This is a genomic window from Franzmannia qiaohouensis (assembly GCF_031451695.1).
GTDB classification, from domain to species: Bacteria; Pseudomonadota; Gammaproteobacteria; order Pseudomonadales; family Halomonadaceae; genus Franzmannia; species Franzmannia qiaohouensis.
The window spans coordinates 1-51,277 of the sequence record NZ_JARWAM010000019.1 but is presented as its reverse complement, the minus strand read 5'-3'; the positions used below and the strand labels follow the sequence as shown (position 1 = coordinate 51,277).

43 protein-coding genes are annotated in these 51,277 nt (G+C 50.0%); 37 read left to right on the top strand and 6 right to left on the bottom strand.

Annotated features, from left to right (window positions below):
- The first annotated feature begins 81 nt into the window (after positions 1 to 81).
- The 27 genes from QC821_RS19705 (at position 82) to QC821_RS19575 (ending at position 32,617) form a co-directional block, all read left to right on the top strand.
- A complete protein-coding gene (locus tag QC821_RS19705; protein WP_309724923.1) occupies positions 82 to 1,242 on the top strand; it encodes a nucleotide sugar dehydrogenase in 1,161 nt (386 codons plus the stop codon).
- A 15-nt stretch (positions 1,243 to 1,257) separates the two neighbouring features.
- A complete protein-coding gene (gene pseB / locus QC821_RS19700; protein ID WP_309724917.1) occupies positions 1,258 to 2,256 on the top strand; it encodes a UDP-N-acetylglucosamine 4,6-dehydratase (inverting) in 999 nt (332 codons plus the stop codon).
- Positions 2,256 to 3,419 carry a UDP-4-amino-4,6-dideoxy-N-acetyl-beta-L-altrosamine transaminase gene (gene pseC / locus QC821_RS19695; RefSeq protein ID WP_309724916.1) on the top strand — a complete coding sequence of 388 codons (1,164 nt, stop codon included), beginning with the start codon at positions 2,256 to 2,258 and terminating at the stop codon, positions 3,417 to 3,419. Before pseB ends, pseC begins: the two co-directional genes overlap by 1 nt.
- The gene (pseF, locus tag QC821_RS19690; protein ID WP_309724914.1) at positions 3,416 to 4,120 is read left to right on the top strand and encodes a pseudaminic acid cytidylyltransferase; all 705 of its coding nucleotides are present in this window, start codon (positions 3,416 to 3,418) and stop codon (positions 4,118 to 4,120) included. Before pseC ends, pseF begins: the two co-directional genes overlap by 4 nt.
- Positions 4,117 to 5,220: a UDP-2,4-diacetamido-2,4,6-trideoxy-beta-L-altropyranose hydrolase gene (gene pseG, locus QC821_RS19685; protein WP_309724912.1), complete on the top strand. Its 1,104-nt coding sequence runs from the start codon at positions 4,117 to 4,119 to the stop codon at positions 5,218 to 5,220. The genes pseF and pseG overlap by 4 nt, the downstream gene beginning before the upstream one ends.
- A 23-nt stretch (positions 5,221 to 5,243) precedes the next feature.
- The gene (gene pseH, locus QC821_RS19680; RefSeq protein ID WP_309724910.1) at positions 5,244 to 5,756 is read left to right on the top strand and encodes a UDP-4-amino-4,6-dideoxy-N-acetyl-beta-L-altrosamine N-acetyltransferase; all 513 of its coding nucleotides are present in this window, start codon (positions 5,244 to 5,246) and stop codon (positions 5,754 to 5,756) included.
- A 14-nt stretch (positions 5,757 to 5,770) separates the two neighbouring features.
- Positions 5,771 to 6,832: a pseudaminic acid synthase gene (gene pseI, locus QC821_RS19675; protein WP_309724909.1), complete on the top strand. Its 1,062-nt coding sequence runs from the start codon at positions 5,771 to 5,773 to the stop codon at positions 6,830 to 6,832.
- Between the two features lie 19 nt (positions 6,833 to 6,851).
- Complete coding sequence (locus tag QC821_RS19670) at positions 6,852 to 8,825, top strand: hypothetical protein (protein WP_309724907.1); 1,974 nt, start codon at positions 6,852 to 6,854, stop codon at positions 8,823 to 8,825.
- Positions 8,826 to 8,847: 22 nt separating this feature from the next.
- The gene (locus QC821_RS19665) at positions 8,848 to 10,401 is read left to right on the top strand and encodes a hypothetical protein (protein WP_309724906.1); all 1,554 of its coding nucleotides are present in this window, start codon (positions 8,848 to 8,850) and stop codon (positions 10,399 to 10,401) included.
- On the top strand, positions 10,398 to 11,669 hold the full coding sequence (locus tag QC821_RS19660) for a hypothetical protein (RefSeq protein ID WP_309724904.1): 1,272 nt from the start codon (positions 10,398 to 10,400) through the stop codon (positions 11,667 to 11,669). The genes QC821_RS19665 and QC821_RS19660 overlap by 4 nt, the downstream gene beginning before the upstream one ends.
- Before the next feature lie 14 nt (positions 11,670 to 11,683).
- Positions 11,684 to 12,811, top strand: a complete 1,128-nt coding sequence (locus tag QC821_RS19655) for a glycosyltransferase (RefSeq protein WP_309724902.1) — start codon at positions 11,684 to 11,686, stop codon at positions 12,809 to 12,811.
- Between the two features lie 19 nt (positions 12,812 to 12,830).
- On the top strand, positions 12,831 to 14,549 hold the full coding sequence (locus QC821_RS19650) for a hypothetical protein (RefSeq protein ID WP_309724901.1): 1,719 nt from the start codon (positions 12,831 to 12,833) through the stop codon (positions 14,547 to 14,549).
- Positions 14,550 to 14,573: 24 nt separating this feature from the next.
- A complete protein-coding gene (locus QC821_RS19645; protein WP_309724899.1) occupies positions 14,574 to 15,779 on the top strand; it encodes a glycosyltransferase family 4 protein in 1,206 nt (401 codons plus the stop codon).
- Positions 15,776 to 16,987, top strand: a complete 1,212-nt coding sequence (locus QC821_RS19640; protein WP_309724898.1) for a glycosyltransferase family 4 protein — start codon at positions 15,776 to 15,778, stop codon at positions 16,985 to 16,987. The genes QC821_RS19645 and QC821_RS19640 overlap by 4 nt, the downstream gene beginning before the upstream one ends.
- Entirely contained in the window at positions 16,977 to 18,251 is a 1,275-nt protein-coding gene (locus QC821_RS19635) for a sugar transferase (protein ID WP_309724895.1), read from the top strand. The genes QC821_RS19640 and QC821_RS19635 overlap by 11 nt, the downstream gene beginning before the upstream one ends.
- Positions 18,252 to 18,378: 127 nt before the next feature.
- Positions 18,379 to 19,602 carry an O-antigen ligase family protein gene (locus tag QC821_RS19630; protein ID WP_309724894.1) on the top strand — a complete coding sequence of 408 codons (1,224 nt, stop codon included), beginning with the start codon at positions 18,379 to 18,381 and terminating at the stop codon, positions 19,600 to 19,602.
- A 123-nt stretch (positions 19,603 to 19,725) separates the two neighbouring features.
- Positions 19,726 to 20,298, top strand: coding sequence for an acyltransferase (locus QC821_RS19625; protein ID WP_309724892.1), 573 nt, complete (start codon positions 19,726 to 19,728; stop codon positions 20,296 to 20,298).
- The gene (rffA, locus tag QC821_RS19620) at positions 20,285 to 21,415 is read left to right on the top strand and encodes a dTDP-4-amino-4,6-dideoxygalactose transaminase (RefSeq protein WP_309724891.1); all 1,131 of its coding nucleotides are present in this window, start codon (positions 20,285 to 20,287) and stop codon (positions 21,413 to 21,415) included. The genes QC821_RS19625 and rffA overlap by 14 nt, the downstream gene beginning before the upstream one ends.
- Positions 21,412 to 22,830, top strand: a complete 1,419-nt coding sequence (locus tag QC821_RS19615; protein ID WP_309724889.1) for a lipopolysaccharide biosynthesis protein — start codon at positions 21,412 to 21,414, stop codon at positions 22,828 to 22,830. Before rffA ends, QC821_RS19615 begins: the two co-directional genes overlap by 4 nt.
- Entirely contained in the window at positions 22,824 to 24,104 is a 1,281-nt protein-coding gene (locus QC821_RS19610) for a glycosyltransferase family protein (protein ID WP_309724887.1), read from the top strand. The genes QC821_RS19615 and QC821_RS19610 overlap by 7 nt, the downstream gene beginning before the upstream one ends.
- 61 nt (positions 24,105 to 24,165) lie before the next feature.
- Positions 24,166 to 26,061: an asparagine synthase (glutamine-hydrolyzing) gene (gene asnB / locus QC821_RS19605; protein WP_309724886.1), complete on the top strand. Its 1,896-nt coding sequence runs from the start codon at positions 24,166 to 24,168 to the stop codon at positions 26,059 to 26,061.
- Positions 26,052 to 27,146 (top strand): glycosyltransferase, encoded by a 1,095-nt coding sequence (locus QC821_RS19600; RefSeq protein WP_309724884.1) that lies wholly within the window; start codon positions 26,052 to 26,054, stop codon positions 27,144 to 27,146. Before asnB ends, QC821_RS19600 begins: the two co-directional genes overlap by 10 nt.
- A gap of 85 nt (positions 27,147 to 27,231) precedes the next feature.
- Positions 27,232 to 28,302: a glycosyltransferase gene (locus tag QC821_RS19595; RefSeq protein ID WP_309724882.1), complete on the top strand. Its 1,071-nt coding sequence runs from the start codon at positions 27,232 to 27,234 to the stop codon at positions 28,300 to 28,302.
- Between the two features lie 3 nt (positions 28,303 to 28,305).
- Positions 28,306 to 29,016 (top strand): WecB/TagA/CpsF family glycosyltransferase, encoded by a 711-nt coding sequence (locus tag QC821_RS19590; RefSeq protein WP_309724880.1) that lies wholly within the window; start codon positions 28,306 to 28,308, stop codon positions 29,014 to 29,016.
- Positions 29,017 to 29,063: 47 nt separating this feature from the next.
- Positions 29,064 to 30,443, top strand: a complete 1,380-nt coding sequence (locus QC821_RS19585) for an undecaprenyl-phosphate glucose phosphotransferase (protein WP_309724878.1) — start codon at positions 29,064 to 29,066, stop codon at positions 30,441 to 30,443.
- Positions 30,444 to 30,538: 95 nt separating this feature from the next.
- The gene (locus tag QC821_RS19580) at positions 30,539 to 31,789 is read left to right on the top strand and encodes an O-antigen ligase family protein (RefSeq protein WP_309724921.1); all 1,251 of its coding nucleotides are present in this window, start codon (positions 30,539 to 30,541) and stop codon (positions 31,787 to 31,789) included.
- A gap of 36 nt (positions 31,790 to 31,825) precedes the next feature.
- Entirely contained in the window at positions 31,826 to 32,617 is a 792-nt protein-coding gene (locus QC821_RS19575; protein WP_309724876.1) for a glycosyltransferase, read from the top strand.
- 154 nt (positions 32,618 to 32,771) lie between these two features.
- On the opposite strand, the gene QC821_RS19570 is transcribed toward QC821_RS19575, so the two are convergent.
- The gene (locus QC821_RS19570) at positions 32,772 to 33,791 is read right to left on the bottom strand and encodes an aldo/keto reductase (RefSeq protein ID WP_309724875.1); all 1,020 of its coding nucleotides are present in this window, start codon (positions 33,789 to 33,791) and stop codon (positions 32,772 to 32,774) included.
- 520 nt (positions 33,792 to 34,311) lie between these two features.
- Here QC821_RS19570 and QC821_RS19565 point away from each other — a divergent pair.
- The 6 genes from QC821_RS19565 (at position 34,312) to QC821_RS19540 (ending at position 40,518) form a co-directional block, all read left to right on the top strand.
- Entirely contained in the window at positions 34,312 to 35,343 is a 1,032-nt protein-coding gene (locus QC821_RS19565; protein WP_309724873.1) for a TRAP transporter substrate-binding protein, read from the top strand.
- Between the two features lie 179 nt (positions 35,344 to 35,522).
- Positions 35,523 to 35,993 carry a TRAP transporter small permease gene (locus tag QC821_RS19560; RefSeq protein WP_309724871.1) on the top strand — a complete coding sequence of 157 codons (471 nt, stop codon included), beginning with the start codon at positions 35,523 to 35,525 and terminating at the stop codon, positions 35,991 to 35,993.
- Complete coding sequence (locus QC821_RS19555) at positions 35,990 to 37,270, top strand: TRAP transporter large permease (protein ID WP_309724869.1); 1,281 nt, start codon at positions 35,990 to 35,992, stop codon at positions 37,268 to 37,270. Before QC821_RS19560 ends, QC821_RS19555 begins: the two co-directional genes overlap by 4 nt.
- Before the next feature lie 45 nt (positions 37,271 to 37,315).
- Positions 37,316 to 38,200: an HpcH/HpaI aldolase/citrate lyase family protein gene (locus QC821_RS19550; protein ID WP_309724867.1), complete on the top strand. Its 885-nt coding sequence runs from the start codon at positions 37,316 to 37,318 to the stop codon at positions 38,198 to 38,200.
- A gap of 21 nt (positions 38,201 to 38,221) precedes the next feature.
- Positions 38,222 to 39,451 carry a CaiB/BaiF CoA transferase family protein gene (locus tag QC821_RS19545; RefSeq protein ID WP_309724866.1) on the top strand — a complete coding sequence of 410 codons (1,230 nt, stop codon included), beginning with the start codon at positions 38,222 to 38,224 and terminating at the stop codon, positions 39,449 to 39,451.
- Positions 39,448 to 40,518: an Ldh family oxidoreductase gene (locus tag QC821_RS19540; RefSeq protein WP_309724864.1), complete on the top strand. Its 1,071-nt coding sequence runs from the start codon at positions 39,448 to 39,450 to the stop codon at positions 40,516 to 40,518. The genes QC821_RS19545 and QC821_RS19540 overlap by 4 nt, the downstream gene beginning before the upstream one ends.
- Positions 40,519 to 40,581: 63 nt before the next feature.
- Here QC821_RS19540 and QC821_RS19535 read toward each other — a convergent pair whose 3' ends face one another.
- The gene (locus QC821_RS19535; protein ID WP_309724919.1) at positions 40,582 to 41,313 is read right to left on the bottom strand and encodes a GntR family transcriptional regulator; all 732 of its coding nucleotides are present in this window, start codon (positions 41,311 to 41,313) and stop codon (positions 40,582 to 40,584) included.
- 313 nt (positions 41,314 to 41,626) lie between these two features.
- Positions 41,627 to 41,911: a putative quinol monooxygenase gene (locus tag QC821_RS19530; RefSeq protein ID WP_309724862.1), complete on the bottom strand. Its 285-nt coding sequence runs from the start codon at positions 41,909 to 41,911 to the stop codon at positions 41,627 to 41,629.
- Positions 41,912 to 43,147: 1,236 nt separating this feature from the next.
- Here QC821_RS19530 and QC821_RS19525 point away from each other — a divergent pair.
- Positions 43,148 to 43,747 (top strand): glycosyltransferase, encoded by a 600-nt coding sequence (locus tag QC821_RS19525; RefSeq protein WP_309724859.1) that lies wholly within the window; start codon positions 43,148 to 43,150, stop codon positions 43,745 to 43,747.
- A gap of 260 nt (positions 43,748 to 44,007) precedes the next feature.
- Positions 44,008 to 46,608: an autotransporter family protein gene (locus QC821_RS19520; protein WP_309724857.1), complete on the top strand. Its 2,601-nt coding sequence runs from the start codon at positions 44,008 to 44,010 to the stop codon at positions 46,606 to 46,608.
- A gap of 79 nt (positions 46,609 to 46,687) precedes the next feature.
- Here the strand turns inward: QC821_RS19520 and QC821_RS19515 are convergent, their stop codons facing one another.
- Positions 46,688 to 47,215, bottom strand: a complete 528-nt coding sequence (locus tag QC821_RS19515) for a dienelactone hydrolase family protein (protein WP_309724855.1) — start codon at positions 47,213 to 47,215, stop codon at positions 46,688 to 46,690.
- 587 nt (positions 47,216 to 47,802) lie between these two features.
- Between QC821_RS19515 and QC821_RS19510 the strand changes: the two genes are divergently transcribed.
- Both QC821_RS19510 and QC821_RS19505 read left to right on the top strand, forming a co-directional pair.
- A complete protein-coding gene (locus QC821_RS19510; protein WP_309724854.1) occupies positions 47,803 to 48,093 on the top strand; it encodes a hypothetical protein in 291 nt (96 codons plus the stop codon).
- A gap of 3 nt (positions 48,094 to 48,096) precedes the next feature.
- The gene (locus tag QC821_RS19505; RefSeq protein WP_309724853.1) at positions 48,097 to 48,384 is read left to right on the top strand and encodes a type II toxin-antitoxin system RelE family toxin; all 288 of its coding nucleotides are present in this window, start codon (positions 48,097 to 48,099) and stop codon (positions 48,382 to 48,384) included.
- Between the two features lie 132 nt (positions 48,385 to 48,516).
- On the opposite strand, the gene QC821_RS19500 is transcribed toward QC821_RS19505, so the two are convergent.
- Together QC821_RS19500 and QC821_RS19495 are read right to left on the bottom strand one after the other, a co-directional pair.
- Entirely contained in the window at positions 48,517 to 49,197 is a 681-nt protein-coding gene (locus QC821_RS19500; RefSeq protein ID WP_309724852.1) for a GntR family transcriptional regulator, read from the bottom strand.
- A gap of 106 nt (positions 49,198 to 49,303) precedes the next feature.
- Positions 49,304 to 51,037 (bottom strand): IlvD/Edd family dehydratase, encoded by a 1,734-nt coding sequence (locus QC821_RS19495; RefSeq protein WP_309724850.1) that lies wholly within the window; start codon positions 51,035 to 51,037, stop codon positions 49,304 to 49,306.
- Between the last annotated feature and the right edge of the window lie 240 nt (positions 51,038 to 51,277).

Genomic DNA, 51,277 nt, shown 5'->3' with positions numbered 1-51,277 from the left:
TTGAATCGTGTTCTGGCAGGAACATCTTGATTCTACAAGAGGAAACCACTCGCCATCTTCTTTTTCAGGTCGGCCTCATGAATAAGCCGGGTTAATGAAGGGCTTAGCTATATTGAGCATATATCAAGTGCTAAGGTTGCCGAAGCAATTGAAAAAAACCTTGAAGCAACCACTGATTTCTCTCGAGCTAACGAGGCAGACGCACTTATAATTTGCGTGCCAACCCCACTCAATAAATACAGAGAGCCAGATCTAAGCTACGTAATCAAAACGGCTGAATCGATCGCTCCTTTTTTTCGCCCTGGGCAGATTTTATCCTTGGAAAGCACAACTTATCCAGGAACGACAGAAGAGGAACTATTGCCTATCGCTGAATTGGGCGGCCTTGAGGTGGGTAAAGACATTTTCTTGGTATATTCGCCAGAGAGAGAAGACCCCGGTAATCTGGAATATACAACTCAGACGATACCCAAGATTTGTGGCGGCCATACTCCCGCATGCAGAGAGGTAGGTATCAAGCTGTATGAGCAGGTGATTGATAAAGTGGTGCCTGTGTCAACGACTAAAACGGCTGAAATGACCAAGTTGCTCGAAAATATACATAGGGCAGTTAATATTGGTCTAGTGAATGAGATGAAGATTGTCGCCGACAAAATGAATATCGATATTCATGAAGTAATTCGCGCCGCGGCAACTAAACCTTTTGGCTTTGTAGCTTACCATCCGGGGCCGGGGTTGGGCGGCCACTGCATACCCATAGACCCCTTTTATTTGACCTGGAAAGCGCGAGAATATGGGCTGCATACACGCTTTATTGAACTCGCAGGTGAAGTAAACTCTTCGATGCCTGATTATGTGGTGTCGAAAATAACCTCTGCTCTGAATAGTAAAAAAAAATCTGTTAATGGCAGTAAGATTTTAGTGATAGGCATTGCGTATAAAAAGAATGTAGATGATATGCGTGAATCACCCTCAGTTTTTATTATGGAGAAACTGAGGGAGTTAGGTGCCGATGTACAATATAGCGACCCACATGTACCTGTTTTTCCAAAAATGAGAGAGCATTATTTCAACCTGTCTAGCGTTGAATTGGAAAAGGAAGTAGTGGCCCATTTCGACTGTGTTTTAATCGGAACTGACCATGATAGAATCGATTATAACATGATATGTGACCATGCCCAGTTAATAGTGGATGCGCGTGGTAGGTATCTTGAAAGTTATGATCACGTTTATAAAGCATGATATAAGGAAGTTGTGATGTTTGAAAATCAAACTATACTCGTCACCGGTGGAACAGGGTCTTTTGGTCACACCTTTATTCCGATGACTCTAGAAAAATATAACCCTAAAAAAATAATCATCTTTTCTAGAGATGAAATGAAACAGTGGGATATGGCTAAAAAGTTCGAGGGCGATCCAAGGGTACGCTTCTTTATTGGTGATGTAAGAGATAAAGAACGACTTTATCGTGCTTTGGACGGTGTGGACTGTGTTGTTCATGCTGCGGCGACAAAGATTGTACCTACAGCCGAATACAACCCCTTCGAATGTGTTAAAACCAATGTAACTGGTGCAATGAACCTTGTTGATGCTTGTATTGATAAAGGCGTTAAGAAAGTCGTAGCCTTATCTACTGACAAAGCAAGCAGCCCAATCAATCTTTATGGCGCCACCAAGCTAACCTCTGACAAGCTCTTGGTTGCAGGTAATCATTACGCTGGTCACAACCCTACTCGCTTCTCTGTTGTTCGCTACGGTAATGTAATGGGATCTCGTGGGTCGGTAATCCCATTCTTCATGTCAATTAAAGATAGAGGCGTATTGCCAATCACCGATGATCGAATGACTCGCTTCATGATCTCTCTTGAAGAAGGTGTTGAGTTAGTATGGCACGCTTTTGAAGATATGGAGGGAGGCGAGATTTATGTTAAGAAAATCCCGTCCATGAAGGTGACTGATTTGGCACGTGTAGTTGCGCCAGATGCCAAGCAAGAAGTTGTTGGTATTCGCCCTGGTGAGAAGCTCCATGAACAGATGATTAGTGGAGAAGACTCCTATTATACATACGAATACCCTGAACATTTCAAAATATTACCGCAGATTAATAATTGGGATAAAGACGCCAATCGAATTAAAAATGGCAAAAAAGTGCCTGAAGGTTTTGTATACTCCAGTGACAACAATACTGAGTGGATGAGTGACGCTGAGCTTCAGGACTGGATTGATTTGAATCGTGAGAAAATTGGAGCGATCTAATGATTCCCTATGGTCGTCAAGAAATTAATCAAGCGGATATCGATGCCGTTGTGTCGGTGCTTGAGTCTGATTTCCTCACACAAGGGCCACAGGTACCCCGTTTTGAGCAATCCGTTGCTGCACATGTAGGTGCAAAACATGCCCTGGCGGTCAATAGTGCGACCTCCGCACTGCACATTGCCTGCTTGGCTCTTGGTTTGGGTAAAGGCGACTGGCTTTGGACATCGCCCATCACCTTTGTCGCTTCGGCTAATTGCGGATTGTACTGCGGTGCAAAGGTAGATTTTGTCGATATCGATCCCCATACCTACAACCTTTGTCCGAAAGCGCTGGAAACTAAGCTTGAGCGAGCTGAGAGACAAGGACGCTTACCCAAGGTAGTCGTCGCAGTACATCTATGCGGTCAGCCATGCGATATGCAGTCACTTCATTTGCTCAGCAATCGTTACGGCTTCAAGCTAATTGAGGATGCTTCTCATGCTATTGGAGCTAAATACCAAGGCGAGTTTGTCGGTAATAGCTGCTACAGCGACATTACTGTATTCAGCTTTCATCCCGTGAAGATCATTACAACGGCAGAAGGCGGTATGGCAGTTACTAACGATCAGTATCTTGCCGAGCGCATGAATTTATTACGTAGCCACGGAGTCACGCGTGATTCGGAGCTAATGACGCATGAGGCTGACGGGCCTTGGTATTATCAGCAAGTCGAGCTCGGGTTCAATTACCGTATGACCGAGTTGCAAGCGGCACTTGGGACTTCCCAGATGACGCGTCTCGATGAGTACGTCGCCCGGCGTAATACGCTGGCAGCGCGCTATGATAATCTTCTATCGGAACTACCACTGACAACGCCTTGGCAACATCCCGACAGCTACTCGGGACGTCACCTGTACGTGATCCGTTTACACCTCGATCGCCTGAAGGTCAGCCACCGAGAAGTATTTGAGTCTCTTCGCGAACAAGGCATAGGCGTTAACCTACATTACATCCCTGTGCATTCTCAACCTTATTATCAGACGATGGGATTTAATAAAGACGATTTTCCTGAGGCTGAGCAGTACTATTCCGAGGCTATTAGCGTGCCACTATTCCACACCATGACTAAATGTCAGCAGGATGAGGTGGTCAATGCATTAAAGAATGCGTTGGGTGATACATGAATATCGCGATCATTCCTGCGCGTGGCGGCAGCAAGCGCATACCGCGCAAAAACATCAAGGACTTCGGTGGTCGGCCGATGATTGCGTGGTCCATCGAGGCTGCTTGCAAAAGTGAGTGCTTCGATCGAATTATTGTAAGTACCGATGATATTGAAATTGCCAGAGTGGCTGAGAAATACAACGCAGAAGTACCGTTCATGCGACCTGCGACGCTAGCTGATGATCACACCGGCACAATTCCTGTTATCGCACATGCGATCGAGTGGTTACAGGCTCAGGGTGAAATAGCCGATACAGTATGTTGTCTCTATGCGACAGCCCCGTTTGTAACTACGGAAGCATTACAGAAAGGCTATCGTGCACTGTGTGATCATGCTGATGCCGACTATGCATTCGCTGTCACCAGCTACGCCTTTCCAATTCAACGAGCCTTGAGAAAGACCGCTAATGGACGTGTTGAGATGTTCCAACCCGAGCATTTCAGTACGCGCTCTCAGGATCTTGAAGAAGCCTGGCACGATGCTGGCCAATTTTACTGGGGGCGCGCAGAGGCCTGGCAGGCTGGTCGCACCTTATTCGGTCAGCGCTCGATACCGGTCCCTATGCCACGTCATCGAGTGCAAGATATTGATAGTCCGGAAGACTGGCAGCGTGCCGAGTGGTTGATGCGGGTGCTAAACCAAGAAGACAGCAATTCATGACGGCCATTGTTGATCCGATGAGTGTTGTATTTCGTGTCGATGCGTCTATTGATATAGGGACAGGTCATGTCATGCGTTGCTTAACGCTGGCGGATGCCTTGTCGTCGAAGGGAGTTGATTGTCATTTCGTTTCGCGTGAATTGCACGGCAACCTGATTGAACAAACACGCCTGCGGGGCTATACCGTTCATGTGCTGCCTGCGCCTTGCGATAAAACTTATCTAGCACAAGAGCCTCCTTACGCTTCATGGCTGGGTGTCGACTGGTTGACGGATGCCGCCGAGAGTTCATCCGTTTTACGCGATCTGAACCCGGAGTGGCTCGTGCTGGATCACTACGCGCTAGATGGCCGTTGGGAGGAAGCAACACGCCAGCATTGGCAGCGTTTGTTTGTTATCGACGACTTGGCGGACCGTACTCATATAGCCGATTTACTGCTTGATCAAAATTTAGGGCGGCAAGTGTCGGATTATAAGTCACTGCTCCCTGAGCATGCGCATTGCCTGGTGGGACCTCAATATGCACTCCTTAGACCGGAGTTTGCTGAGTTAAGACCTTACAGCCTCATGCGTCGCGAGGCTGGAGCACTACGGCATCTACTGATTAGCTTGGGTGGGGTAGATAAAGACAATGCAACCGGCACCGTGCTCCGAACATTGCAGGACTGTCCTTTGCCCGAGGATTGTACTATCACGGTCGTGATGGGCGGGCATGCACCACACTTGGATGATGTACAGGCTGCAGCGGCAACGATGACTTGGCCAACTGAAGTCGTTATCAATGTGAGTGATATGGCCAAACGCATGGCTGAAGCTGACCTAGCGATTGGCGCAGCAGGAAGTAGCAGTTGGGAGCGGTGTTGCTTAGGCCTGCCAACCTTATTACTGATACTGGCCGAAAACCAGAAGCAAATAGCGCATGCAATGGATGCTTCTGGTGCTGCTCTTATACTAGGTGATCCTACTCAATTGGATAAACTATCTGTGCGCTGGGAGTCTTTGACGCAGTCGCATGTATTGGCACAAGTAAGTAAAACTGCTCGCTCGGTCACTGCTGGAAATGGTAGTGAAATTGCCTATGAGCTTATGCAGAAAATTTAAAATAGTAATAAGTAGTTCTTGATATGACGAATAATAGTGTTAACTTGCGACCACTTCAGAAAAGTGATCTTGAACTAGTGCTGTCGTGGCGTAATCATCCAAACGTGCGACGCTTTATGTACACACAGCACGAAATTAGTGCTGAAGAGCATCGTGCATGGTTTGACCGTACTCGAGATGACCAAAATCGTTATCAATTGATTTTTGAACAGCAAGAGCAGCCTACTGGCTTTGTTAACTTCAACGTAGTGGATCCACAAGGCAAGCGTGCTGACTGGGGATTTTATCTATCTCCAGAGGCTTCCGCTGGTAGTGGTTGGTCACTAGGTCTTACCGCCCTGAATTACGCATTTGAACACATTTACCTTCATAAGGTGTGTGGTGAGGCTTTGGCTTACAACATGCCATCAATTCGTTTTCATGAGCGCCTAGGTTTTACCCGCGAAGCAATTCTTCGTGAGCATCATTTCGATGGTATCAAATATCACGATGTCATCGGTTTCGGCATGCTCGGCACCGAATGGTCCAATAGATAAGGAGCCAAACTACCATGATCCTACCGTATATCGAGATCGCTGGACGTCGTATTGCCGCAGACCAGCCACCTTACATCATCGCTGAATTGTCAGCTAACCATAATGGAAAGCTCGAAACAGCTCTCAAAATTATTGAGGAAGCAAAAAAAGCAGGCGCGGATGCGGTGAAACTACAGACGTACACTGCTGATACCATCACATTGAACTGCGACTCTGAAGATTTTCAGATCCATGGTGGCTTGTGGGATGGAAAAACGCTTTATGAGCTTTATCAAGAAGCACACATGCCTTGGGATTGGCATAAACCTTTGTTTGAGCATGCGCGAAAACTGGAAATCCCTATTTTCAGCTCCCCGTTTGATAATACGGCAGTAGATCTGCTGGAAGACCTTAATGCGCCTGCTTATAAAATAGCGTCTTTTGAGGCGATTGATCTGCCTCTAATCCGGTATGTCGCCAGTACGGGCAAGCCGATGATTATTTCAACTGGAATGACCAACGAAGAGGAAGTTCAAGAAGCCATTGAGGCCGCTGTAGATGGCGGTTGCCGCGAATTGGCAATCCTTCACTGTGTTAGTGGATATCCTGCACCTGCGGATGAGTACAACCTTCGTACTATTCCAGCAATGATCGAGCGTCATGGGCTGGTAACGGGGTTATCTGATCACACGCTGGATAACACAACCGCTATTACCAGTGTTGCACTTGGCGCTTCAATTGTGGAGAAACATTTCACTCTTGACCGAAAAGGGGGAGGGCCTGACGACAGTTTTTCTCTTGAGCCGGCGGATATGGCAGACCTATGTCGTCAGGCCAAAACGGCTTGGGCGGCATTGGGCAAAGTTAAGACTGGTAGATCAGAAAGTGAAAAGGGCAATGCGCAGTTCCGTCGCTCACTCTATGTTTGTAAACCAATCAAAAGGGGTGAGTATATTACTATAGAAAATATTAGAAGTGTCCGGCCAGGATTTGGTCTGCCACCAAAGTATTTAGATAAAGTACTCGGTCAACAGGTTTCTAAAGATCTATACCCTGGAGATTCGTTAAGCTGGGATTTTCTATCTAATAGTAAATAAAACATAAGTGAGAGAGTAAATGCTGGTGAAGACGCAGTTAAAAAAAATACCTGGTTTAGTTCTAGTATATAAAAAATTACTTTTTGTTAAAAAAAGAATAAAAAAAGATATAGTGTTAAGTAATAAAAAACCAGCTGTGAAAAATAAAGCCGCTGAAATGTTGAATAATGAAAGCATTCCATCATCTTCAGATATAGAGCGTGTGCGTAAATGGTCGTATGACTCTACTGCTGTATGGGCTACATTAGAGCAAAGACTAGGTAACGATGAACTAGCAAGAAAAGTTGTTAGGGGCATACATGATAGTTCTTTGTTAAGCGATAAAGTCATTAAAAGGATGTGGAGCACGTCTAGTGATTTAGGAAGGCATGATATTGCGTTGGATGCTCTTAACAGAATTAGCATAAAGAATAATGACCTTGAAATGTTTAAGCACCGAATTGAGCATATAAAATATAGCCAAACTGCTTATTCTTATTATGAGTCATATATAAAAAAGTATCAGCATAAAAATCCCCTTGGCCATGTTGTTGTTTTTGATCTTGGTAGTCGTGTCACTACTGGGCTAATGGTTCCAATTTCTTTAGTGCTACTGAAACAAGGCTACAGTGTTTCTTCTGCAGTAGCATCGACGATGCCGAAATCTGATTTAAAAGTACTATCTAATGTATCAGCAGTTATTAGAACGAATGGTTTTAGCTTTACTAACGAGCCCTGGAATAGTCAATCTTTAAGAAATGAATGGGTGATAGACTGGCCTTCTGGTATAGTTTCTTGTGATGGAGTGAATTATTTCACGTTTTTCTTAGAAAGAATTAGTAAGCTAGAGCGTAGTTATCGTGGCACTTTGGCGAGTGAAAGATCTAATAAATTATTTGATGAGATACTTAAAAAAAGTGATGTGGCATTGTCCTTTTGTAAAAATCTTCTTTCTGTTGCAGAAAAAGAAAAACCAGTCCGTGTAGTTACGATGGACACACATTTTGCTCCATGGGGAGTAGTTCGAAAGTGGTGTGAGGTGTTTGGAGCAGAAAAAGGAATACATCTGATAGGACTATCCATAGCCTATGAAAATTATTTTTCGAACTTAACATCAATTGAAGCAAGCACTATCTCAGTCGAAGACATGACTGCTAGATCTGATTTACGGCATCCTTTCTTGGGTGGTCGTTACCGCTTTGAAAAGTTTCTAGAGAAGGTCGGTCCTAATGAAATCTCTAGAGAAAATGCTCTTTCTTGGATAAATGTTAATAGAAGCCGTACTAATTCAATAAGTGAGCAAGATCGAGCAGAGGTACTAGGAAAAGTATCGAAAGCAAGGGAGCAAGGGAAAAAAGTATTTTGCCTTATGGGTAAAGTATTGATCGATTTTGCAGCACCGGACGATGTCGGCAATGTATATGCTGATTTTGAGACTTGGATAAATGATTTAATCCGTTTATCTTCTAAAAATGATGCGATTTTAATTATTAAACCTCATCCGCATGAAATAAGGTCTGAAATTGTACAAGAAGGCGTACAGTGTCTACGGGAAATATTACCAAAATCACTTCCTGAGTCAGTGATATACCTGGATCACTCGTTATTTAATTCCTCTGAATTGGCTAGTCTGGTAGACACGGCATTTGTATGGAATGGAACTGTTTGTGCTGAATTTCCTGTGCTAGGTTGCCCTGTGATAGGTGAAAGTATTTGGTCAGCTAGAGATTATCCTTTAAACCAGCATATTATAAATAATGAAGAAGATTATATTCGCATATTTAATGGAAAAATTGATGTGCCACTTAGTGAGGATACAATATATAGGGCAATAGCCCACCTTCATTTTATGAAATGTTCGGATGTCGCGATACCATTAAAATATGTTAAAAGAGCTGGTACAAACCAAAGTGTTGGAGCTAATGTTTTCTATGATGAGGAGTTGGCTTTATTAGAAAAAGAAGGCGACTCAAATGTAGAAAAGGCGGCAAGTCGATTTTTTGAGTTTATTTAAAGTTATAAATATAAGGCTTCTTATGTTTAATGTTAAGCATTTTGTTAGATCGAAACTTAAAAAATATTTATATGGGCTGTGTGTAAAGCTGTTTCCTGAAATTGATAATAATTATAAAACAAAAGAAATAATTTCTGCTGCCTTAGAGTGCTCAAATGATCCTGTTTATTTGATTAATTGTTATCATGAGAAGTTATTAATAAATGACAAGATTTTATGGGCATCAATAAGAGAGGTTAGGGTAAACGCTCCACTTGTTTTTAAGGTTGTTATTGATCAGCATGACCTCGTTTCATCTAAGAGTCTTTCCTTAAGGCTAATGGCTACATATGTTATTGAAGAGAGGGTGGAAAGTTCTGATGTTAAAGTTAGCTATTTGATAGATAAGTTTGACGATTTAAGAAACGAGGTAAATGACTTAAGTAGGGTTAAAAGCTTAATTGCTACAGCAATCATTGTTAAATCCAATCTTTCTGAAATTGAAGCAAGACTTCATGCAATTAATTTCAATATTAAAAAATTGACTGATCATCAAAAAGTGAAACTTCTGGGGCGCTATACTACACATGGAGATCAATCGAATTTTTTAGCCATTAAAAACTCCTTTGGCAATGTAGGCGCAGCAGCTAACATCAAAATTGATCAAATGCATTACTCGCTTACAAAAGATGACTCTCAGTGTCTTAATATATTAGAAAAGAAATTCGAAGATTTACCTTATGATATTTCAAGGCAATATTTCTCTTATGTGAAACCTCTTTTCGGCAATATAGAAAGTAAAAATAATTATACGGATGCATCATATTCAGTAAGTAAAATATCCAAGCTTAGAGAAATGATACTAGATAAAATACAGCGACGTAAAAATTTATCGTTTATTAGACTTGGTGATGGAGAAGCTTATGGCTTCCAGAATAGCGGCTATATAGACTCTAATGGGTACACAAGACAAGAGATTCATTGGTGGGGTGAAACTTTACCAGAAAAAAAAAGGGAAGAATTGCAGTCAGCTTTTATTGAATCCTTGAAGTTCTGTGATTTTCTAGGAGTGCCTACAGTTACTCGATTAATCAAAGACTTTAATTTAGAGAAAAGTGACATATATGAGAAGAACACTTTAATTTCTCGCGTTTTTTGCGTGATGACTTCTTCTCCGGTTTTCTTTAAAGACAAAGTAATTGTTGAAGACCAAATTAATTTACACATATTTAATAAGGGTTTTATTGAAGATATTTTTGAGAAGGCGGATAAAGTTGTTTTTGTATCTGGATTAGATAAAAAAAAAATTAGTCAGTGGTCGTCAGATGAAGCTAAGCTTGAGTGTTTAGAAATTCCTACACACAGGCTTTTAAGAGATAAGGGTTTGGCAAGCTCTGTGGAAGGTATTCTTCCAAATGCATACCAAGAATATCTTCAAGAAATTAAGGTGTTAGCCGGACCTGGAGTTGTTTTTATTGTATCAGCTGGCTTTATAGGAAAAATCTTTATCGCCGAGGCTGCTAAGCACGGCTCAGTAGCTTTGGATATTGGCCAAACGCTCGTCTCTTTGGTGGCTGACAAGAGCGTAAGCAAATGAGCTTTTTAAGTTTCAATAGATATTTTTTTAAGGGATTACAAAGAAATTTTAAAATCATCCGATATGGTGATGTTCCGGAAGTCTATAAAACACCGCTGGTTGTTGAGCGCTATGCTTTTGCTTCACCTAGTATAAAGGGGCATCTACGTTCGCTTAAAGAGCTCGCCAAGCATCTTTTGCGGAGCGACCTCAAAACATATGAGATGCCTGAAGCTTTATTCATATACTGTGGTGGTTCAGCGAATAATGAACGGGAATTTTCTTTTTTTTCTCGTTTGGTTTTAGATGAATTGCCTGTAAGTGAATATAGTCGCAAAGATAATATTTCATTCGTGAATACAAAAGTCGTTAAAAAAACAAGGTTTGAGTACACAGTATCGTTTTACTTATTCTTTCTGTGCCTTCTGTACTTGTTTCGTATAAAATTAGGACCGGTATCTCTAAAATATCTTTTAACGTATGCAAAGGTGTTTTTGAATGTCTATGCAAGTACTCGTCGACATGATATGAAGGTGCACGCGCTGGTAGTTGCTAATGATCATACGGATTTTCCTGTCGCTGCTTCGATGGTTATGCAGTACCAGAAGATACCTGTTGTTTACGTTCAGCACGCTGAAGTTTCAGATTCCTTTCCACCATTGGATTTCAGTGTATCAGTGCTCCGGAATCAAAAATCATTGGATATCTATAGGAGCATCGGAAAAGTGTCTGGCGATGCTTTTGTTGTGCCTCGTCGCCAAGAATCTCAGAATTTATCTAAAATTTTTCAAAAAAAATCTGGTAAAGTCCCAGTTGCCATCTACTTGAGCTCTGTTTTCAGTCAGGATGCAGTTGTGCGTTGTGTTGATGCGTTGAAGACTAATGCAAATGTACTCAGTATTGGAATTAAACCCCATCCGCGGGCAAGTCAGGAATTTCTACGTAGTATTAGCGATGTTACTATTCATGACAGTATCCCGGCGTTTGAACACATCGCCATTGTGCCTAATTCATCGGTTGTGATTGAGCTGCTGGAAGCAGGTATTCCTGTTTTCCAGTACTTTGAGCTTGATGATGTTGGCCATGATTACTATGGCTTTGTTAGAGAAGAAATTGCCCCTGAAGTCTCGTTAAAGGATCTTTATTTTCCATTTTGGAATTCAGGTTTCTTTAATGATCAGTGGCTTTTAAAATTTGCAGCATATAGCCCATCAGTGAATGATTCGTGGCGAGTTTCTTTACCTACGCTGATTTCTAAGATGAAAAGCTATATCCGCACAACTTCATAGTAATAGGTGTATTTTTGATATCTTCATTTTTAAAGCATGTATGGATTCGCCTGCCCTCAGTTAAAGGTTTTTTTTACAAACCCCGGAAAAAAACTTATTTGTTTCTTCCTATCAATGGCGCTGGTCTGGGACATTTGACACGCTCGCTGGCCATTGCACGGAAACTTCGCCGTGAGCAACCAGATGCTGATATTGTCTTTTTAACAACCAGCATCGGTGTGACGCTGGTTCACAAGGAGGGATTTCAGTGTCACCACATTACACCTTCAAAGCTGCTTAAGGCGGATGCCATCACTTGGAACAAGCTCTTTTATCGTTCACTTGTAAATGTGTTGGGCATACATCGCCCACATTGCTTGGTGTTTGACGGCACTATCCCTTACCTTGGCTTGCGAAGGGCCATGCGTGGGTATCCAAAGCTTCAGTGCATTTGGATCAAGCGGGGGCTCTATAAGGAGGGGATCGACCAGACCAATTTAAAGTCTCTAACATTAGGTTTCTCTTCGGTTGTCGCACCTGGAGAGCTTGTGTCTGAAGATGAGGATGCTGTTACACCAGATTTGTCTATTCACCAAGTGGAACCAATATCATTGCTTGACGGCAGTGATTTGATGAAACGTGATCTGGCGCGTGATATTTTGCGTCTACCTAAAGATCAACCGTGTGCTTATGTACAACTGGGAGCCGGAAACATCAATGGTATAGAAGATGTTCAAGATAAAATTATTAACAGCCTGAAAGAAAAGGGTATCCGGGTAGTGCTAGGTCAATCGCCAATAGCATTGAATCCACAGGCAAACTTGAGTGCAGACTCGGTAATTGTAGATTACCCTAATAGCAAGTATTTCCGTGCGTTTGATTTTGCAGTCCTTGCAGGCGGTTACAATTCCGTATGTGAAGCTGTGACGCTTGAGTTACCCGCTCTTTTTATTCCTAACACTGAAACTGGCGCTGACGATCAGTTAAAAAGAGTCCAGCAGTCTCGGCACTACGGCCCCTATGAAGTTATGGTTGAGTATTCCGAAGAATTTTTTGATGCAGCTATTGGTAGGCTATTAAAAATTGAATCTCGGGGTCATGGCTCTGGTGTCACTAATGGAGCTGTGTCTGCTGCTGAACTGATTGCTCGGCATGGTGTTTAATCGACCTTGGGATGATGAAATGACCAGTACTGTCTACTCTGTTGGTCGTGCACTTCGTTGGTCAGTTACCTTGAGCCGCAAGTTTATGCGGGTGGTGCCTTGGCTGACATTGCTAGCGGTAGTGTCTAGCGTTTTAAGTCAGTTTTTCATGTTGGCTGGTTTTTTATTACCGTTGAAGGTTGTCTTGCTCCTTGGTAGTGAAACAGTTCCTGTATACTTTCCATCAGTATTTCAAGATGTTGGTCGAGACGGACTGGTAGTATTCCTCAGCATTGCCTCTGTATGCTTTTATCTAACGCATCTTTTAACAGGGAAAATCGTTGATATTTCTGCAACTTCTGCTTGTAAAAAATTACTAAACCGAAGTAAGAAACTAGCGATTTTTGAGAATCAGCAGGAAATTGCGTCAAAAGGGTATGCAAGATATAGCCAAAATTTAGCTACAGTCGGTTTCGTTTCATTATGCCTGATGGTCATGGCTTGGTTTTACCCTGATATAGCGATATTCATCGCAATTTATATCACGTTATGTGTGTTGCTTGTGTGCATAGTGGCCTCCTACTCTAATTCTTTCCACACGAAACTCTCAAGAGAATTAAGTTCAGTTTCTCGTTTATTAGGTAGTCTTGGCTTTCTTTTATCATTTGCATATATTGTTTTAAATCATCTGTTAGGAAGCCCACCGGGGATTCTGGTTTCAGTTATTTCTTTGTTACTAGCTAGACAGACATTTGGGCGTTTAGCAACTTTTGCCAAAGATATACAGGGGCTCTACGGGCAGAAGTCCCAGCTGCGTGCCTTGTTTTTCCACGGACATACATTTTCCCAGAAGCCTATCTCACGTAACCAAGGGTTCTGGCCGCTGGTCGTGCCCGAAGCTCGTGATGCGTGGATTGCTGAGATGCTTGCTGAGATAGTTGGTTCTGAAAACTTCGAGTCTGATACACAATGGTTTGATATCGGGTTGCCCGACATTGTCTGTTATCACGTAAAGGTGGTGACTGGTGATGGCAGGTTTGAGTATGTTATGAAGCTATTCAATAGTAATCGATCTGCCTGGGCCAAACATGAAGCCACTTTACTTTCTAGCCAGAGGTCTTTGCCGTCAGTCCCAATAATAAAGCTTGACTTGGTTAAGGGGGTTCATTGCCATATTTATGATGTCACCGGTCTTAAACGATGTGGAAAAAAAGAGACCATAGACCAACTTGTTAAATTTCGCACTCGGCTAATGTCAACGACTCCGCAAAGTGATATGGTTTCTTTGTATGCGCGCTCACATCCCATGCTTTGGCAGCGACTGGATCAGCAGTCGATAATCCGAATGAGGGATTTGCTTGACCGCCTCGCTGATTCTGATGCCGTTGAACAATTTTTGATTCGCCTGAATGATATAAAAGAAACGCTGCGTTTTTTACCTTTAGCTCTTATTGCCCACGATATAAGGCCTGGAATGTTGTGGAAATCAGATAACGGCGATTGCTTTTTAATCAACTGGACCCGGTGGAGCATTGAACCGATTGGCGCGAAGTTGCCTGTATCGGTGCTTTATGAGCCTTCTTTTACGGAGATTATTGAGGATATTGCTTCGGAACGGACAGACATTAGTAAGATAGAATCTCACGATATACGTCTTGCAGCATTAATTTCAGAATTCGAGCAGCGTTTGCAGCGCGCCCGCTATGCTGAAGCTCATGCGCTAGTCTCTAAAATACTGTTAGCGGCCAAGTCCGCCTAAGTACTGTTCTTCATTGGAGGTTTCGTGCCCCGCGTTGCAATGATTGTATGGAATGATGTCCGAAATGATGCTCGTGTAAAAAATGAAGCAAATACTTTGGCTTCTGCAGGTTACAAAGTATATGTACATGGGCTGTTTACAACCGGTCTTACCCCTCGAGAGGAAAGGCTCTCATCGGGTGTCATTGTTGTTCGCCATGGGCATCAGCAGGGTGCCATGCTTGTGAAGCCAAAGAAGCACACAGCCAAGCGTAGTCGGTTTCAACTGCTATTACTGATGGCCAGCCGTATCTTTACGCATGTTGCTGTTCTTCTGAGTCTTCTCAAGCTACGACCAGCAGTAGTGCATGCTCATGACGTGAATGTTTTACCCACGGCCTGGTTAGCGGCTCGTCTTTGCGGCGCAAAACTTGTGTACGATGCTCACGAAATTAGCTCTGGTCGTGAAGGCTATCGCAAAATTGGGAGGCTCGTTGCTTGGATTGAAAAGAGGATTATGCCCAAAGCGGCAGGTACAATTACTACCACGGACGCCAGGGCGAAGTTTTTTGCTCGCGCTTATAAAATACCAAGGCCTCTAGTGCTACAGAATCGGCCCCGTTTGGCGATTGTTCAAGGAGATGATCGAATTCGAGAAACGCTGGGCTTGTCTGAACCATTTCCGATCGTAATTTACCAGGGGGGACAGCAGCCTGGGCGAGGGCTTGAGCGTTTGGTTAAGTGCTCAGTAGATGTGCCTAATGCATATTTTGTGTTCGTAGGTGGTGGTAGTCTACATGAAGAATTAAAGCAACTTGCTGTATCTCTAGGTTTGGAAAATCGTGTATTTTTCATTCCGACCGTGCCGCTTGACGATCTTCCAAAATATACGTCCTCAGCGGATATTGGTGTACAGCCCATCGAGAACACCTGCCTGAACCACTTCACCACCGATTCCAACAAGCTGTTCGAGTACGTGATTGCCGGCTTGCCCGTGGTGGCCAGCCAGCTCCCGGAGATCGGTAAGGTAGTGCGTGAGCATGACCTGGGGCTCCTGGTGCCCGAGAGCGATACTCAAGCCTTGGCCAGTGCCATTCGCAAGCTGGTCGATGCTCCCGAGTTGCGGCAGCACTATCGCGCCAATGCCCTCAAGGCGGCCGAAACGCTCAACTGGGAAGCCCAGGAGTGTGAACTCGTGGCGCTCTACGCTCGAGTGCTGCCTAACGTTCAGATCGGCGTTTCCCCTCGATGAGCCCGGTGCGCATCCTGCTGCTAGGTTTTTACTTTCCTCCTGATATCAGCCCCGGCGCGTTTCGTGCCGAGGCGCTGCTGCATGCGCTGGATGCTCGTTTACCCGAGGGTAGCGAAGTGCATATGGTCTCTACCGCGCCACATCGTTTCACGCAGGGCCAGGTGCAGGTAGCTAAAGAGGAGTGTTTACCTAGCGGCAAGAGCCGCATCACTCGTTTGGAGATCACACAACCTGGCAAGGGAATGGCTGGGCAAGCGATGGGGTTTCTTGGCTATGGCCGGCAGGTAGCCAAACTTACGCGTGGCGAGCACTACGACCTGGTGGTGGCTACCTCTTCGCGTTTGATGACGGCGGTGTTGGCGCGTTGGCTGGCGAATCGCCATGGGGCCAAGCTCTATCAGGATATTCGCGATAACTTCGTTGATAACCTGCCCCACGTGTTGCCTGGAGGTATCGGCAAGGCACTGGCGCCGTTTTTCGGCTTACTGGAGCGCTGGGCGCTGTGTGAGGCACAGCGGGTGAACCTGGTGTCGCGTGGCTTTGCGCCATACTTCACTTCTCGGTATCCGCTGCAGCACTTTAGCTGGCATACCAATGGCATCGACCTGTCATTCGTGCATGCCGTGGAGCAGGGGATATTCCTGCCGGGGCCGGAGCGCAGGTCAGATGCGCCGCTCAAGGTGCTCTATGCGGGAAACCTGGGCGCGGGGCAGGGCTTGGAACATATTCTGCCGGCGTTGGCCAAGCGACTGGAGGGCCGAGCCGAGTTTCGCATCATAGGCGCTGGTGGCGGAGCCGATGCGCTACAGCAGGCCCTGGATACGCAACGGGTGAGTAACGTTACCCTGCAGCCGCCCATACCGCGCGATGCCCTGATACAGGCCTATCGTGATACCGATGTGCTATTTCTACACCTGAATACCTTGCCATCGCTGGATACGGTGCTGCCTTCCAAGCTGTTCGAGTATGCCGCCACCGGCCGGCCAATCTGGGCGGGGGTGGCGGGCTTCGCTGGCGGCTTCATCGAGGAGGAGATCGACAATGCGGCCGTCTTTCTTCCGGCGGATGTCGAGAGTGCGGTCGCCGCACTGGGGCGACTTGCGCTATCCTCTCGCCCGCGGTCACGCTTCGTGGCTCGATGGCGGCGAGATCGCATCATGGAAGAGATGGCTGATGAGGTGTTGGCAGTGGTGAAAAATGAAGCGTAAGTATGAGCGCCGACACTCACGGTGGTATGAGGTTCTGCTGTTGGGGTTGGGCCTGCACCTGTTGGTGGGGCTGCCGCTGATAGTGATATTGCCTTCGCTCGAACGCTGGGGGTGGGAGTTCTGGCATTACCTGCCCGATGTACGCACCAATACCCTGATAGCCATAAGTGGTGCCTTCATGGCCTCGGCGCTCACGCTGCGGCGCATGAGTCGTTACCCGGGGGCCCAGCTGGCGGCCAATATCATGCCCACGGTATCGATTGCCTTCTTGATCGCCGTGGCGCTGTTATTTTTCACCCGTGAAGGCTACACCCGCCAGGTGCTGTTTGCTGGCTACCTGGTGAGCTTGGCCTGGTTCTATGTCGGATACTTCATCGGGCGGCGTTTCCGCCGCTTGAAACTGGCGCTAGTGCCATTCGGCAATACCCGCCGCTTGCTCGGCACGCGCCAGGTAGACCTGCGGCTACTCGAGTGCCCCGACCTGCAAGGAGTTCGGGTAGACGGTATCGTCGCCGACCTGCGTGCAGAAGACCTGCCTGCAGAGTGGGAGCGATTTCTGGCCACATGCACGCTATGTCATATCCCGGTATATCACATTCGGCAAATCTCCGAGTCCATCTCGGGCCGGGTGCAGATCGATCATCTTTCCGAAAATGAGTTCGGCAGCCTGCTACCGCCGCTTATCTATGTGGGCGTAAAGCGTGTAGCCGACTTCATTGGCGCATTGGTGTTGCTGCCGCTGCTATTGCCGGTGATGTTGGTGACCGCCGTCATCATCAAAATCGACAGCCCGGGGCCGGTGTTCTTCATGCAGCCGCGCATGGGCTACCGGGCACGGCCGTTCTTGATGTTCAAGTTCCGCAGCATGCACCATGATATGAGTGGTGAAGACTTTACCATCTCGGAAGACGACCCCCGCATCACGCGGGTAGGGCGGATTATCCGCAAGTATCGTATCGATGAGCTGCCGCAGATCTTTAACATCCTGAAAAGTGAAATGAGTTTTATCGGCCCCAGGCCGGAATCGGTCTCCCTCTCCGAGTGGTACGAAGAAGACGTCCCGTTCTTCAGCTACCGCCACGTGGTGCGGCCGGGTATTACCGGTTGGGCCCAGGTAGAACAGGGCTATGCCGCCGAGGTCGATGGCATGACCCGCAAGCTGCAGTACGACTTCTACTACATCAAGCACATCTCGCTGTGGCTGGATGTACTGATCAGCCTGAAGACGGTGCGGATACTGTTTACCGGTTTTGGGGCGCGTTGAGGCCAGGCTTAGGCACGGCCGGTCGGTGGTATTATTCTTGCGAGCGCCCTGGGGCGCTCGCTGCATTTTGGTCGTTCAGGAGCTTGGTAGAGGGATGACGGGAATATTTGCGCGGGAACGGGCCTTGATGCTCAATCAATGGGCGCTGCTGCTGGTATTGATGCTGCTGATCGCTACACCGGTGCGCAGTCATGCCGTGGTAGCCGTATTGATGCTCTACGCTATCGGCTATCTGGTGGCGCATCGTCGCTCGCTGGTGGTAACGCGCGTCGACTGGGCGGTGATGGGGCTTCTGGGAGCGTTCTTGCTGTCGCGGTTGCCGATCTATGTGCTCGATCCGCAGTCCCGCTACCTGGCCCCCGGGGCGCATATGGTGGCGTTGGTGCCGATTTATCTGATGCTCAGGCACCTGGTGTATCCGGTGGACCTGCGCCAGCTTCGCCAGTTCATGGAGCTCGGCGTCATACTGGGTAGCCTGGGCGCCTTTATGGTAGCGCTGGTGCAAACCCAGTGGCTGGACTACTACCGCGCCGATGGCTTCTTGTTCAGCATCAATTTGGGTTACCTGAGCTGTGCGATGGGCTTTCTCGCCGTATGCCTGATGCGGGACGGCCGCTATCGGCGCTGGCTGCTGGCAGCCGCGGTGGCGGCGGTGGTGACGTGCCTCTTGACCCTGGCGCGAGGGGCGATTCTTGCCGTGCCGCTACTGCTGGTGCTCAGCCTGGCCCTGAACATCGACCGCCTTGGTAAGCGAGTGGTGGCGGTGGCGATTGCCGCCATGTTGGCGCTGCCGCTGGTAGGCTATGCTGTTCTGCCGTCCGTACAGGATCGGGTCGACTACACCGTCAACGAGGTGGTCAACTTGGCCGAAGGCAACATCGAGGCGGCCGTTTCCAGCGGTGGTCGCCTGCAGTTGTGGACCGCCGCCAGCCACGCGTTCCTGGAGCGCCCGCTGATCGGGCTTGGCTACGATGAGCGTGAGTCGCTAAATGCTGAGCTGGTGGAGCAAGGCGTGATTACCGATTGGGTACTCGGTGTTAGCCGTGGCCATGCGCACAGCCAGTACATGGAAGTGGCCGCCACCGGTGGTGTGCTTGGGCTGGTGGCGTTGTTCGGTTACCTGGTGGCGCCAGGCATCTACCACTGGCGCTTGCATCGTCGCGAGCCGGAGAATCCCTGGCCACAGGTGGCGTTGGTGTTCACCGCGGGCTTTGCCCTCTACAACCTCACCGAGGCGGCCATTCACCATGAGATGATGGCCACCTTCTACGCCTATATGCAGGTACTGTTGGTGGTGATGGCTTGCAGGCACGCAAAAGGTACTGATCAGTGGAAGTGTGTTAGTGAGTGATGCTTCTATTGTTAACAGTGCTAATGAGTAGTACACCGCCTACTAGGGGCTCAGCGTTCCCTTCGAGGACAGCCGCGGGCCTAAACGGCCTAAGTCGCTATTCAATATATAAGGCAACGAAGTATGGCTTATTATTCTGAAGAACAGTTGCTTAAAATTGGTTTTAAGCATGTTGGTTCAAATGTCAAAATAAGTGATAAAGCAAGCATCTATGACGCTGAAGAAATTGAAATTGGCGATCATTCTCGAATTGATGATTTCTGCGTGATATCGGGTAAAGTATCAATAGGAAATTATTGCCATATAACTCCAATGTGTCTCGTAGCCGGCGGAAAATTAGGGGTTTTAATTTCTGATTTTAGCTCGCTAGCATATGGAGTAAAGGTTTTTTCTCAGTCGGATGATTATACCGGCGAGTCTATGGTAAATTCACTTATACCAAAAAAATATAAATCGGAAATATTTGATAAAGTTCGCATAGAGCGTCATGTTGTGGTTGGAGCTAATGCTGTTATTCTTCCTGGTGTTACGGTCAGAGAAGGCTGTGCGATAGGTGCGTCAGCACTATTATTAAAAAGTACCGATGCATGGGGGATCTATGCTGGCGTACCTGCAAGTAGAATTAAGGAAAGAAGCAAGAAGATTCTAGAGCTCGAAGCAAAATTTTTGGAAGAGGGTTTCCATGATTCCATTTAATAAGCCTGCCCAAACTGGCCGTGAAGAAGCACACTTACTGAAGGCATTGTCGAGTGGTAAGCTTTCGGGCGACGGGGAGTACTCACTGAAGTGCCATGAATGGTTTGAGCGAAATTTGCCATGTAAGCGGGCACTACTAACTCCTTCATGTACTCAAGCGCTTGAGTTAGCGGCTATCTTGATAGATATAAAGCCTGGCGATGAAGTGATCATGCCGAGTTATACATTTGTTAGTACAGCAAATGCGTTCGTTCTTCGTGGAGCTAAGGCTGTATTTGTTGACATACGACCGGACACGATGAATATTGATGAGGCCAAGATAGAAGCATCGATTACTGACAAGACGAAAGCAATAGTACCAGTTCATTATGCTGGTGTGGCATGTGATATGAATGCAATCATGTCGTTGGCAGAGCGGTATGGTTTGTATGTCATTGAAGATGCCGCACAAGGCATGATGAGTGAGTATGAAGGCAGGCAGCTGGGCACTATTGGCCATATGGCCGCTTATAGTTTCCATGAAACAAAAAACTATACTAGTGGTGGAGAAGGTGGGCTGCTAATAATTAATGACTCATCTTTCCAAGATAGAGCTGAAATAATACGAGAGAAAGGCACTAATAGGAGTTTGTTTTTTCGCGGCTTAGTTGACAAATATAGCTGGGTAGATGTTGGGAGCAGCTATCTCCCGAGCGAGCTGCAGGCCGCTTATTTATGGGGGCAATTAGAGAATGTTAATGAGATAAATAATTTTCGTCTTTCCATTTGGGAAAAATATCATGCTGGGTTAGCTCCTCTAAAAAATGAAGGGCTGCTAGATCTTCCATCGGTGCCCAGTAATTGTAAACATAATGCACATATGTACTATATAAAAGTAAAAGACCTTGATGAAAGAAAGAGGCTGATTCATTACTTGAAAGAACGGGACATAATGGCAGTTTTCCATTACGTGCCATTGCATACCGCAAAGGCTGGTGTTGATTATGGACGTTTTTCAGGTAAAGATGTGTATACCTCGAATGAGTCTGAAAGGTTGTTGAGATTGCCTATGTGGTTCAATATACCGACTAGCTATATTGATAATATCATAGATGCGGTGTTGGATTTTTACCATTGAACATAAGAAATATTATTAGTTTTTCTGTGGGGCCACTGTTTGGCGCTGTTTTAGGTTTCATTACGTTACCTTTAATCGCCTGGTTATTCCCCCAAGAGGATATAGGCCGTTTTACTTTGTATCAAGCCGTGCTTGGTTTTGGAGTAATGCTGTTCAGCCTGGCGATGCATCAAGCGTATGTAAGAGAGTATCATGAAAGCCCTGATAAAGGCGTGCTTTTGAAGTTGACAGTGTTGCCTGGGGGGATCTTTTTCTTAATATTCAGCTGTATCTTTATTTTTTCACCCCTCAGCTTGTCTGTGTTGATATTTGATGTCAGCTCACTGAGTTTGGATTTTATGATACTCGGTGGCCTGTTACTCTCGTACTTGATAAATATTCTCGTCCATGTGCTTAGAATGCAAGAGCGCGGAGTGGCATTTTCCGTTGCAGAAGTAATGCCGAGACTGTCGCATCTGCTGTTCATTGCAATAATAATAATTTTTTTTAATGCGTATGATTTCCAAGACTTAATCGCTTCGAATATCATTGCCTTATTTGTGACTTTTATTGCCTTGACCTTCATGCTAAGTCCCGATATAGGAAGCGCACTAAGGTCTAGGTTCAACCGTAGAAAAATGAAATCCATGTTGGCATTTTCTATGCCATTAGTCGTGGGAAGTCTGTCATATTGGGCATTGACGACAATGGATCGCTTTTTTCTCAGGTCTCTTGCTGGCTTTGAGGAACTTGGCTTATATGCAGTTACTGTTAGCATAGCATCGGTAGCTGCAATTTTATCTAAAATATTCTCCAACCTGTGGCACCCAACGGTCTATCGATGGGCCAAGGAAGGGGTGAGACCTGACAGGGTTCAGACTGTTGTCGACTATATGCTTGTCGGTGTACTAAGTATATGGGCTTTGGCGGGCCTGTTATCCTGGTTTATTACTTATTTACTGCCACAAGAGTACAATGAGATTCAATACTTAGTGGTAGCATGCATCGCAATGCCACTGCTTTATATGTTGTCGGAGACGACGGTAGTAGGTATTGGTATAACGCGGCGCTCAGTTTTTTCAATGCTGGCGTCAATCTTAGCGCTTGTTGTAAATCTTATCTTGAATTTCATATTGATTCCAGAGCATGGCGCTGCAGGTGCGGCTATGGCATCGGCGTACTCCTTCTGTGTATTTTTCGTCGTAAGAACTGAGTCTAGTTGTTATGTATGGGAGAATATACGTAGGAACAAAATGTACTTACTTTTGGCACTCTATTTGATGGCCACGACGGTGACAACATTCCAATTCTTCGAATCTCAAATGATTTCATCTCTCATTTGGCTACTACTGCTATTTCTTACTGGTATAATGTTTTACAGTAGATTGTCCCATGCATTTCTTTTTGTCAGAAATAAGGTGATTGATAGATGCTGATAATTTACAGTGCATTACGTATGGGAGGGATTGAAACTTTCTTTGTGAGGCTTGCCAGAGAGCGCTATAGGCAGGGACTCCATACCAAGGTGCTTTTGCTAGCAAATGACAATGAAAGCGATCCTGAGTTGCTGGCACAAATGGAAGATGTGGCGGATATTTATAGGTTTAATGATCTATTTCATCAATTCCCAATTCTCAAGCATCGCTTCAAACTCTTCTCACCTATGAAAAATAATAATGTTTTAAGAGTTCTCGAGGGAGTGACACAAGTGCATGTAAGCAATGCTGAAAATGCTTTGCTAGCGGATCGATTGATAAATATAGCGAATGCATGTATTCCTATCACCGTTGGTGTATATCATTCGCTTGAATTTTCCTGGGGGGGTAAAAGTCTTCCTCATTTTGAAAATATAAATCGCAAGTTTGTTTTACAACATTTGCCTGACGCAAACCTAATGTGTTTTGCTGAGTCGACTAAAGAGTTTATGCAAAGAAAACACTCTTTGCCCATAAAAAATGCCAAGGTGTTTCGTTTAGGAGTAGTGAGTGGTTCGACGCCTACTTTATTAAACGATGGTGCGAGTAGTTCAAAGGTTGGGTATCGGGAACAATTAAAAATTTGTACTGTTGGACGCTTGGTAGAATTTAAGAGTTATAATTTATGGATGCTAGATGTTGTAAAAGAGCTCGTAGATATGGGGTTGCCTGTTGTTTTTGATATATATGGCGAGGGACCTCTTTCAGACGAAGTATATAGTAAAATACAAAAGCTAGGCATTGATAATGCCGTAAAAATGATGGGTACTTTTGAGTATTCAAAGTTTAACGACGTGGTACGTGAGTACGATCTTTTCGTTGGTAGTGGTACTGCAATAATCCAGGCTTCATTTTGTGGCGTACCTTCAATAATTGGAATTGAATCTATTCCCGAACCAGTTTCATATGGTTTTTTTAGCGATTTTTCAGAGTATGAGTATCATCATCCGACATTGAATTTTCCCAAAAAGTCTGTTGTGGATATTATAGCGAATTACTACCAGCTTGATGTTGCACATAAGCATGCCATTGCTAAGCATCACATTAAGGCTGCAGAGATGTTTTCAATGGCAGAGGTGGTTAGGAATTTTGAATTGCCATATTTAGTAAGTTCAAAACGTTTTAGATATTCGAAAGTTTCTTATTATTTTAGTGAGAAATTGTTCGACATTAAGCATAAGTTGTCAGGAATAAGAGTCGATTATACCAAGACCAAGTTTACAGATGATACTTGAATGCGGTGTCGGTTAGTAATTAAATTATAGCTGCATTTTTTCAAATTTTGGAGACACTCGCATGTGTGGTATAGCAGGTTTTGTCGATTGGAAATTGATGTCAGACGACAGGCATCTCAAGGCTATGACTGATGTTTTGCACCATAGAGGCCCTGATGATAGTGGCTACTCGATGCAGCAATACGCTAGTGCTCAAGTAGGGTTGGGGCATCGAAGGCTCTCAATTCTAGACCTAACCAAGCATGGCCACCAACCGATGCACTATCAGCATCTGTCGATTATTTTTAATGGTGAAGTCTATAACTTTCAAGAAGTCCGCGATGAACTCGAGCGCTTAGGCTATAGTTTTGACTCTAGCTCAGACACGGAAGTAGTCCTGAAGGCATACCACTGCTGGGGGATGCCAATGGTTCATCGCCTTAATGGTATGTTCGCTTTAGCGATTTTGGATTCTCGGTCTCAAAAAATAGTTCTTCTCCGTGATCGTGCTGGTGTTAAGCCTCTTTATTGGTACCATCATGATGGTTTACTGATGTTTGCTAGTGAGCTTAAAAGCTTCCATGAACACCCTAGGTTTAATAGGGTGATCGATAAAAATGGGTTGGCCTTGTTCTTCCAGCATGGCTATATTCCACAGCCTCATACTATTTTTAAGAATACGCGAAAGCTCAAGGCGGGGCATAGTATAACGGTTGATTTGAGCAGTGGAGATATTGTAGAAAATGAATATTGGGATATACTTGGCTGTTATAGACAACCTAAGTTAGATGTCACTGAAACCGAGGCGTTAGAAGAAACAGAGCGCCTTATGATATCGGCTTGTGAGTATCGTATGGTGGCGGATGTGCCCGTGGGTATGTTTCTTAGTGGTGGTTACGATTCTTCAGTAGTTACGGCACTTTTGCAGTCTAATAGAACTGACAAGCTTAAGACTTTTGCCATTGGCTTTGAGGAAGATGCATATAACGAAGCACATCATGCGAAAAAAATAGCTAACTATCTTGGTACAGATCATACGGAGTATTATTGCACCCAAAAGGATGCTTTGAAAATACTGCCCAGAATTGTGGAAATATGGGATGAGCCTTTTGGGGATCCTTCAGCAATACCTACTGTTTTGGTCAGTGAGCTAGCTCGTCAGCGCGTGACTGTTTCGTTGAGTGCGGATGGTGGTGATGAAATATTTGGTGGATATGATAAATATCCATACATCCTGAAACTGAATAAATACCTATCTAAAATTCCTATGCGAGGGTCTCTTGGTTCGATAATGTCTGTTATTGACCCTGCATCGCTACCTATAATAAATAAAAGTAAAAAAATTACGAGAAAATACACAAAGCTTGAGTCTGCTCTAAAAGCAAAGAATAGCATTGATTTGCTTGGTACGACAAGTAATGTGTTTTCAGTCCGTGAAGTGAGGAAATTACTTGATAGTAGCGATGAAGAAATTGTCACTGAATTTGACTATTATGAAGGGCTTTTTGACGACAATGATTCTTTGAATTCGCTACTCGCAGTGGATTATAAGACCTATCAACTGGATAATATTCTGGTTAAAGTAGATCGCGCGACAATGTCTTGTAGCCTGGAAGGTCGTGAGCCACTTCTCGATTATCGGCTTATAGAATATGTGGCACGTTTGAGATCAGACTTAAAAATAAAAGGTGGCGATAGAAAGTATTTGCTGAAGGAAATTACGCATAAGTATATACCCAAAGAACTTATGGATAGGCCTAAAATGGGATTCGGGATACCACTCATTGATTGGTTTCGAGATGAATTAAAGGACTATATTTTACACTATCTTAGCGAGTTCAGACTTACCCAAGGGGGTGTTTTTAACGTAGAGCAAGCCCTTAAGGTTAGGGATGACTACTTGAATGGTGTAAGTGACGAAGTCAACAAGGTTTGGTTAATGGTGATTTTTGAGATGTGGAGAGAGAGGTGGATGTGAACAATAGAGAAGTCACTTTTTTCATTACAGCGCTAGAGGGTGGTGGTGCCGAAGCTGTTTGTGTCAATGTTGCGAATGGCTTAGCTGAGCGCGGATGGAATGTTACTTTGGTTGTACTTCATCTTAATAAAGCAGCATATCTGGATCGCATTAGTCCATTAGTCCGCCTGAATGTATTAGAAGTGGAGTATGTAAGGCATGCCTTTTTTGCCCTCCATAGTTATTTGAGAAGAAATGGCGTAAAGAATGCTGTTGTTTTTAATTATGAGCTTACAGTGATGTTGGTGATGGTGCGTGCTGTTGGCTTTTATAAGTTTAGGCTGATTGCTAGAAATATTAACACACTCTCTGAGGCGAGAAAGCGTTCAAAAGGCTTTTGGCGAAAGCATGTGGTGTCGCGGTTAATTGATACATTTTATTGTAAAGCTGATTTTATCGTCAATCAGTGTAAAGGCATGCAGCGTGATCTTGTCGAATTATATGGGGTTGATGAGTCCAAAGCCCCGGTGATTTATAATCCTGTTAACCAGAGAGTTGAGGAAATCTCTAGATCACTTAAGTGGAATGATATAGAAAAGCAGGATTACTTTCTATGTGTTGGTCGCCTGGATCAGCAGAAAGCCTTTCATTACGCTATTGAGGCTTTTGCAGCTATCGCACATGACTTTCCTGATATGCGGCTTAAAATTGTTGGCAGGGGAGTCTTGGAAAGTTATCTTAAGGAGGTTGCGCGTGATTTTGGCATCCAAGATAGAGTTGACTTCGAAAGCTTCCAGAATGATATAGTCCCATTTTACTTGGGAGCTAAGGCAACTGTTTTAACCTCACTTTACGAGGGGTTCCCAAATGTTCTAATCGAATCAATTACGCTTGGCACACCGGTTATTGCATTTGACTGTAAAAGTGGCCCAAACGAAATTATCAATAATGACAATGGTATCCTTGTAGAGTATTTGTCAACCGAAGGGTTGGTCTCAGCCATGCGGCTTATCAATAGTGGGTTTACGGCAGAACAGGTGCACGCATCCGCGGCGCCCTTTGAAATGCGCCGCGCGCTTGATGCATATGAGAAATTGTTGTCATAATTGTTGAGCCACAAGCTGTTTTATTGTGTGCTTTTTGGTTATTCGGATTTTCCTGTTGGCGTTCTTTATTGGTGATAACCTGGTAATGAGAATTGCGCTAGTGGTAACCCAGTACGAGGCCGGTGGCGCCCAGAAGGCGGCCATCAACCTGGCCAACGGACTGGTGAGGGCGGGGCACACACCTACCTTGATCTTTCTCTACAAGAAGGCCGAGGCCGATTTTTATATCGAGCCTGGGGTAGTGGTCGAGCATCTGCTACCTGAAAAGCGCCCTGTCGCGTTGCTACTGTTCTCCTTGCCGCGGCTGGTGAAGGCGCTGCGCCGGGCCGGCGCGGAACAGGTGATCGCCTTTACCCACTACGCGAACCTCTATTCGGCACTGGCGTGCAAGCTGCTCGGCATGCCGCTGGTGATTTCTCACCGTAACCCGCTGTTCTCCTATGGTCGTTTGACTCAGTTGGCCGACCGTTGGCTGGCCCGGTTGGGTTGCCTGGGTACCGTTACCTATGTATCGCAAGCGGTGCGTGACTCCTTCGAGGAGCACTACGCAGGCCAGCAACTCAAGCACAAGGTGATCTACAACTGTGTCGACGGGCCTCGCGGGGAAGCTGATGTGGCCCCTGTCGACGGCGATTATCTGCTGGCAGTGGGGCGTTTGAGTGAGCAGAAGAACCATGCGTTGCTGATCGAGGCCTTGGCGCGCTCGCACTATACCGGCGACCTGGTGATTCTGGGCGAGGGCGAGTGCCGCGCTTCTCTCGAGGCGCTTGCCGAGCGGCTCGGTGTTGCTTCGCGGGTCAAGCTGCCGGGTGTGAAGCGCAACGCAGAGGTGAGCGCCTGGTTGCAGGGTGCCAAGGCATTCTATATGCCATCCAGGTACGAGGGCATGAGCAATGCGCTGCTGGAGGCGGTTGTCGGACGCACCTATACCGTGGTCTCCAATGTGCCGGCCCAGGTCGAGGCGGTGAGCGTGGGGCACGAGACCTATGGTGAAGTGCTGGAGATCGATGACGTGGCGGCCTGGGCGGCATCGATGGATGCCTTGCAGGGCGTTGCGCGGCCCCAACCAGCGGCTACGGTAGCCGAGGCGCTGGCCGAGCGTTACTCTTTCGCACGGTTCATGGCCGATTTTACTTCGCTGCTGCCGGATGAGTGATCGATGATCGATATGTTGAGGGCGCGCATGGCTACCCGCGAGGGCGGCCGTGGCGCGCTGGTGACGTTTCTAAATCCCTATTCGTATCGCATCGCCCGCCGGCATCCGTCGCTTTTCCGTCGTTTCGATACCATTCATTACGATGGCATCGTGCTGGCAAAGCTGATGATGCTTGCCGGCGTGAGCGTGCAGCGCACCAGTTTCGATATGACCTCATTGGCCAACTCGGTATTGGCTAGGGCGGCTGACGAGGGCCGTGGAGTGGCCTTCGTGGGCAGTGAGCCGGGAGTGCCAGAGCAGGCAGCCGAGACGCTGCAGGCGCACTTCGCGGGGCTGCCGGTGGTGTCGGTGCGTCATGGATTCTTCGACAGCGACGAGCAGCGCGCTGCGCATATCGCCGAGCTGGTGGCGTTGGCGCCGGCGGTAGTGGTGGTGGGCATGGGCGTGCCGCTTCAGGAACGCTTCCTGGTCGACCTGGTTGACGCGGGGTGGCGCGGCGAGGGATACACCTGCGGTGGGTTTCTCCATCAGACCGCCAAGGGCGGGGCCCAGTACTATCCAGCCTGGATGGATCGCATGAACCTGCGCTGGCTGTATCGCATCTATGATGAGCCAAAGCTGATAAGACGCTATACCATCGACTACTCGATCTTCCTTGCGCTGTTTGCCGGCGACCTTGCGAAGTATTACTGGGGCAAGCGCTCTCGGGTGTAGCCATCGGGCAGAGTGACTGCCATGACATCGTTTGAAGTGAGGGTGTAGTGAGCCGTAGGTCTGGTTTTAGTAAGTATGAGCCGTTTCAGATCATTGGCCCTGTGGTCGATCTGCTTGGCGTGATTGTCGCCGGGTGGCTGGTCTACTGGGCGCGCTTCGGCGAATGGCAGTTGATCGAGCTGTATTGGCTGGCGCTGCTGGCCATTGCGATGCTCGTGGTGCTGGTCAACGGGCTGCATGGCTCCTACCAGGACTGGCGCACGTCGAGTTTCGCCCACGTACTGCTGAGGCTGGTGCTGGTATGGGGCGGTATTGCCTTGGTGGTGATGTCGTTCCTGTTCCTGGCCCACGTGGCGGAGCGCTATTCGCGGCTGTGGGTAGGTTTTACGCTGCTCGGCTCGTTCCTTTTCTCGGTGCTGGCGCGGGTGCTGGCCTATCAGGTGGTGAGGGCGCTATACCGTCGCGGCCGGCTGCGGCGCGGGGTATTCCTGGTGGGCCCTCAGGGGCATGTGCTGGGCGTGGCGCGGGATATGCGCCGCCACTCCACCGAGGGCTTCGGGATTTCGGGGATTCATCGCTTGTCTGGCGAGCCGCAGGCGGTGGACCTCGAGCGCCTTGTGCAGCGTGTCGAGGCATCCGGTGCCAGCGAGATCTGGATCTGCGTGCCGCTGGAGCGCGGCCACGAGGTGCAGGTGCTGTTCCGCGCCTTTCAACAGTTGATGATGGATGTGCGGCTGATTCCGGACCTCAAGGACATGCGCCTGCTCAACCATCGGGCCAGCCAGGTGGCGGGACGCTATGCGCTGGACCTGAGCGTTAGCCCCATGGCGGGCATGGCGCCCTATGTGAAGCGCCTGGAGGATATCGTGCTGGGTGGCTTGATCAGCCTGTTGATCCTGCCGGTGTGCCTGGCCATTGCGCTGGCGGTGAAGCTTGGCTCTCCGGGGCCGGTGCTGTTCAAGCAGTACCGCACGGGCATCAATGGCAAGCGCTTCAAGGTGTATAAGTTCCGCTCCATGGAGGTGCATGAGGAGTCGAGCGGGCAGCTGACCCAAGCAACCAAAGGCGATCCAAGGGTGACGCGCCTAGGGGCGTTTCTACGTCGTACGTCGCTGGACGAGTTGCCGCAGTTCTACAACGTGCTGCAGGGGCGGATGTCGATCGTCGGGCCGCGGCCCCATGCACTGGCGCACAATGACCACTACCGCGGCATCGTGGAGTCGTATATGCGCCGGCATAAGGTCAAGCCGGGCATCACCGGCTGGGCACAGGTCAATGGGCTGCGCGGTGAGACCGACACCGTGGAGAAGATGGAGCAACGGGTTGAGCACGATCTGTGGTACATCGACAACTGGTCGCTGTGGCTGGATCTGAGAATCATCTTTCTGACCGTGTTCAAGGGATTTGCGGGGCAGAACGCCTATTGACCGCTGTTGGGGCATTACCTTGATTTCGACTATGGGGGCCGGCATTATGCCGGCTCTTTTCGTTTTTGCTCCTGCGAGGCATTTGCATCGTGACGATGGCCCAGGCACTACCGGTATCTCCCGGCTCTGGCATGCGGATCTATACCAGCATGGCGGCATTTTTGTTGATGGCGATTGCGCTGGTGGTGCCGAGCGGCTATTCGCTGGGTGCGGTGATGCTGCTGCTCGGCAGTGTGGTGCTGCTTGGCAAACGGGGGCAATTGACGCTGCGTCGTGCCGACCTGGCGATCATGGCTGTGTTCGCGGCCTATGCGCTGGTAGTGATCGCCGAGGCGTGGTGGGACGGCCAGGGCTCGCGAGGCATGGATAGGCCGGCGCGTTTCCTGTTGGCGATTCCCGCGCTGCTGCTGGTGCTGGCGTTTCCTCCCCGGGCGGGGGCGATCTGGGCCGGCCTGGCGACAGGCGGCATTCTTGCTGGTGGCTGGGCGGGCTGGCAAAAGCTCATCGAGGGCGTTGAGCGTGCCAGTGGTTACACCTATGTGATCCAGTTCGGCAACATCAGCATGCTGAGCGCGATCCTGTGCGCCGCCGGGCTGGGTTGGGCGCTCGTCCAGCCGCGCGCTCGACTCTGGGTGGCGCTGCTGGCGCTGGGCATCGCAGGCGGCGTGCTGGGCTCGCTGTTCTCAGGCACCCGCGGTGGCTGGGTAGGTATTCCGGTGGTGCTGTGGGTGCTGTACCGCGGCTATGGCCGGGACTTGCCGGGCAAGTGGAAATCGCTGGCCCTGGTGGCAGTGCTGGTGGTTGGTACCATGGCCTATGCCATCCCTCAAACGGGCGTCCAGTCGCGTGTCGGCCAGGCGGTGAATGATATCCAGCGCTACGTAAACCAGGAGAACCGCACGTCATCGGTGGGGGCGCGTTTCGAGATGTGGAAAGGGGCCGCGCACCTGATTGCCGAGAAGCCGCTGCTGGGGTGGGGAGAGAACGGCTATCAGTTGGGCATGCAGCAAATGGCCGATGACGATGTGATCCATCCGTTCATCACTACCTTCGACCACGCCCACAACGAGTTCATCGACGCCACGGCCAAGCGCGGTCTGTTGGGGCTGGCGGTACTCTTGGCGCTGTACTTGGTGCCGATGCGGCTTTTTGCTCGTCAGCTTGCGGCGCCTGACATGCAGCTGCGGGCCTTTGCGGTGGCCGGCGTGCTGTTGCCGGTGGCCTACTTCGATTTCGGCCTTACCCAGGTCTTCTTGGCGCACAACAGCGGGGTGATGGTGTATGCCTTCCTGCTGCCGGTGCTATGGGCGGGCTTCCGGGCGCGCGAGCGTCAGCTGGCCTCATGAGATAGTATTAGGCTCATGTCGATGCAATGTCCAAACATGCACCTAGAAGTCGTCATGGCGGCGTATAACGATCCGGAGGTGCTGACGCTAACCTTGGAGGGCTATCGTCGGCAGACCGAGCGGAACTTCAGCCTATGCATCGCCGATGATGGCTCTGGGCCCGAGGTGGCCGAGGTGATCGAACGCTTCCGTGGCTTGGGGTTGGACATCCGCCATGTGTGGCACGAGGACCGCGGCTTTCGCAAGGCGCAGATCGTCAATCGTGCCATTGAAGGCTCCCGGGCCGATTATATCGTGCTTACCGACAGCGACTGTGTGCCGATGCGCCATTTCATTGCCGACCACCGTGACTGGGCGCGCCCAGGGCATATGGTGGCCGGTCGACGAGTGGATACGGCCGAAGGGCTCACAGCACGGATCAAGTCGGGCGAGCTGAGCCTGGCCGGCCTGGAGCATCCGCTGAGGCTGCTCTTCCAGTCGCTGCGAGGCGGCCTCTCCCGCGCCGAGTTCGGCCTGCATCTGCCACGCTGGGCAGCCCAGCTGTGGAGCCGTAAGCAGTTGGCGTTGCTGGGCGCCAATATGGGCGTCTGGCGCGAGGACTTGATGGCCGTCAACGGCTTTGACAGCGATTTCGAAGGGTACGGCGCCGAGGAAGTCGACCTCGAGTGGCGGCTGATTGGCTGGGGTGTAAAGCAGCGTGCCATGCGTGGCCGTGGGGGCCTGATCCATATTCACCATCACCAGCGCCAGGCCGATGCCTATGTATTCCACTTGCTGCAGCACAAGCAGCAGGCTGGCGAAGTCGTAGCCCGCAACGGTATTCGCTGAGGGAGGGTGGCGTCCTTGGCGTAGGTGAGCGCTTTCTGCTCGCCTATATTGAGGTGCTCAGGTGCCTGGAACACCGACCTGAGCACTCAATAATTATTTAAATAACGTCATAGGCTGCAAAAACAATCAAGATAGATTAGATTTTTATTTAACACTAGCCTAATGGATTTATTCCTTCTACAGGATAAGCTGGGTCAATATAGTTGGGAATGGCAGTCGTCCCAGGTGGCACGATAGCATTTATTTTCTCAATATCTTCGAGACTTATTTCATGCCTTGCAGAATTACTGTAGGCCCTCCATTGCTCAATTGTTCTGGGGCCTGCAATCACAGAGCTTACATTGGGGTTGGATAGAACCCAAGCTGTTGAAAACTCAGCAATATCAATGCCCCTGTTGTCTGCGATATTTCTGATTTTTTCAGCGGTCTCTATATTTGCAGGGTGAAACTCCGTCTCCAGCATTCTCTTGTCTTTTGCCGCAGCCCGACTGTCTTTGGGTGCTGCTTCATTAACTTTGTATTTGCCTGTCAAAATGCCCCTGGCGGTTGGGCTATAAGTAACAATGCCAATGCCATTTCTGGCGCAAGCTGGAATTTGTTCGATCTCGGCAGTACGGTTGAGCATGTGATATAGCGGCTGGCTTACAATCGGCCCATCACCACCTTCTGAGTTGCTGATATTAAGGAGATTGATGATCCGCCACGCTTTGAAGTTGGACGCTCCGTAATACCGTATCTTTCCAGCACGCCTGAGATCCTCTAGTGCTCTAGCTGTCTCTTCGAGAGGAGTTTCATGGTCCTCCTTGTGCAGGTATAAAATATCGACATGATCCATCCCTAGACGTTTTAAGCTGGCCTCGACTTCGCTCACCATCCATCTCCTGGAAAGCCCGCGGCGGTTTCGCCCCGAGCCGTTGGGATTGCCGAGCTTGGTAGCCAGGATCAGGTCGTGATGGCTGTTTTTTATGAGATTACCGACGATTTTCTCAGATTCACCTTGGGTATAGGTATTGGCTGTATCAATGAAATTTACACCAGCATCCGTCGCTTCGGAGAAAATTCTTTCAGCTTCTTTGGGGTCGGTCCTGGCGCCAAAAGTCATTGTTCCCAAAGCGATCTTTGATACAAATAACCCGCTTTTTCCCAGCCTGCTGTGTGGAATATCAGAACACATCATGATTCCTTTTTTGTGTGAACAAACTTTTTCATCATGCAATGTGAGTTTGGCAATATCAAGATGGCAGGTCCTGGTGGCTGCCCACCAAAATAGATCATACCCCGTCTATACAATCCATCCTTTAGTCGCATGCCTCGGCAATATCACTAGGAGGTTGTCCGTATTCGCTTGCCTTGATAGTGGGATGGAGTACCCGATGAGAATCGGTAGCCGTATGGCGTAAGTGGAATCTGCGCAAGCAAGGCTTCGGCGTGGCTTCAAATGCGTATGAAACTCATTGCTAATAGTTTCGTCACCTGGGCGCTCTGTTTTCTCGCTTTTCCACTTTCAGAATTTAGAGATAAGTATATGTTATAAAAGAGGTTAATGTGGATTGTGGAAATTCTCTACGAGAAAATTGGTATAATAGCTCTCCTTATGATAAAGATAATGGTGAGCGATCAGGTCGTCGCTATAGAGGACAGTAACCGTCCACGGCCATATAACAACGCCAATGTCTAATAGGAGTGCGCGCACAATGAAGCAGCCAACATCTGCCACCCGATTCCCCTTCGCATCACGCACACTGAGCCTCGCCATCGCTGGTGTATTCGTCCTGGGCGTCAGTGCAACGGCACAGGCAAACGATACAATTCGCCTCAACATTGCCCACATCGGTACGGATGATGACCATCACTTCCACCACGGTTTCGAGCAATTCGCTCGCATCCTCAACGAGAAGAGTGGTGATCGGTTCGATGTGGTGATCCACAAAGGTACTATGGGCGGCCAGCGTGAGAATATTGAGCAGGTGCAGGAGGGCATCCTCGATATGACAAGTTCCTCGCTGTCAGTGCTGGGTAATTTCGGCGGCTCAGTTGGGGTGTTCGACCTGCCCTACATGTTTGCTGATCGTGAGCAGGCGTACCGTGTGCTGGATAGCGAGATTGGCCAGGAGGTAGCCGAGGGACTGCAGGACTCAAACCTACGGCTTGTCTCCTACTGGGAGAACGGATTTCGAAACGTAACCAATAGCCGGGCGCCGATTTACACTCCCGAAGACCTCGAAGATCTCAGGATTCGTGTGCCTGAGTCGACCGAATATGTCCGCACATTTGAAGCTCTTGGCGCCAATCCCACCACCATCTCCTTTAGCGAACTCTTTACCGCCCTGCAACAGGGCGTGATCGATGCGCAGGAAAATCCATATGGGAACATCTGGGACGCTAACCTATATGAGGTGCAAGACTACCTGTCTGTTACTCAGCACGTATATGCCGGTAACGGCGTTGTGATTAATAATGAGCGCTTCGAGGCGTATGACGAAGAAGTTCAGCAGTGGATCCTTGAAGCAGCCGCTGAAGCGGGGATACTGCAGCGTCAGTATGTCGCTGATCTGGAGGCAGAGTTGCGTGCCAACCTGGAAGAGCAGGGGATGCAGATTAACGAGATTGAGGATCCCAACGACTTCATTGAGGCAGCAGAGTCCGCCTACGAAAGCTACTTCTATGACGATTATGGTCGTGATTTGATAGATCGTATTCGTGAGGTTGCCCGCGGCGAAGGCTAAACACTCTCGTATCACCAGGCCAGGCGCATCATTCTAATGCTGCGCCTGCCACTAATATTCCCTCCCGTTCGATGAGCTTAACGCCTCATCGAAAGGATAATTGATATGAGCACGGGAGTTATTCTATGCGGGGTCTCGATTGGGTCGACCAGTGTTGTCGACTGCTAGTCGCTACCGGCATGTTGATCATGATCGTAGCAGTCGGTGGTGAAGTATTGCTTCGCCTCGTTTTTCGCGTTTCGGTCGGTGGCACCTCCGAGGTGGCGCGTTTTAGCTTTGTATGGCTGACTTTCATCGGGTCTGTTTGTGCCTTTCGTCACCGTCAGCATCTATCGATAAATCTTATTTCAGACCAACTCTCGCTTCGTGCTGCCAAAGCACTCGATACATTGCTGTGTCTGCTCATCTTGGTGGGGTGCTACTACCTGGTGGTCTATGGCCTGGCCCTGACTCAGCGTGGGTGGAACCAGACCTCGCCTACGCTTGGCATACGGATGGGATTGGTATATTCCTCGATTCCTATCTCTGCCTCACTGATAGCAATGTATGCGCTGTGTGACGTTGTCCGCCAGAGCGTGGAAATATGGCGTGGTGAAGATCACAAGCCGATTGGTGGTGTTCAGCGCAAGATCGAGGAGGTAGGCGAATGAGCACAATTTTCTTCATTTCCTTCGTGGTGCTAGCCGTGCTCTCGATGCCTATCGCATTTGCGATGGTGCTCGCTGGTGTGATGGCCATTATTGGGGCTGATACGGGAATGCCCCTTACCAGCATCCCTCAGCGTATGTACAACGCGGTCGATTCGTTTCCATTCTTGGCCGTTGCGTTTTTCGTTCTGGTCGGTGATTTAATGTCGGCTGGTGGCGTGACCCGCAGGTTGATCGATTTGGCGGCTTCCGTGATTGGAGCCATAAACGGCGGCTTGGCCATCATTACCCAGGTGGCAGGTTCATTGATGGATGCCATGTCCGGCTCCTCTGCAGCATCCACCGCAGCCATGGGGTCTGTAATGCTACCGGAGATGATCCGCGAGAAGTATGGACAAGGCTGGTCCGCTGCGGTGGTAGCGGCAAGCGGTGTCACGGGTGTGATCATTCCTCCTAGCATAACCTTCGTGGTGTATGGCTCAGTGGCCAATGTGTCGATTGGCCAGTTGTTTATGGGCGGTATTATTCCGGGGTTCATGATCGTTGCCTCCTTATGCATTCTGTTTTGTATCCAGGCTCGTGTTCGTGGCTACCCTGTGCGAGATAACAAGTTATCGATAGTCGGATTTTTCACTGCTTTGCGGCGCGCTAGTCTGGCACTGCTAATTCCCTTCATTGTTTTGGGCGGTATCTATGGTGGCTTCTTTACTCCAACTGAAGCTGGCGCGATTGCTGCGCTTTATACCCTTATACTAGCAACCTGTATTTACCGGGATCTGTCCTTTCAAGAGCTTGGCAAGGTCTTCGTGCGTTCAGGCATCACGACTGGCATGATCATGATCGTCGTGGCAGGTGCCAACATCCTGGGTTTTGTGGTGACATTTGAACAGGTACCTCAGCAGGTAGCCTCCTTCATGCTGATGCTTAGTGAAAATCCTACCGTCATTATGGTTATCCTGATGATGCTATTCCTTGTGGCAGGCATGTTCATCACGGCTTCAGCAGCTGTAGTTATTCTGGTGCCTCTGGTAATGCCGGCCGTTGCCCAGATTGGTTTGGATCCAGTGGTGTTTGGCGTATTGGCGGTCGTCAATTTAGGTATTGGCACGGTGACGCCTCCCTTAGGTATTAATCTATTCATCGTAAGTGGGATTGGTAATGTCCCGATGGTCAAGATATACCGTGAATTATGGCCTGTTCTGGCAGTGCTTCTCCTGGATCTTATTATTCTAAGTTTTTTCCCAGAGATTATCCTCTTATTACCTGATCTGGTACGTTGATGAAAATTCGAGTCTTTACACATAGAACGCATGGAGATGACAGTGATGAGTGAGAATTACTATCGCAGTTGGTTGTTTGTTCCTGGAATGGACGAAAGAAAAATCAATAAGGCAGTCACCTCTGAGGCTGATGTCTTGCTGCTCGATCTGGAGGATGCCGTTGCACTTTCTGAGAAAGACCGTGCAAGGAAAATAACCCATGAGGCAATCATCTCACACGGTGAAAAATCACGAATATTTGTTCGTGTAAATGATTGGGCTACAGGCATGACCTTGTCAGATCTTCGCGCCGTGTGTGTCCCCGGGCTTTCCGGAATTCTATTACCAATGGTAGAAAATTCTCATACGGTAAAAACTGTAAGTCATCATATTTCAGCTCTGGAAAAAGAGCGTGATATCCAGCCAGGCAGTATCGAGATCATGAGCTTGATTGAAACGGCGGCTGGTGTTCTTCATGCGGCAGAGAGTGCGCAGGCTGGTGGTCGCTTAACCGTAATGATGCCCGGTGCGGGAGACCTTACTCAAGATCTAGGTATTCCGACATCGAATGTCGGGCATCATGTTCTAAATGCAAAAATTCAAGTGGCTTTGGCAAGCCGGGCCGGCGGGTTGCAGGCGCCAGTTGATACTGCCTTTTTTGATATCACAGATGATGAGGGATACCGCGCTGACTGTGAGCAGGCTAAATCCCTGGGCTTTCAGGGCAAGGCAGCGATTCATCCCCGTCAGGTGAAAATTGCCAACGAAGTATTTTCACCATCCGAGGCAGAGATTGTCGAGGCCAAAAAAATTGTTGATGCCTTCCGTGAAGCTGAGCGACAAGGCTTGGGGGCCATAACTGTGGATAATAAGCTTGTCGACTATGCCATGGTTAAAACATCCGACAAACTTTTGTCCAAGGCACGAACTTTAGGCCTACTCACTGAGTAACCTGGTAACAAGGTGATTTGTATGTCTGATAATACAGTAAGCCAGCGACAACCCTTGGAAGGCATAAAGGTTCTCGACTTGTCTCGCCTTATTGCTGGCGGATTCATCGGCACGGTGTTGGCGGATTTTGGTGCAGAAGTGGTCAAAATTGAGCAGCCGGGTAGCGGTGATCCATTGCGTGCATGGTCGCCCAGCAACTCCCAGCTGTGGTGGAAAGTTTACGCTCGCAACAAGAAATCAATGACGCTAGATCTTTCCACCGATGAGGGGCGTCAGTTACTGCTTGACTTGGTAGTGCACTTTGATGTTCTAACCGAGAGCTTCATACCCGGGAAGCTAGAATCCTGGGGGCTTGGCCCAGACGAACTACTGGCCCGCAATCCGGAACTGGTCATCGTTCGTGCTTCAGGCTGGGGGCAGACGGGGGCCTATAGCAAGCGCCCGGGCTTTGGTACGTTGATTGAGTCGATGAGTGGCTTTGCCGATATGACGGGTTACCCTGATAGCCCGCCGACGCTTCCTCCACTGCCTCTGGCGGATATGGTGACTTCGCTTTACGGCACTATCGGGACGATGGTGGCACTCTTCGATCGATTGCGCACGGGAGAAGGGGGGCAGGTCATCGACCTGGCGATTTACGAGCCCCTGGTCTCGATTCTAGGCCCTATGGCGGCCGAGTATCAGCACTTTGGTATCAAGCAGCCTCGTCGTGGCAACCGTGCCCCTACCAACGCGCCACGTAATATTTATTACACATCAGACCAGCGTTGGATTGCGATATCGGCTGCCACCCAGTCGATGTTCGTGAAATTCTTCCAAGCCCTGGGCCTTGAGTCCTATATCGACGATCCTCGTTTCGAGACTAACCACCACCGTATCGAGAATGTCGAAGCTCTAGATGCTCTTATTCAGGGTGTCATGGGAAATCGGACCCAGGAAGAAAACCTTGCGATTTTCCACAAAGCAGGCGTCACAGCGGCACCAGTCTACGATATTGAGCAGTTGCTCGACGACGAGCATGTTAAAACGCGAGAGGTAATCGTCGATATAGAGGATCAGGATTGGCAGAGTATCAAGATGCACAATGTTATTCCGCGTCTCTCCAAAACACCTGGTCGCATCCAGCACTCGGGGCCTCTTCTTGGTGAGCACACTGAGAGTGTGCTTTCCGACGCTGGCTTTAGCCAGGAGCAGATCGATACGATGAAAGCTAATGGGCTGTTTGGTCGTGAGCAGGGAGAACAACAATGAGCCAAGATGCAAACGCCAGTCTCATTCCTTATCCTGAGCTGTTAGGCTTTACTACTAAAGTATTTAAGAGTCTCAAAGTCCCGGATTTGGAAGCAGAACTCGTTGCTGAAAGCCTGATCGATGCAGACCTAAAGGGTATTTTCTCGCATGGGGTAGTACGACTACCCGTTTATGCAGAGAGGTTAAAAGCAGGAGTCATTAATCCGATACCGGAGATCAAACGCCGACGTGACGGGCTGGGGAGCTGCGTTATTGACGGCGACAATGGCCTTGGTCACCTGGTTGGCATCAGAGCTATGGAGATTGCGATCGACAAAGCAGCAACCAACTCGGTGCCTACCTTTGTGGCAGTTGAGCGCAGTAATCATTTCGGTGCTGCAGGCTATTTTGTGGAGCAGGCCACTCGAGCTGAAATGATCGGCTTCAGCTTTACCGTTGGTGCCATTAACCACATGGCGCCTTGGGGAGGCCGTGAAGCGCTGCTGGGCAATAATCCTTTTGCCATGGGACTGCCGGGTGCCAAAGGCGAGCCACCTGTGATTCTTGATATGGCGTGTTCGGTTGCAGCGCGGGGTAAGATTATCGTTGCGGCACGCAATGGCGAGGCGATACCCGATGATTGGGCGCTGGATGAGCGAGGACACCCTACCACGGACCCCGTCGAAGCACTCAAGGGGCTTGTTCAACCTGTAGGCGGTCCGAAGGGGTATGCGTTGACCCTGGTGGTTGGCTTGTTGAGCACGATGATGACTTCCGCCCTGTTTGGTTCTCAGCTACGCCATCTTTATGACGACATGGAGAATGAGCAAAACTCTGGCCACCTGATGGGTGTGCTACCGGTCGATCTTTTCACCAGCAACGAAAGCTTTGGCACTCGTATGCGTGAAGTGAGCGATGAGATGCATGGTGCCGAGCGTGCCGATGGCGTTGATTCAATCTATCTACCTGGTGAACGAGAAAGCTTAGCACGTGCTCGAGCTCTTAAAGATGGCGTGCCCATGGGAGAAGGTGTGGTAGGGGATCTGATCGAGTGCGGTCGGTCATTGGGAATAAAGTTTCCAGCCTGAGTCAAGCGAAGACACGGGGGTGAGTGCTCACGGCTTAACGTCTGAGCCTATTGAATAGTGATATCACCCCCGAACCTGCCAGTAGACGCTAATTACCTGTTCCAAGTGATGGCGCATTTCAACTTCCGCAGTATCAGGGTCTCGGTCTTTTATAGCATAAAAAATACGAGCATGTGCTTCGTAGGCCAACTTGGCCATGCCACTGCGAAGTAGTGAGGTATTCCGTTGCTCGGCCAGCCAATCACGCAAGGCGGTATTGACTGCAGTGAAAATCGAATTTTTTGCAATCATGGCAATACGATCGTGGAATGCCACGTCGGTTTCAGCAAAGTGATGTAGGTTTTTGAGTGCTGTCTTATTGTCTCTTAGCAGTATCGATAAATCTCTAATGTCCTGATCAGTAGCTTCACGAGCCGCGAGCCGCACTAAAGAACATTCCCAAAATATTCGTGCTTGCTGAAACTCCATCTGACCTTCGTCGGTCGATAATAAATTTTGGGCGACACCAGTTAAGTCGTTGAGAATGACCGTGGGGTTTGGGCGGGTAACCACTGCGCGGCTTCCATTTTTGATATTGACCAAACCAGCACGGTGAAGTGTGAATAATGCCTCGCGAACAGATGTTCTGCCGACGCCAAGTGTGTCCATCAATTGGCGCTCCGACGGTAAGCGATCTCCTTCTGTAAAGTGACCACCTCTGATCCAGCCTTCTATCTTGTCAGCTACATCTTCAAATAATTTTCTCCGATGGATGCGGCCAGTCGATGGAGCCTCAGGAGGAGGAATATCCTGCATCTTTGTATTGGCTTCTCGATCCGAATAAGCCTCTTTTCGCCACTTGTATACGGTGGAAACCGCAACACCTTCAAGTCTAGCAACTTCCTTAACGTCTTGGCCTTCAGGAGATAAGAGTTTCTTTAAGACCGCTTTTTTTTTTGCTCCGAGTGCTGAGCCATATGACTTCCTCCTGTGTCTGAAACCGTCGCTAAATAGATAATTAACAAATATTCGTTTCTTTTGCAATGGTTGACTGGCCTAATCTTAAGGCTTATTAGTCGCCGTATGCCTTGATCTTAGAGGGCTATATCTTGGACGTAATCATACGTTGCTATACCGAAAACAGGTGCTGCTCATTTTTTTGGCATACAAGCGGCTTAACTTCATTCAAAAAAGCCATGGTATGGTTCATTTCCAGATGATCACTGAAAGCTTGTTCCGATTCATAGACTTCATAGAGCAGGAAGTGTTCACTCTTATCCTTGTATGTCAGGACATCAAATTGTCGACAGCCCGGCTCCTCCTCAAGACTCTTGGCTGCCTGTGATTTTAGCATCTGACCGAGCTGGATTTCACCACCCGGTTTAGCCTCCAGAGAAACAAGAACAATGAACACTGGAACTGCTCCTTGAGGTTCAGTTTATGGATAGTTAAGTATACCAAATTCATCGCTTTTTTCCAGCTTGATTGCCCGTATTTCGCCTTGTTTTTTCGCATGATTCCTATTTTTTTCCACTGGTCCAGTAGTGAACGAATTGCAATTTCTGTTTGTAATAGATCGCTTTTTTTATTTCATTTTTCCTTATGAAGGGTGATGTCTATGATGTGATGGTTGAGAAATTAATACTTCCAGTGCATCAAAATAGCTCCTTTCCCTTGTCCTATTTTGACACTTGGTGTGTTGCTTAAGGTCAAGTTACATATGTACGGCCTTTATAAACTTAATATTGTATGTATTGTAATAATGCTTGTTCATTATGCCTTAGTCCTTTCCTTGCACTTGGCGTATGTTTTTTTAACTTTACGGCTGCATGGAAATTTCTTTTAGGCTTTGATTAGGTTTTTTAATTGACTAACGATGTCTTTAGCCCATTGTGTTTGGATGGTGTGTCACTTTTGGTGAGTCTTATATCATCAGTGTTCTCTTTCCTGGCCATGTCGCTGGTATCATATTCATTATATGTAAATATATTTTATGCCCTTGTTTGCTTGCTGCCTTTGCCAATATCGGCAAGTGCACTGTTTCGTTAGTTACTGTTTTTATTGAAAAAATATATTATGAGATGCGCGAGCCAATCATCCTAGGCTTGGTGCCAGGCATGGATATGCTGCTGCTTCTAAATTGGCGATATAGAGGTTGACGTCATAATCCCCTGAGAACTAACAATCATTGTCTTTAAACGTGTTGGAAGCGGTCAGCGACTCGGCATGCTCGACGAATAACGGTAAATCAGCCTTTTTTACTAATCTAGACTGACGTCGCTACCAGTGGGTGTGGCGCCAAGGCTAATGAGGGAGTGACGCCCTGGGTAAAAGTGGGAGTTGCGCTCCTGGGGGCGCTGCTTGATTTCGCATAGGGGGGGGGACCGTCATTACGCCGGCACTTTTTGTTTTTGCTTCTGTGAGGCGTTTGCACCGTGACAATGGCCCAGGCACTACCGGTATCTCCCGGCTCTGGCATGCGGATCTATACCAGCATGGCGGCATTTTTGTGATGGCGATTGCGCTGCTGGTGCTGGCGTTTCCTCCCCGGGCAGGGGCGATTTGGGCCGGCCTGGCGACAGGCGGCATTCTTGCCGGTGGCTGGGCGGGCTTCCGGGCGCGTGATCGTCAGCTGGCTTGTTGAGATAGTATGAGGACCATTTTGTTGCCATCCCGTGATATATCGCTAGAAGTCGTCATGGCGGCGTATAACGATCCGGAGGTGCTGACGCTGACCTTGGAGGGCTATCGTCGGCAGACGGATCGGAACTTCAGCCTGTGCATCGCCGATGATGGCTCTGGGCCCGAGGTGGCCGAGGTGATCGAACGGTACCGTGGCTTGGGGTTGAACATCCGCCATGTGTGGCACGAGGACCGCGGCTTTCGCAAGGCGCAGATCGTCAATTGTGCCATTGAAGGCTCCCGGGCCGAGTTCGGCCTGCACCTGCCACGCTGGGCTTCCCAGCTTTGGAGCCGCAAGCCGTTGGCGTTGCTGGGCGCCAATATGGGCGTCTGGCGCGAGCACTTGATGGCCGTCAACGGCTTTGACAGCGATTTCGAAGGGTACGGCGCCGAGGAAGTCGACCTCGAGTGGCGGCTGATTGGCTGGGGTGTAAAGCAGCGGGCCATGCGTGGCCGTGGGGGACTGATCCATATCCACCACCAGCGCCAGGCCGATGCCTATGTATTCCACTTGCTGCAGCACAAGCAGCAGGCTGGCGAAGTCGTAGCCCGCAACGGGATACGCTGAGAGACTGGCAGCGCTGCGCCATTTTCTGCTCGCCTGTTGGTTGATTTTTTCCTCTTAAGGTATCGTTAATAAGGCGCCAGCCTATAAGGCTTTTATGAGCTTAATCGATGATTAAACGTTGCTGTTGCGTCTCTTAATATTAAATAATGCTCAAGTTATTTCCTGCCCTGCCGATTAGGATTGCCGACGTGGCCAAACCACGTCGCTAATCAGAATGAAAAAGCCGGGAGCAGGGAATGGAATTGCGAAAAAAGCCGCTGGTGGTTGCCGTATCGCTGGCCATGGTGAGTGCTGTAGGGGTGAGCGCTGTCAAGGCAGCCCCGGGCGATGGTTGGGAAGACCCTTACGGCCATGTGCCATACTATGAGTATCAAATTCTGGATCAGGCGGCGGAGTTGGATGACGGTACGATTCTGCCTGCCGGCCCAGCATTGACCGTACTCACTGAAGGGGGCTCCTCTCAGGCTACGCTTGAAAACCCGCTTTTCTTGTATGTAGGTGAGTTCAACGGTGACTTCCCTTACCAGCGCCAGAATCCCCAAAATATCATCGCCGAGAACCGTGTTGCCATAGAGGTTCGCCATGGCATCTGGGATAACGCGATCATTGTCAATACCGATGAGATCAGCTCCACTGGCCCAATCAGCTATCCCAGCCATGGGGAAGAGGATGCCTCGGGGACTGTAATCGATGAGGCTCATGTTGTCGGGCTTTCCGCTTCGGATGCCGATGCGGCGAACCTCGGTGGTTTGCCGGTATTTGCCAGTGGCGAAGAACGGGTGTTTCTTTACAACTCAGGCATCATCCGCAGTGATGAGTTAGCCGTGCTGTTGATCAGTGACAGAATCGATGGAGACGACAATGTCATCAGCGATGCAACAGTGGTGGAAGGTAGCCTGGTGAATCTGGGACTGATTGAGTCGACGGGTCACAACGACGCAGAATTTAGTTACGCCTTCGGCATGGCCAATGCCGAGCTGTATGGCAACCTCAGCAACGGCCTCGATGGTCAGGAGGGTGAGGCTGTCTTCCGCGGACGCGATGGCGCGATCTATATTCTCGATGGCTCAGTGGTGCATGGCGATATCGTCAATCGTGGTTTGATGGAGGGCTTTGACGGTATCCGTATCGAGGATAGTCATTTTGATGGCCGTATCCTCAACGCCGAGGGCGGAGAAATTCACGCCCACCATGGTACGGCCCTTTCTGTTAAAAACACGTCCGGCGATATCCTCATCGACCAGCGCGGGACCCTGCATGCCCATCGTTACCTTGATGGTGCTGGTACCATGGCCGAGCTCGGCCAGGCAATGCACCTTAGCGGTAGCAATATTTCCGCGCGTCTCTCCGGCGGTAGCGTGATAGGTGACATCGACTTCGAGGGGGCGACGGTGACCCTGGCCGGTGGCGAGTACCAGGGCACGATTCGCAACCGTGGCGGCGTGTTTGTGGTCGATGGCATTCACGCCATCGATGGTGCCTACGAGCAGGACGCCGATGCTTCACTGCAGTTCTCTAGCGACCGGTTGAGTGGCTTGAGCGCACAGCGCGTGACCCTGGCGGATGGCTCGACGCTGGTGTTTGGCAACGGCGAAGCGTATCGCAACGGCAATGAGCTGGTGTTGCTGGAAGCCGACGAGTTGGATTTTGACCTGGGTGCGCTCAATCTCGAAACCGCCTCTGGTTTCTATCGCGTCAGCGAGGTAGCGCTGAGCGAGGATGGACGCCAGCTGCTGGTATCTTACGCCGGTGTTGATGGCCGTGAGGTGGCGCGTCGGGCCATCGATGTGAGTGGCGCACGTGGTGCCCAGGCACGTCAACTGGATGGCTTGGGTCAGGCGTTGAATCGTGTTCTGCAGAACGGTAACCAGCAGGCTGTGGCGGCGCTGATCGATGCCATTGGCGACGGCGAGCGGCTCGCTGAGCTGTTGCCCGATAGTAGCGGTGCCAGCATCGAGAGCATCACTGCTGCCAGCCAGGCGGCAGGCAACGTTGTGTCGAGCCGTGCCCGAGGCGTGGCCGCCGGTGATGCCGTGGCAGGCAAGGGCGTGTGGCTCAAGGGGCTCTATGCCGAGGTCGAGCAGCGCATGCGTGACGGCGTTGAAGGCTACGACAGCGATACCCGTGGCTTCGTGCTGGGGGCAGATGCCGAGCTTCACAATGGCACCGTGCTGGGCCTTGGCTGGGCGCACAGTAATACCGATACCAGCGGCCGTGATGGCTTGGTCGAGGGTGAGGTCGACTTCGACCAGCTGGTCGCCTATACCAGTCGCGCCTATGGCAACTGGCTGTTCGATGCCCAGTTGAGCTATGGCTGGGGGCGCAACGAGTCGCTGCGCCGCACCATGGATGAAACCGCTCGCGCCGATTTCGATAGTCGCCAGCGCGGGGCACGTGCCGCGGCGGGCTATGCCTTCGCACTGGACGGCGCCACGACGCTGACACCGCGTTTCTCGCTGGATTACTCACATCTTGCGTTGGATGCTTACTCAGAGTCTGGCGCCGGTGCGATGAACCTGAGCCTGGATGAGCAGCGCGTCGAGCGCTTCGAGCTGGGTGCCCAGGTACAGCTTGGCCACCTTACCCAGGTCAACGGCTTGATGGTCGAGCCGCGCCTGACGGTCGGGATCTTCCACGACCTGCAGGGCAAGGGCAACAGCAACCTGGCTGCCTTTGCCTTTGCTCCGGAAGACACCTTCCTCGTCCAGGGTGGCGATGTCGACAAGACGCGCTACACCGCGGGCGTGGGGGTGGACATTTACAGCGAGGGTGGCTTCACTACCTCACTGGATCTGAGCCATGGCTGGACCGATAGCATGACCGCCAATGCTGGTGAGCTGACGCTGCGCTACGACTTCTGATCGTGACGGTCAGTTTCTGCTGAGCTGAAGAAACGCCCACTCCCTGCGGAGTGGGCGTTTCTGTTTTGTGGATGCGTGGTTACCGGCATGCGTCGAGAAAAGTCTCGATACTGTGCCAGTCGAGCTGCCAGGGGCCGGTGTGCTCGGCCTGGGGGTGGACCTCCAGGTGATGACAGCCGCGAGCCTGGCGCGTGAGCTGGTGCCGAGCGAGTGAGGGCGGCACGATGTCGTCGTTGCCTCCCGCCAGGCTGTAGAAGGGTATTGTGCCAGGAGGAGGCGAGGCGTTGCGTGGCGCAGGCAGGCGATGGTGCTGTGCGAAGCTGGTGTCATCGAGATTGCCGGCTACGCTGATCAGCAGCTCAACATCAGGATGGCGCTGGGCAAGTTGCTGGGCGAGGTGAGCACCTCCCGAGAAGCCGATCAGGCGTACGCTTTGCCTCCCGGCAATGGCGTTCAGGGCGGCGAGCATTTGGTCCTCAACCTCGGTGCCGTAGCGCTGGGTGGTCCATAGCGAGAAGTGGCAGCCATCGGGGAGCGGCTGCAGAAACTGGCAGGGGCGAGCCAGGTAGGCAACGTGAGAATGGGGATCCTCGAGAGCAAGACGCATGGCCACTGGTTGGCGCGGCGTTGGGTTGCTGCTGGGCTGGCCGGCGCCTCGCCAGGCACGGCCGTCGCCCTCCACATAGATGTGCCAAACCGAGGGCGTTTCTGGCGTTGAACGGTACCACGCGCGCATGAGGCTGGCAGTGCCAAGATCGGCTTCGCGTAGACCGGCGGCAGCGAGGTCCTGTTCAACGCCTTGGGTGGCGTGCTCGCTTGAGCGGGTTGCGCTGCACCCGGACAGCAGGATGATAACGAGCAGGAGAAGATATCGACTGAGCGATGGAGGCTGCATGGTCAAGGCATCATCAGAGAAGCTGGCACGCGACCTTATCCTCGATCGTGTCCGGGCTCAACGTCGCTAGTGAGTTTGCTCCTGCACCGAGGGTGCCAAGGCCAACCGTGGGAGAGATTTCAGACACGATGGGGTTGGCGAGCCTGGCAGCGCTGCGCGCTGACCGGTTAGAGCGTGAGTCAGGCGGCTGGGGGCTTGGCAAATGCTGTGTAGGGCTGAGCCGCTTGTGGGTAAGGCTTTCTGTGCACTATATTGTGTGTATAATAGTGTGTAGATAAATGCATGTTGGAGGAGGCATCATGGCCACCTTACTCGAACGTCCCGAAGACGCAGTATCAGCGACCAACATGGCACGTAATTTCAGTGCCAGGCTCAAAGAGATCTCTTCACGCACGACCGATCGGCTCGTCGTCTTCAAAGATAACCAGCCTGCAGCTGTGCTGATGAACGTCCAGGCCTATCAGGATCTCGTCGACGAGCTGGAGGACCTGCGTATTGAAGCTATTTCCCGGGACCGTCTGGTGAGCTACCAGGCGGATCAGGCCATTTCGCATGATGACATGCGCTCCCTCTTTGGTCATGGCGATTAAGCCATGGCCTGGCGCCTGATCTACCACCCTGATGTTCAGCAAGACCTGATCAGGTTGGGCTCGGCCGCAGCGAATCGCGTTCTAGATGTTATTGAAGAGCGGATTCGCGATGGCGAGCCTGACAAGCTTGGCAAACCCCTTCGGGGGGCTCTAGCTGGCTATAGGCGGATTCGTACCGGGAACACCAGGATCGTCTACAAAGTAGATGGACTTGCTGTCCAGGTGCTGATCATTGCTGTGGGCGCGCGGCGAGATGAAGAGATTTACGATCTTGCGAATCGGCGTGTATAGACGCTGGAGCCCGGGGACTTTCAAGCTGCATTTGAGGTTGGCAGCGCTTCGCGCTGCAATCGCGACTGAAGTCGCTCCCACATTAATCGCGGCTGAAGTCGCTTCCACATTTACTTATCGCCGTTGCCTTGCCTATTGGGTATGGCGGAGCTTGGCAATGCTGAGGTAGCGCTCTTTAGAGGGAATGAGGTGCTCGCGGCAAAGCTGGCAGAGTAGCTCACGGTCTTGGCGCTTGATGGCATCGATCATGGCGAAATGCTCGCTGCAGGCCTGTTCCAGGCTCTCTGCATCGGTGATGGCCATGAAGCGAATGGCGTGGGCTTTCTGGGCAAAATCGTTGATGCATTCAATCAGGTAGGCATTGCCCGTGGCCGAAAACAGGGTGCGATGAAAGGCAATGTTAAGCCGGAAAACGCGCCGCAGGTCATGCGCTTCGACTGCGTCACGGTGTTGGTTCTGTATGCTTGTCAGTTCCTCGATCATGCTTGGTGGCGCAGGCAGCGGAATTGACTTTGCGCCGGCAGTCTCGAGAAGTTCACGCATAGCGTAAAGGTCTTCCACCTCTTTGGGCGTATAGGCTTTCACGAAAGCGCCGCGATTCTTTATGCGTTCCACTAGACCGATGGCATCGAGTTGAAACAGGGCCTGCCGCACGACATGGCGTTTGCAGTAAAACCTCTCGATCAGATCTTCCTCTACCAGCCGTTCTTTCGGATTGAGGCGCCCGAGAACAATGTCTTCCTCGATGGCCGAAACGATATCATCCACATTGGCGGAGGGAGATTGAGATTGAGATTGCTTGAGCTGTGTCATGACAAAGGCAGCTATCCTGGCTGACGCAAATAAGGTGTAGAGGCGATATCGGCAACCGCTTCATGCGGCTGCCGATATGCTACCAGAATCCCCGTGGCCTGGGTATTTAGCGGGCGCGTGGCACTCGTGAAGAGATGTCCGGCCGGCAAAAGGCAAAATCACACCCTTCCTCCGCTTGCAGAATCTGCTCGAGAAACAGCTTGCGGTAGCCACGTTCCTTACTGGGTTCTACGCAAGGTGGCATCGATGCTCTACGGCTCGCGAGCTCCTCCTCATCGACAAGCAGCTGCAGCCGTCGTTCCGCAACGTCCAGTGCAATGCGGTCGCCGTCACGCACCAGCGCGAGCGGCCCCAGCTCAGCGGCCTCGGGAGACACATGCAGGATGATGGTGCCGGCGGCGGTGCCGCTCATGCGTCCGTCCGAGATGCGCACCATATCCTTTACGCCCTGTGCTGCCAGCTTCTTGGGAATCGGGATATAGCCGGCTTCGGGCATTCCTGGAGCCCCCTTGGGGCCGATGTTCTGCAGCACGAGGATATCGTCCGCGTTGACGTCGAGGTCCGGGTCGTCAATGCGCGTGGCCAGGTCTTCCAGGCCGGTGAAGACCACGGCACGCCCGGTGTGTTTCATCAGTTCCGCTGACGCGGCCGACTGCTTGATGATGGCCCCGCGCGGTGCCAGGTTGCCGCGCAGCACTGCCATGCCACCCTGGGCGTAAATGGGGTTGTCGCGTGGGCGCACTACCTGCTGGTTGAGGATATGCGGGCTGGCCGCGAGGTTGTCGCCCAGGGTCTTGCCATTGATGGTAAGCGCATCGAGATGCAGCAGGGATTGGATCTCGCGCAGTAGCGCTGCCAGCCCGCCAGCGTGGTGCAGGTGCTCCATGTAGTGTTCACCGGATGGCTTGAGGTTCACGAGTACTGGCGTTTCGCGGCTCATGCGATCGAATTGGTCGAGATCGACATCGATGCCGAGGCGCCCGGCAATGGCGGTGAGGTGAATCAAGGCATTGGTGGAGCCGCCCAGGGCGAGCAGCACGCGCAGGGCATTCTCGAGCGCGGCTTCGGTCATGATATCGCTGGGCAGGATCTTCTCCATGGCCAGTCTGACGGCCTCGGTACCGGTCTGCTCGGCGATACGCTGGCGGTCGGCAAATACCGCCGGTGCGGCGGCGCTGCCGGGCAGCATCATGCCCATGGCTTCGGCAAGGCATGCCATGGTGCTGGCGGTCCCCATGACCGAACAGGTGCCAACGGTGGGGACCAGCTTGTCGTTGACCTCGGCGATTTCCTGGTCGTCGATCTCCTGGCCGCGGTAGGCCGCCCAGTAGCGGCGACAGTCGGTACAGGCGCCGACCCGGGTGCCGCGGTGCGAGCCGCTCAGCATGGGCCCCGTCACCAGCTGGATAGCGGGGACGTTGGCACTCGCTGCGGCCATCAGCTGTGCGGGGACTGTCTTGTCGCAGCCGCCGATCAGGACCACCGCGTCCATCGGTTGGGCGCGGATCATTTCCTCGGTATCCAGTGCCATCAGATTGCGCAGGTACATGCTGGTCGGATGCGAGAACGACTCATGCAGCGAGATCGTCGGAAAGTCGATCGGCAGCCCGCCAGCCAGCATCACGCCGCGTTTCACGCTTTCCACCAGGGCATCGACATTACCGTGGCAGGCGTTGTAGCCACTGTAGGTGTTGGCGATGCCTATCACCGGGCGGGAGAGGGCGTCATCGGTGTACCCCATGCCCTTGATGAACGCCTTGCGCAGGAACAGCGAGAAGCCCTCATCGCCGTAGTTGGTCAGCCCTTTGCCCATCCCTTTGGGGTAGTCATCTGATTTCACGGGAAATCTCCTTCTGTTTGCCGCTGGCAGCCTTGTTGAACTTTGGTCGTACTATCAATAAGATTATTGACAATCATGTCAACAACGTACTACGTTTTTTCCGGCATGCCAAATAAAAAACATGCAGCGCCTTAAGACAAAACCATAAACCTAGATTCATAGAATAACCGCAGCACTTTGGACCACCCGGTAGAAGCAGGAGGGCCAGCGCCGGTACCCTCCCTGCTTTACCGACCAAAG

Bases quoted from the DNA above. Each gene is read 5' to 3' on its own strand.
- QC821_RS19550 (WP_309724867.1), top strand. From the start codon at position 37,316: ATGAGTGAGAATTACTATCGCAGTTGGTTGTTTGTTCCTGGAATGGAC.
- QC821_RS19635 (WP_309724895.1), top strand. From the start codon at position 16,977: ATGAAGCGTAAGTATGAGCGCCGACACTCACGGTGGTATGAGGTTCTG.
- QC821_RS19525 (WP_309724859.1), top strand. From the start codon at position 43,148: ATGAGGACCATTTTGTTGCCATCCCGTGATATATCGCTAGAAGTCGTC.
- QC821_RS19610 (WP_309724887.1), top strand. From the start codon at position 22,824: ATGCTGATAATTTACAGTGCATTACGTATGGGAGGGATTGAAACTTTC.
- QC821_RS19560 (WP_309724871.1), top strand. From the start codon at position 35,523: ATGTTGATCATGATCGTAGCAGTCGGTGGTGAAGTATTGCTTCGCCTC.
- QC821_RS19665 (WP_309724906.1), top strand. From the start codon at position 8,848: ATGTTTAATGTTAAGCATTTTGTTAGATCGAAACTTAAAAAATATTTA.
- QC821_RS19570 (WP_309724875.1), bottom strand. From the start codon at position 33,791: ATGTGTTCTGATATTCCACACAGCAGGCTGGGAAAAAGCGGGTTATTT.
- QC821_RS19510 (WP_309724854.1), top strand. From the start codon at position 47,803: ATGGCCACCTTACTCGAACGTCCCGAAGACGCAGTATCAGCGACCAAC.
- pseC (WP_309724916.1), top strand. From the start codon at position 2,256: ATGATTCCCTATGGTCGTCAAGAAATTAATCAAGCGGATATCGATGCC.
- QC821_RS19590 (WP_309724880.1), top strand. From the start codon at position 28,306: ATGATCGATATGTTGAGGGCGCGCATGGCTACCCGCGAGGGCGGCCGT.
- QC821_RS19565 (WP_309724873.1), top strand. From the start codon at position 34,312: ATGAAGCAGCCAACATCTGCCACCCGATTCCCCTTCGCATCACGCACA.
- QC821_RS19630 (WP_309724894.1), top strand. From the start codon at position 18,379: ATGCTCAATCAATGGGCGCTGCTGCTGGTATTGATGCTGCTGATCGCT.
- QC821_RS19595 (WP_309724882.1), top strand. From the start codon at position 27,232: ATGAGAATTGCGCTAGTGGTAACCCAGTACGAGGCCGGTGGCGCCCAG.
- pseG (WP_309724912.1), top strand. From the start codon at position 4,117: ATGACGGCCATTGTTGATCCGATGAGTGTTGTATTTCGTGTCGATGCG.
- QC821_RS19555 (WP_309724869.1), top strand. From the start codon at position 35,990: ATGAGCACAATTTTCTTCATTTCCTTCGTGGTGCTAGCCGTGCTCTCG.
- QC821_RS19625 (WP_309724892.1), top strand. From the start codon at position 19,726: ATGGCTTATTATTCTGAAGAACAGTTGCTTAAAATTGGTTTTAAGCAT.
- asnB (WP_309724886.1), top strand. From the start codon at position 24,166: ATGTGTGGTATAGCAGGTTTTGTCGATTGGAAATTGATGTCAGACGAC.
- pseF (WP_309724914.1), top strand. From the start codon at position 3,416: ATGAATATCGCGATCATTCCTGCGCGTGGCGGCAGCAAGCGCATACCG.
- QC821_RS19650 (WP_309724901.1), top strand. From the start codon at position 12,831: ATGACCAGTACTGTCTACTCTGTTGGTCGTGCACTTCGTTGGTCAGTT.
- QC821_RS19660 (WP_309724904.1), top strand. From the start codon at position 10,398: ATGAGCTTTTTAAGTTTCAATAGATATTTTTTTAAGGGATTACAAAGA.
- QC821_RS19575 (WP_309724876.1), top strand. From the start codon at position 31,826: ATGCACCTAGAAGTCGTCATGGCGGCGTATAACGATCCGGAGGTGCTG.
- pseI (WP_309724909.1), top strand. From the start codon at position 5,771: ATGATCCTACCGTATATCGAGATCGCTGGACGTCGTATTGCCGCAGAC.
- QC821_RS19505 (WP_309724853.1), top strand. From the start codon at position 48,097: ATGGCCTGGCGCCTGATCTACCACCCTGATGTTCAGCAAGACCTGATC.
- QC821_RS19640 (WP_309724898.1), top strand. From the start codon at position 15,776: ATGAGCCCGGTGCGCATCCTGCTGCTAGGTTTTTACTTTCCTCCTGAT.
- QC821_RS19515 (WP_309724855.1), bottom strand. From the start codon at position 47,215: ATGCGTCTTGCTCTCGAGGATCCCCATTCTCACGTTGCCTACCTGGCT.
- rffA (WP_309724891.1), top strand. From the start codon at position 20,285: ATGATTCCATTTAATAAGCCTGCCCAAACTGGCCGTGAAGAAGCACAC.
- QC821_RS19580 (WP_309724921.1), top strand. From the start codon at position 30,539: ATGGCCCAGGCACTACCGGTATCTCCCGGCTCTGGCATGCGGATCTAT.
- pseH (WP_309724910.1), top strand. From the start codon at position 5,244: ATGACGAATAATAGTGTTAACTTGCGACCACTTCAGAAAAGTGATCTT.
- QC821_RS19540 (WP_309724864.1), top strand. From the start codon at position 39,448: ATGAGCCAAGATGCAAACGCCAGTCTCATTCCTTATCCTGAGCTGTTA.
- QC821_RS19670 (WP_309724907.1), top strand. From the start codon at position 6,852: ATGCTGGTGAAGACGCAGTTAAAAAAAATACCTGGTTTAGTTCTAGTA.
- pseB (WP_309724917.1), top strand. From the start codon at position 1,258: ATGTTTGAAAATCAAACTATACTCGTCACCGGTGGAACAGGGTCTTTT.
- QC821_RS19500 (WP_309724852.1), bottom strand. From the start codon at position 49,197: ATGACACAGCTCAAGCAATCTCAATCTCAATCTCCCTCCGCCAATGTG.
- QC821_RS19535 (WP_309724919.1), bottom strand. From the start codon at position 41,313: ATGCAGGATATTCCTCCTCCTGAGGCTCCATCGACTGGCCGCATCCAT.
- QC821_RS19545 (WP_309724866.1), top strand. From the start codon at position 38,222: ATGTCTGATAATACAGTAAGCCAGCGACAACCCTTGGAAGGCATAAAG.